Origin of the sequence: Lentisphaera araneosa HTCC2155, from assembly GCF_000170755.1 — a bacterium.
GTDB lineage: Bacteria > Verrucomicrobiota > Lentisphaeria > Lentisphaerales > Lentisphaeraceae > Lentisphaera > Lentisphaera araneosa.
Window position 1 is genome coordinate 346,030 of sequence record NZ_ABCK01000001.1, and the last position, 57,671, is coordinate 403,700.

General features: G+C 38.7%; 47 protein-coding genes and 1 pseudogene (2 of these 48 only partly in view). 29 read left to right on the top strand and 19 right to left on the bottom strand.

Translation table 11 applies throughout. From position 1 onward, the window contains the following. The 9 genes from LNTAR_RS01215 to LNTAR_RS01255 all read left to right on the top strand — a co-directional run. Nucleotides 1-1,013, top strand: partial view of a GH36-type glycosyl hydrolase domain-containing protein gene (locus tag LNTAR_RS01215; RefSeq protein WP_007276789.1) — the 3' portion only. The gene continues 2,401 nt to the left of window position 1, outside the view; the window shows 1,013 of its 3,414 coding nt (coding positions 2,402-3,414); the start codon falls outside the window, past its left edge; its stop codon occupies nucleotides 1,011-1,013. A gap of 9 nt (nucleotides 1,014-1,022) precedes the next feature. Further along, nucleotides 1,023-4,811: a hypothetical protein gene (locus LNTAR_RS01220; RefSeq protein WP_007276790.1), complete on the top strand. Its 3,789-nt coding sequence runs from the start codon at nucleotides 1,023-1,025 to the stop codon at nucleotides 4,809-4,811. 2 nt (nucleotides 4,812-4,813) lie between these two features. After that, entirely contained in the window at nucleotides 4,814-6,703 is a 1,890-nt protein-coding gene (locus LNTAR_RS01225) for a hypothetical protein (RefSeq protein ID WP_007276791.1), read from the top strand. A gap of 8 nt (nucleotides 6,704-6,711) precedes the next feature. Continuing rightward, entirely contained in the window at nucleotides 6,712-8,124 is a 1,413-nt protein-coding gene (locus tag LNTAR_RS01230; protein ID WP_007276792.1) for a glucoamylase family protein, read from the top strand. A gap of 155 nt (nucleotides 8,125-8,279) precedes the next feature. After that, on the top strand, nucleotides 8,280-8,879 hold the full coding sequence (locus LNTAR_RS01235) for an RNA polymerase sigma factor (protein ID WP_007276793.1): 600 nt from the start codon (nucleotides 8,280-8,282) through the stop codon (nucleotides 8,877-8,879). Then, nucleotides 8,879-10,837: a protein kinase domain-containing protein gene (locus LNTAR_RS01240; protein ID WP_007276794.1), complete on the top strand. Its 1,959-nt coding sequence runs from the start codon at nucleotides 8,879-8,881 to the stop codon at nucleotides 10,835-10,837. The genes LNTAR_RS01235 and LNTAR_RS01240 overlap by 1 nt, the downstream gene beginning before the upstream one ends. A gap of 131 nt (nucleotides 10,838-10,968) precedes the next feature. Further along, on the top strand, nucleotides 10,969-12,444 hold the full coding sequence (locus tag LNTAR_RS01245) for a hypothetical protein (RefSeq protein ID WP_007276795.1): 1,476 nt from the start codon (nucleotides 10,969-10,971) through the stop codon (nucleotides 12,442-12,444). Nucleotides 12,445-12,518: 74 nt separating this feature from the next. After that, entirely contained in the window at nucleotides 12,519-14,078 is a 1,560-nt protein-coding gene (locus tag LNTAR_RS01250) for a sulfatase family protein (RefSeq protein ID WP_007276796.1), read from the top strand. A 238-nt stretch (nucleotides 14,079-14,316) separates the two neighbouring features. Beyond that, nucleotides 14,317-14,628: a hypothetical protein gene (locus LNTAR_RS01255; protein WP_007276797.1), complete on the top strand. Its 312-nt coding sequence runs from the start codon at nucleotides 14,317-14,319 to the stop codon at nucleotides 14,626-14,628. Nucleotides 14,629-14,954: 326 nt separating this feature from the next. On the opposite strand, the gene LNTAR_RS01260 is transcribed toward LNTAR_RS01255, so the two are convergent. Together LNTAR_RS01260 and LNTAR_RS01265 are read right to left on the bottom strand one after the other, a co-directional pair. Then, nucleotides 14,955-16,208 (bottom strand): citrate synthase, encoded by a 1,254-nt coding sequence (locus tag LNTAR_RS01260; RefSeq protein ID WP_007276798.1) that lies wholly within the window; start codon nucleotides 16,206-16,208, stop codon nucleotides 14,955-14,957. Between the two features lie 158 nt (nucleotides 16,209-16,366). Then, nucleotides 16,367-18,712 carry a tetratricopeptide repeat protein gene (locus LNTAR_RS01265; protein WP_007276799.1) on the bottom strand — a complete coding sequence of 782 codons (2,346 nt, stop codon included), beginning with the start codon at nucleotides 18,710-18,712 and terminating at the stop codon, nucleotides 16,367-16,369. Nucleotides 18,713-18,909: 197 nt separating this feature from the next. Between LNTAR_RS01265 and tsaD the strand changes: the two genes are divergently transcribed. From tsaD to LNTAR_RS24845, 8 genes are all read left to right on the top strand, one after another. After that, nucleotides 18,910-19,977, top strand: a complete 1,068-nt coding sequence (gene tsaD, locus LNTAR_RS01270) for a tRNA (adenosine(37)-N6)-threonylcarbamoyltransferase complex transferase subunit TsaD (protein WP_007276800.1) — start codon at nucleotides 18,910-18,912, stop codon at nucleotides 19,975-19,977. After that, the gene (gene nth / locus LNTAR_RS01275) at nucleotides 19,977-20,615 is read left to right on the top strand and encodes an endonuclease III (RefSeq protein ID WP_007276801.1); all 639 of its coding nucleotides are present in this window, start codon (nucleotides 19,977-19,979) and stop codon (nucleotides 20,613-20,615) included. The genes tsaD and nth overlap by 1 nt, the downstream gene beginning before the upstream one ends. 120 nt (nucleotides 20,616-20,735) lie before the next feature. Beyond that, the gene (locus LNTAR_RS01280) at nucleotides 20,736-21,563 is read left to right on the top strand and encodes a formylglycine-generating enzyme family protein (protein WP_007276802.1); all 828 of its coding nucleotides are present in this window, start codon (nucleotides 20,736-20,738) and stop codon (nucleotides 21,561-21,563) included. Next, nucleotides 21,560-22,069 (top strand): DUF4136 domain-containing protein, encoded by a 510-nt coding sequence (locus LNTAR_RS01285; RefSeq protein WP_007276803.1) that lies wholly within the window; start codon nucleotides 21,560-21,562, stop codon nucleotides 22,067-22,069. The genes LNTAR_RS01280 and LNTAR_RS01285 overlap by 4 nt, the downstream gene beginning before the upstream one ends. An 8-nt stretch (nucleotides 22,070-22,077) precedes the next feature. After that, entirely contained in the window at nucleotides 22,078-22,908 is an 831-nt protein-coding gene (gene mutM, locus LNTAR_RS01290) for a bifunctional DNA-formamidopyrimidine glycosylase/DNA-(apurinic or apyrimidinic site) lyase (RefSeq protein ID WP_007276804.1), read from the top strand. Further along, nucleotides 22,905-24,944 (top strand): sensor histidine kinase, encoded by a 2,040-nt coding sequence (locus LNTAR_RS24840; protein WP_007276805.1) that lies wholly within the window; start codon nucleotides 22,905-22,907, stop codon nucleotides 24,942-24,944. Before mutM ends, LNTAR_RS24840 begins: the two co-directional genes overlap by 4 nt. After that, nucleotides 24,916-25,683, top strand: coding sequence for a phosphoribosylformimino-5-aminoimidazole carboxamide ribotide isomerase (gene hisA / locus LNTAR_RS01300; RefSeq protein WP_007276806.1), 768 nt, complete (start codon nucleotides 24,916-24,918; stop codon nucleotides 25,681-25,683). The genes LNTAR_RS24840 and hisA overlap by 29 nt, the downstream gene beginning before the upstream one ends. Next, nucleotides 25,667-26,359, top strand: coding sequence for a hypothetical protein (locus LNTAR_RS24845; protein WP_007276807.1), 693 nt, complete (start codon nucleotides 25,667-25,669; stop codon nucleotides 26,357-26,359). Before hisA ends, LNTAR_RS24845 begins: the two co-directional genes overlap by 17 nt. A gap of 42 nt (nucleotides 26,360-26,401) precedes the next feature. On the opposite strand, the gene mfd is transcribed toward LNTAR_RS24845, so the two are convergent. From mfd to hisC, 5 genes are all read right to left on the bottom strand, one after another. After that, nucleotides 26,402-29,590 (bottom strand): transcription-repair coupling factor, encoded by a 3,189-nt coding sequence (gene mfd / locus LNTAR_RS01310; RefSeq protein WP_007276808.1) that lies wholly within the window; start codon nucleotides 29,588-29,590, stop codon nucleotides 26,402-26,404. A gap of 26 nt (nucleotides 29,591-29,616) precedes the next feature. Next, nucleotides 29,617-30,702 (bottom strand): GTP cyclohydrolase II, encoded by a 1,086-nt coding sequence (locus LNTAR_RS24850; RefSeq protein WP_007276809.1) that lies wholly within the window; start codon nucleotides 30,700-30,702, stop codon nucleotides 29,617-29,619. Then, nucleotides 30,702-31,784, bottom strand: a complete 1,083-nt coding sequence (locus LNTAR_RS01320; protein WP_007276810.1) for a 3,4-dihydroxy-2-butanone-4-phosphate synthase — start codon at nucleotides 31,782-31,784, stop codon at nucleotides 30,702-30,704. Before LNTAR_RS01320 ends, LNTAR_RS24850 begins: the two co-directional genes overlap by 1 nt. A 100-nt stretch (nucleotides 31,785-31,884) precedes the next feature. Further along, complete coding sequence (locus LNTAR_RS01325; RefSeq protein WP_007276811.1) at nucleotides 31,885-32,394, bottom strand: hypothetical protein; 510 nt, start codon at nucleotides 32,392-32,394, stop codon at nucleotides 31,885-31,887. After that, nucleotides 32,387-33,496, bottom strand: a complete 1,110-nt coding sequence (gene hisC, locus LNTAR_RS01330; RefSeq protein ID WP_007276812.1) for a histidinol-phosphate transaminase — start codon at nucleotides 33,494-33,496, stop codon at nucleotides 32,387-32,389. The genes LNTAR_RS01325 and hisC overlap by 8 nt, the downstream gene beginning before the upstream one ends. Before the next feature lie 88 nt (nucleotides 33,497-33,584). Here hisC and LNTAR_RS01335 point away from each other — a divergent pair, with 88 nt between their 5' ends. The 5 genes from LNTAR_RS01335 to LNTAR_RS01360 all read left to right on the top strand — a co-directional run bounded on the left by LNTAR_RS01335 (nucleotide 33,585) and on the right by LNTAR_RS01360 (nucleotide 39,192). After that, nucleotides 33,585-34,535, top strand: coding sequence for a GSCFA domain-containing protein (locus LNTAR_RS01335; protein WP_007276813.1), 951 nt, complete (start codon nucleotides 33,585-33,587; stop codon nucleotides 34,533-34,535). Further along, nucleotides 34,528-36,057, top strand: coding sequence for a murein biosynthesis integral membrane protein MurJ (gene murJ, locus LNTAR_RS01340; RefSeq protein ID WP_007276814.1), 1,530 nt, complete (start codon nucleotides 34,528-34,530; stop codon nucleotides 36,055-36,057). Before LNTAR_RS01335 ends, murJ begins: the two co-directional genes overlap by 8 nt. 153 nt (nucleotides 36,058-36,210) lie before the next feature. Next, on the top strand, nucleotides 36,211-36,711 hold the full coding sequence (locus LNTAR_RS01345) for a hypothetical protein (RefSeq protein WP_007276815.1): 501 nt from the start codon (nucleotides 36,211-36,213) through the stop codon (nucleotides 36,709-36,711). A gap of 15 nt (nucleotides 36,712-36,726) precedes the next feature. After that, entirely contained in the window at nucleotides 36,727-38,490 is a 1,764-nt protein-coding gene (locus LNTAR_RS26990; protein ID WP_007276816.1) for a hypothetical protein, read from the top strand. Then, a complete protein-coding gene (locus LNTAR_RS01360) occupies nucleotides 38,491-39,192 on the top strand; it encodes a TrmH family RNA methyltransferase (RefSeq protein ID WP_007276817.1) in 702 nt (233 codons plus the stop codon). On the opposite strand, the gene LNTAR_RS01365 is transcribed toward LNTAR_RS01360, so the two are convergent. The 3 genes from LNTAR_RS01365 to LNTAR_RS01375 all read right to left on the bottom strand — a co-directional run bounded on the left by LNTAR_RS01365 (nucleotide 39,193) and on the right by LNTAR_RS01375 (nucleotide 42,086). Further along, nucleotides 39,193-40,077 carry a radical SAM/SPASM domain-containing protein gene (locus tag LNTAR_RS01365; RefSeq protein WP_007276818.1) on the bottom strand — a complete coding sequence of 295 codons (885 nt, stop codon included), beginning with the start codon at nucleotides 40,075-40,077 and terminating at the stop codon, nucleotides 39,193-39,195. It lies immediately after the preceding gene. A gap of 230 nt (nucleotides 40,078-40,307) precedes the next feature. After that, nucleotides 40,308-41,444, bottom strand: a complete 1,137-nt coding sequence (gene dnaJ, locus LNTAR_RS01370; protein ID WP_007276819.1) for a molecular chaperone DnaJ — start codon at nucleotides 41,442-41,444, stop codon at nucleotides 40,308-40,310. Further along, entirely contained in the window at nucleotides 41,445-42,086 is a 642-nt protein-coding gene (locus tag LNTAR_RS01375) for a nucleotide exchange factor GrpE (protein ID WP_007276820.1), read from the bottom strand. Between the two features lie 146 nt (nucleotides 42,087-42,232). On the opposite strand from LNTAR_RS01375, the gene LNTAR_RS24860 reads away from it, so the two are divergent. The 3 genes from LNTAR_RS24860 (at nucleotide 42,233) to LNTAR_RS01390 (ending at nucleotide 44,355) form a co-directional block, all read left to right on the top strand. Continuing rightward, nucleotides 42,233-42,679 carry an NUDIX hydrolase gene (locus tag LNTAR_RS24860; RefSeq protein WP_007276821.1) on the top strand — a complete coding sequence of 149 codons (447 nt, stop codon included), beginning with the start codon at nucleotides 42,233-42,235 and terminating at the stop codon, nucleotides 42,677-42,679. 288 nt (nucleotides 42,680-42,967) lie between these two features. Continuing rightward, a complete protein-coding gene (locus LNTAR_RS01385) occupies nucleotides 42,968-43,264 on the top strand; it encodes a hypothetical protein (RefSeq protein ID WP_007276822.1) in 297 nt (98 codons plus the stop codon). 2 nt (nucleotides 43,265-43,266) lie between these two features. After that, on the top strand, nucleotides 43,267-44,355 hold the full coding sequence (locus LNTAR_RS01390) for a DNA alkylation repair protein (protein WP_040914052.1): 1,089 nt from the start codon (nucleotides 43,267-43,269) through the stop codon (nucleotides 44,353-44,355). On the opposite strand, the gene LNTAR_RS01395 is transcribed toward LNTAR_RS01390, so the two are convergent. The 8 genes and pseudogenes from LNTAR_RS01395 to LNTAR_RS24875 form a co-directional block, all read right to left on the bottom strand. Continuing rightward, nucleotides 44,338-45,282 (bottom strand): alpha/beta hydrolase family protein, encoded by a 945-nt coding sequence (locus LNTAR_RS01395; RefSeq protein WP_040913955.1) that lies wholly within the window; start codon nucleotides 45,280-45,282, stop codon nucleotides 44,338-44,340. The two genes, LNTAR_RS01390 and LNTAR_RS01395, sit on opposite strands and share 18 nt — an antisense overlap. A 1-nt stretch (nucleotide 45,283) precedes the next feature. Beyond that, a complete protein-coding gene (locus tag LNTAR_RS24865; RefSeq protein WP_007276825.1) occupies nucleotides 45,284-47,071 on the bottom strand; it encodes a C45 family autoproteolytic acyltransferase/hydrolase in 1,788 nt (595 codons plus the stop codon). Nucleotides 47,072-47,208: 137 nt separating this feature from the next. Beyond that, on the bottom strand, nucleotides 47,209-47,985 hold the full coding sequence (locus LNTAR_RS01405; RefSeq protein WP_157473125.1) for an ISL3 family transposase: 777 nt from the start codon (nucleotides 47,983-47,985) through the stop codon (nucleotides 47,209-47,211). 237 nt (nucleotides 47,986-48,222) lie between these two features. After that, nucleotides 48,223-49,702 (bottom strand): annotated as a pseudogene (locus LNTAR_RS24870) (ISNCY-like element ISLar7 family transposase). Between the two features lie 467 nt (nucleotides 49,703-50,169). Further along, complete coding sequence (locus tag LNTAR_RS26995) at nucleotides 50,170-50,313, bottom strand: hypothetical protein (protein WP_007281474.1); 144 nt, start codon at nucleotides 50,311-50,313, stop codon at nucleotides 50,170-50,172. 225 nt (nucleotides 50,314-50,538) lie between these two features. Then, nucleotides 50,539-52,149, bottom strand: a complete 1,611-nt coding sequence (locus LNTAR_RS01420) for a CTP synthase (protein ID WP_007276829.1) — start codon at nucleotides 52,147-52,149, stop codon at nucleotides 50,539-50,541. A gap of 136 nt (nucleotides 52,150-52,285) precedes the next feature. Further along, nucleotides 52,286-52,906 carry a hypothetical protein gene (locus LNTAR_RS01425; protein WP_007276830.1) on the bottom strand — a complete coding sequence of 207 codons (621 nt, stop codon included), beginning with the start codon at nucleotides 52,904-52,906 and terminating at the stop codon, nucleotides 52,286-52,288. Then, nucleotides 52,888-54,723, bottom strand: a complete 1,836-nt coding sequence (locus LNTAR_RS24875; RefSeq protein ID WP_007276831.1) for a PTS sugar transporter subunit IIA — start codon at nucleotides 54,721-54,723, stop codon at nucleotides 52,888-52,890. The genes LNTAR_RS01425 and LNTAR_RS24875 overlap by 19 nt, the downstream gene beginning before the upstream one ends. A gap of 120 nt (nucleotides 54,724-54,843) precedes the next feature. On the opposite strand from LNTAR_RS24875, the gene LNTAR_RS01435 reads away from it, so the two are divergent. Continuing rightward, complete coding sequence (locus LNTAR_RS01435) at nucleotides 54,844-55,263, top strand: hypothetical protein (protein ID WP_007276832.1); 420 nt, start codon at nucleotides 54,844-54,846, stop codon at nucleotides 55,261-55,263. A 3-nt stretch (nucleotides 55,264-55,266) separates the two neighbouring features. Here LNTAR_RS01435 and LNTAR_RS01440 read toward each other — a convergent pair whose 3' ends face one another. Continuing rightward, the gene (locus LNTAR_RS01440; RefSeq protein ID WP_007276833.1) at nucleotides 55,267-56,214 is read right to left on the bottom strand and encodes a protein kinase domain-containing protein; all 948 of its coding nucleotides are present in this window, start codon (nucleotides 56,212-56,214) and stop codon (nucleotides 55,267-55,269) included. A 154-nt stretch (nucleotides 56,215-56,368) separates the two neighbouring features. On the opposite strand from LNTAR_RS01440, the gene LNTAR_RS01445 reads away from it, so the two are divergent. The 3 genes in view from LNTAR_RS01445 to LNTAR_RS01455 are tightly spaced (at most 39 nt apart) and all read left to right on the top strand, a layout consistent with a single transcriptional unit that may run on beyond the window. Continuing rightward, nucleotides 56,369-56,584: a DUF1737 domain-containing protein gene (locus LNTAR_RS01445; protein ID WP_007276834.1), complete on the top strand. Its 216-nt coding sequence runs from the start codon at nucleotides 56,369-56,371 to the stop codon at nucleotides 56,582-56,584. Between the two features lie 39 nt (nucleotides 56,585-56,623). Continuing rightward, nucleotides 56,624-56,824 (top strand): hypothetical protein, encoded by a 201-nt coding sequence (locus LNTAR_RS01450; RefSeq protein ID WP_007276835.1) that lies wholly within the window; start codon nucleotides 56,624-56,626, stop codon nucleotides 56,822-56,824. 20 nt (nucleotides 56,825-56,844) lie between these two features. Beyond that, nucleotides 56,845-57,671 carry the 5' portion of a hypothetical protein gene (locus LNTAR_RS01455; RefSeq protein ID WP_157473128.1) on the top strand. It continues 406 nt past the right edge of the window, so only the first 827 of its 1,233 coding nucleotides appear in the window; its start codon is at nucleotides 56,845-56,847; the stop codon falls past the right edge of the window.

Consider the following 57,671-nt stretch of genomic DNA (forward strand, 5'->3'; position numbering starts at 1 on the left):
TTTCTGTTTGGACCGTTGAACTTCTTTACCAAACATTTACGCGTTACCAAGTTGTTTGTGAAAAAGCTGGTAAAACTGAACTCGCAGCAGAACTCAAAGCGACTTGTGGACAAATGAAGAAGGACTTCAATCACTACCTCGTGAAAGACGATCTCACTGCAGGTTTTGCTTTCTTTAACTCTGAGGACGACGTCGATCTTCTCCTTCACCCAACGGACACAAAAACGGGTGTTAAGTACCGTCTTCTCCCAGCGATTCGCGGTATTATTTCAGAGATCTTTGAACCTGAACAAGCGGAAGCTCACTACCAAATGATTCAGGATAAACTGCTCTTCAAAGATGGGGTTCACCTCATGGATCCTCCCCCGCAATACACGGGTGGTATTTCTAAATCTTTCCAACGTGCGGAAACCGCAACTTTTGTAGGTCGTGAAATTGGTAATCACTATGTCCATGCTCACCTCCGTTACATGGAAGCCATGGCTAAGCTCGGTAAAGCCGAAGAACTCTTAACGGCCATGGAAGTTGTGAATCCTGTGAATATTCAGGATAGCTTTGACTCGGCGGAAATCCGTCAATCTAACTGCTACTTCTCATCTTCAGATGCGGACTATAATGACCGTTATGAAGCTCAAGAAACGGTTGAAGATCTTCGCTCTGGTAAAGTTAAATCTAAGGGTGGCTGGAGAATCTATTCTTCTGGACCTGGTATCTACGTGAACGTGCTGATTACTCGCGTTCTCGGCATTCGTCGTTTCTATGATGATTTTGTGATCGATCCCGTTCTTCCTGAGAACTTTGATGGCCTCAATTTCAACTTCGATATCGATGGCAAACCCGTCGTCTTTAAATACAACAAGTCGGCAGATAAAAAGGTGCTTCTCAATGGTAAAGAGCTCGAGCTCAATACGTCTAGCGACAACCCTTATCGCGATGGTGGTCTGAAGACTAAATGGACAACTTTCCGTCAACTTCTTCAAGAAGATAGCAACGTAGTCGAAATTTATTCCTAAGCACCCCCTGTGAAGTATTTCTTTTTAAGCCTACTTTTTTGTTTTAGCCTCTTTGGTCTCGACCTTGTTGACTCGGGCACCATTCACATGAATGGTGCTGAGGGTCACTCACATTTCTCCAATGAGGGGTCGAAATTAAACTATAAGCTCAAACATCTAGCTATTGTCGGTAACTGGCACCGCTTAAAAGATATTGAACGAAAAGATTTACTTCACTTCACAATTTCAGATCCTTCCAAAGCGAAGGATCTGCAAATCAACTTAGAACTCAAGGGAGACGCGGGTGTTCAGCATTTTCCTTTGAGTTCTGAGAGCCAAGATATTCTCATTCAGTGGGATCTACTTGGCAACTTAAACGAAATCGTTTTGCTCGTCAGTAACACAAAACAATCAACTGTTTCAGGAGAGTTGAATTATAGTTTTGACTTAAGGAATTTCCCTGCATTAGAAAAGAAGCAAAGTTTTCAAATCGCTGAGTCCGGTGCTTTAAACATCAATTCAGCCATTTCTTTCTTAGACGATAGTAGACTGAAATTTGCTCTCGGACCAGGGGATATTTGTGGTGTGTGGGCCAAGGGTTTTGATCTTCAGGGCATGGATATATTAGAATTAAATTTATCGCCCCTTCAACTCAACTCTAAGTTGCAATATTCTGTGGAAATCAAAGGCGACAAAAACACTCAAGTTATCAGCTTAAATGACAGTACTTCACGCACGGTTCTTGATCACGAGAATTTAAGTAAGATAAACGAACTCGTACTCTTGATCGAGAATACCAGTCCCAATCATGTCAGTGATCAACTCGCGTTCCAATTGCAAAGTTCAAAAATGACTTTCTTGGAAAAGATCAACCAAGATCAAAAACTCGCACTTCTACTTATTCTCATTTGTGCTTTGATTTTTGCCCAATTTTTCAAAACTCCTTCCATGCTCAAGGCAAAAACATACCATAAGTCACTTGCGATCAGTTTATACATAAGTTTAAACCTTATTGTTTACTCAATTTCTAACAGCCCTGCTTTGGAAAGGTCTTTTTATCCAATCTTAGCCTTAGCCTTAGCTTTTTGTTTAAGCGTTCTCATCAGTATTTTAGTGAGTTCAAAACTTCCAAGCCGTCGTGAAGTTTTCACTCATATCTCTCTCATCGGCATTAGCCTGACTTTTATATCGACTTCAGCTGTATGGTCAATGCCCGATTCTTTTCTTGATTTGCCCTATTCCGGTGGCTTTGGGACCATTTTATTATTGACGCTCTACTTCGGTGCCTGCTATTTAAAAGCCAGTAAAAAATCTTTGCCTTTACTCACTTTTTATGGCCTCGCACTCGTCCCAAGTTTTATCTCACTTTTGCTGATGATGCAAAACACGGCCTTTCTCAATGAACTCGTACAATTAAAATTCATTAGTCACCAAAGTTTATCAGAGAATATTGGTCTTATCACAAGCCGTTTTCTCATCCTCTTTTTCTTTGTGGAGTTCATCTGCCAGTGCTTTTCTTTCATCATTAATAAGCATGCTTTGTTCGACAAGAATGCTCATAAAAAACTGGCTTACTTATCTTTTGCGATTGTCTTAGCTCCCTATATCGCTGACTTAGGTTGTGGAACTTACATGAGCGAGTTCCCACGAATCTTACAAGCTATCATTGCTGTTGTCACAACCGTCTTCTCGCAGGGGATGTTATGGGCTTTTGTGTTTATGATCACGGGTGTGCTCCTCGATGCCATAAAAGGCATTGGTCCTGCGGCGCATACCATTCACGATCACGCTTTTAAAGGCCGCCATAATGGCCGTGTTTACTCGGGCGTGCTCATGGCGATCTTGCAGCTTTTAGGCATGCTCTGTGAATGGAACTTCAGTCGTCAGCTCTTTGAATCGTCTCCGATCATAAGTCTAAGTTTAATCATGATCTTTGTTTTCCCCACAGTCAAAGTCATCATCGAAAGTTTTGATGGTAGCCACGGTTTCTTTGATCGTACCAAGTCCGCTTACAAAGAAAGCCACCTTTACACCCGCGGTGCTTTAGTCGGTTTATCATTAGGTTTAGCCATTCAATGGAACTTGAGTTCACAACACACTTTTCTCCGGATTCTTTTTGGCTGTATTGCCGGAACCCTTGTCTTTGCAGGCGTTAATGCGCTAAAAGAGAAGAGTGCTAAATCATTTTTACTTAACTCTCTGCAAGGTGGTTTCATTGGTGCTGCTCTCGCCTTCTACTTTGACGCAGGCCAACTTCCCGTTGTGAGCGAAAGGTTCTTTAACTACAATACTTTTGCGACAAACGCACAAAACTACTCTTTCGACACGCTCTTATCCAAATGGGGTCACGTGCAGCTCGGGACTTACACGGGTGGTTCAAAACTCTTTTTCAACCAAGCGCTCAATGGCGTTATTGCCTGGGGTGTTGCTGCCTGGCTCTTTGCCTTAAACCAATCCCTTTTAAAGGCTTTATTTACACGCAATAGCATCCACCTCAAACGCATTGTTTCTCAAGATGGGCTCACTGAACTTGCCGAAGGAACCATTCGCGTTTTGCGTTGGGGACTCTGGATGTCACCCATTATTTTCACTTTCCTTCGTCAAATGCCCGCACCAACTTGGTACAACCAGGATGGTGCGGTTCATACTCTCTTTTGCATTGGAGCGAACTTCACCATGAGTGCTGAACAATTTCATTCTTGGTCATTAGAAGTCTTTATGTGGATCATGGCTTACGAAGGCTTCCGCATCCTCATTTGGCTCGATCACATGGGCTTGCGCGTTGCCACTTTAGTTAACTTAAGTTTTATCGGCATGGATGACTTGGATAAGAAATTTGCACGTTTTACGGGCAAGGAAGGCCTCTCTGTCATACCTGAAGGTGTAAAACGTTTCATGACTTGGGCACCGTTGCTCATCCCCTATTACATTCCTCGTTCAGGAGCTGACTGGGATTATGCTTGGAATAAAGCTCTATCCATACAGGCAAGTAGCCAGAACTTCAATTCACTCAAGCCTACAGTTCTGCTCACTCTATTTGCCTCAACTCTCGTGCTTATCCAGCTCTATTTAACATTCCGTAAATACAGAGAGAAAAATTCTTTACAGATCAGTAATCAAGAACTTCACCTCTCTTGTCAGGATGGACATGTGAGCAGCTCCATGCACGGCCTTCGATCAAATATCCAAATCACTCGATCGAGTAAGCTTCATGAAAACTCTCAAATTTTCCTTTTAAAGCACGGAAATGAAAAATTTAATCTCTTTAAAGAATCAAGGATTCGCAGAGATGAAAACACACTGATTTTTGAACTCCAGAAAGAATTATTCAAGGCTGAAGTCAAAATCACCATCCCAGTTAAAAGTGATCCTATTTACTTTGTTGATCTAAAAATTGAGAATGCGAAAAAAGCCGACATCGAACTGATTCTCTATCAAGAGTGGAGCTTAGATAAAGCTAACGAAGATAGTGTGCGAGTTAAAGAAAAACGTGAATCACAAGAGGTCCTATTGTCGCCGGGATCTAATGCCCTCTACTGCCTACAGCCTACGACTGGAATGTTTGGCTTGATGGCTTCCCAAAAAGCTCCTAACACTTACTTACGCCATCGTAGCGATTTCGACGCATCGAGCTTAATGAAAGAGGCGCCAAAAACTCAACGTCAATGGCATGCTGACCCCGCAACTGGACTCGTGCTAAATTTCACTTTGGACGAAAAGGAAAATTATCAAAACCGTTTTGCTATGGGCTGTGCTTTCTACGAAGACGAAGCCATCAATTTTGTTAAATCTTATCTCTTACCTGAAACAAGGAAATAAATATGAAAAAACTCCTCTCACTCGGGCTTCTCGCCTTAGTTTCTGCATCATGCACAAGTACAAAAACTTACTCAGAAAAACTTCTTGATAACTCATTAAAGTTCGTCGATGAAGAACACGGCATGATTGATCCTTATTCTTCTTATCCTGTAGAAGGTTGGAACCAGGACCCTGAACGTGGGCTTTACTTGAGAAACTTCACGCAACTCTCTGCGATTGGTGAATACCTTGAGCTTCTAGCTAATATGTCGGCGGGCTACTGTGGCGATGCTTACTCACAAGCCGATTCACTCGAAAAACTTGATCGTATGAGCAACACACTATTAACAGATCAAGACAATCCTCAGCTTGCAGCTAAAGGCCTTATGGTTAACTTTCTCGATTTAGGCAATGGCCATCGTGTAGGCCCGCTCGGTGAAAAAATCAGTAAAGCCAAATTCCAAAAGAACCTTGAGAATATTGACACCAATAAACTTTGGGATGTGCTCGTTGAAGCTAAGTGGATCAAGCCCTCAAGTGATGGCACTTGGGCAAACATCCTACGTTCGGATAAATACGGTACAGAACATTTTGAAGGTGTGCTTGCCCCTTATTTCGAACAGCGTTATCAAATCATGGAAGTCCTCGATCAGCGCGTGGTGAATATTGTTTTTGGCGACAACGTCAACCTAACCGCATCCCTTGCTAAATCTATTGGCGCCCTACTTGACCCCAAACTTGTGGATAATGAAAAAGCTCTAAAAATCCGTAAAAAGCTCGACCTTTTTCTAAGAAGGCAAAAAGTTGGTTATGAATCTCTCATCGATCCGAAGACCCAATCATTCTACTTTGCTTGGGATGCAACAAATAATACTTACACGGGCTGGGAAGTTAATGGAGTCTTTCAAGAAGCTCATATGAATTCATTTATCAATGAATTCCGTGCACCTTGGACTTTTGTTGTTCTTTATTACGACTTAAATCCTGCGACTCTCGCAAACGCCGCCTTCAAAATCAAGCCCTACCCACATAGTTCTGGAGAAGACATTTATTCTTTAGCAACGTGGGATGGCTCGGCTTTCCAATTCCTCGGCCTCACCAACTTCTTACGTGATCAAGATAATCCTGCTTGGAATAAACTTATGACGATTGCTGCTAAAATTCATTTAGATTACTCTAAGCAACATCAATTGCCTGGTCTATTATCGGAGTCTTATACGGGCAACAAAACTCAATACACGGGCCATGTTGGCTTGCCGTCGAACTGCATTTCTAGCGAACACCGCATAACTGATGCACCCTCACTTTACGCATTGGGTGTTGCTAGCATTTACCAAGCCGAAAAAGTTGAAGCCCTCCTAGAACGTCATTGGGAAACGATCTCACTTCTACTCACAGATCACGGCCCATGGGAAGGCTATAACACAACACAGAAAAAAGTCATTGAGTTCCAAACCTCGGCACACACACTTGCCCTTAGTTTAGGTTTACTCCAAACGGGTCCAGTCATGATGGAACGTTTCTTGGATCATTATGAGCTCAATTCAAAGCTCGCTGAATTCTACCAAGCTGGAGAAAGCTGGCAAGTAAGCGACTTCGCTAATAGTGAAGTGCGTTTCTCACAAGCTCAGAATTTGAGTAATGGCGAAATCACAGTTGCCTATTCTTCTAGTGCCGATGAAAAAGCTGTCTTAACTTTTATGCGTAAAGCTGACTCAGCCTACGGTAGAATGGAAATGAATAACGAAATTTACCTAAACCTTAAAGCGAATGAATCAGGCGAACTCAACATCACCCTACCTGCCGTGCTGAGTTTACACGATATTGAGAGCATTCAGATTAGCCCTCTTTCATCTTCTAAAATCACGAACATTAGCTACAAAGCTTTTGATTCTGTACTTAAGCAAGATTAAGTTCAAGTATGAAGAAATTATTCAAATCTCTACTCGGCGAAGCCCCCAAAGCTGCGGAAAATGTTTTCGTTCAGCCAGCAACTCGAAATGTATATGAAATACTTGGTAGAAGCGCCCATTTAAATGATGATGATTTTTTAGATCTCGTCAGCCGAGCGAGTTTTGAATACTTTTGGCATGAAGCCTCACCAAAAACGGGTATTATTGCCGATAATTTAAATAAGCCCACAACTTATTCGACTGCATCAATTGGCTTTGGTTTAAGTGCTATGGTAGTCGCCGCTGAACGAGGTTTTAGAGATAGGCAAGAGATTGAGCAAAGAACGCAGACGATTCTCCTTTCCCTGACTAAGACTCAAACCAAAGACGGCATGTTCTACCACTTTCTCGATGAAGACTCACAAGTGACAACAGATGGCTATGAAACCGCTATCTCTACGGTAGATACTGGCCTTTTAATCATGGGAGCCATTACAGCTGGTGAATACTTTGGCGGTAAGTGCAAGGAATATGCCGATCAAATCTTCGAAAAGTGCAATTGGGCCGCCTTTACTGATCACGAACACAAACAAGTTTTCATGGCTTGGGAACCTGATAGCAAAGAAGACCTTTCGGGCATAGGAAAATTTCATCCCGTTCGTTGGGATTACTTTAGTGACGAAAGTATCATCTGCTGTTTACTAGGTAACGCGAACCCAAACAAAGATTTTGCGCTCCCCGCAGATTACTTCTATCATTGGGCGAGAAATAAAGGTCAGTATCATCCAGCAACACCAGGCTATCAATCAACAGATGAGTTTGTCTACAGTTATAGCGGAGCTCTATTTACTTATCAATTTGCTCACATCTGGTTAGATTTTGAGCAACTCGGTAAAGATCAGCCTCGAAAACATCAACTCGATCATGTTCCAGCTATTAACTGGTATCACAATTCACAAGCGGCGACCCAGGCTGCCTGGTTAGTTGCTATCGATAATTCTCAAGCTTCACGTACTTATGGCCCCTTTGGCTGGGGCTTTACCGCACACACTTCGATCAATGGTTATAATGTGGGAGCGATCCTTCCAAGAGGCGAACAAAATCAACCCTTTATGCTCAACGGCGAAGTGGCTCCTTATGGTGCGGGAACCTGCATCATGTTTGAACCAGAAAAAGCGATTAAGACTTTGCGTTATTATTACGGCCTCCACGACGATAATGACAACGCCATTGTGTGGAATAATGAAGGTGAAACTCCTTATGGTTTTTACGATACATTTAACTTAGATTCAGGTTATGTGGCGCAACAGTACCTCGGTATTGATTTGGGTCCGATGTTATTGGCTATAGAAAATCACCGTACTGGACTCATTCAAGAAACCTTTATGAAGAACGAACATATTCAAAAAGCTCTTAAAAATATTGGCTTTGAAAAGCTTTAAGTCCTCGCAAAGCGCCTTCACAAGTCCAAATAGAGCTAATTCTGCACTCTCTTAGCTAATTTACTCTGCCCTAGCTACAAAATCAGACTTCAAGACATTATTTTGATCACATGAGATATGATAATATTTATTAAATCCTTTCTTAGGTTGAAGCAATGAATGAAGAAAATTTCCATACGAGAGAAACACTCTTAGAAAAAATTCGCAATCGCCATGATGAAGCGTCATGGGAAGATTTTGTTTTTTACTACCGTCAATATGTCTACATCATTTGCCGAGGCATGAATGTCAATCACCACGATTCAGAAGAGATTGTTCAAAAAGTTATGATGAAAGCTTGGGATAAACTTCCAGAATTTGAATACGACAAAAAAAAGCGTTTTCGAGGCTGGCTCTGCATGGTCACAGGAAACACCGTGAAAGATTTTTTTAGATCCTACAAGAGACGTCAGGATAGGAAGGAAAAAGCCGCTGATTATCAAGCTTGGAATCCCGAAAGGACGAGTGGCCCTGAAATCGAAGAATATGCTGAGCGTGAATGGGAAAACTACATCAGCAATATGGCGCTCAATAATATAAAAGATAAATTCTCTGAAAATGTCATGAAGTGCTTCACTGAACTCAACGAAGGTAAATCCGCTAAAGATTTTAGTGAGGAAACTGGTATGGCACTCAATACTGTTTACGTTTATAACAAGCGCGTCACCAATAAATTTCACGAAGAAATTCGCCGCCTCTATTACGAACTTAGTTAATGAACGACGAAAACCAGGATCTCTATACGAATTTCAAACCTTTAGGTGAGCACTTTCGAGCGGCGTTTGAAGAGCAATCCACAAAGGACACGCTCTTCTACGATGAAATCAGCAACGTTCATGACCGCTACCAAAAGGATACCGAAATTGATCATGGTGGCATGAAACAAGTTTCGCGTTATTCCGATCGTTTTACCATGCGTGAAATCGCCTTAGCAGAACTGCTTGATTCGGATAGCCCCGCCAATATTGATCGATTTATACGTGAAGCTCGTTTAACGGCCTCCCTGCAGCATCCGAGTATTATGCCCATTTACGATATGGGGCTCAACGATGATGGCGAACCCTTTTTCACAATGAAACTTTTCCAAGGCTTACGAGTCGATGAATGGCGCGAGAAAATAGATATTCGAAAATCCGACTCATTTCAGGAAATGATGCAAATCTTTGTGAAAGTCTGCCAAGCCATTTCCTACGCACATGATAATGGCGTAATACACCTCGACTTAAAGCCAGAGAATATTGGTGTTGGTGCCTATGGTGAGGTACTGGTTTTTGACTGGGGAATCGCCAAGATTATTGATGACCAAGACGATTCACCGACAGCGAGTCTTCTGGACCCACAAGTTTATAATGACGCCACTTTAAACGGTGTCATTAAAGGTTCTCCCGGTTATTTGGCGCCTGAACAAATTGATTCTAAATACGGCGCCAAGGATGAACGCACTGACGTTTATGCCCTAGGTGGGATTCTCTACTTTATTTTATCTGGACACAAGCCCATAAAATCCAATGATGATTTAATGGAATCACTCAACAAAACGATTAACGGCGACATCATCAAGCCCTCTAAAATGGTAGATTTCGCTATACCCGAAAGTTTAGAAGCCGTCGCCATGAAGGCCCTTTCTACAAAGTCCGAAAATCGCTATCAGAGTGTGGATGAACTATTGAGTGAAGTCAATCTATGGATCAATGGCTTTGCGACTCACGCAGAAAATGCGAGCTTTTCTCGATCTCTAGTTTTACTAATGAGAAGACATAAAGATATCACTTTAATGATGGCTCTAATGAGTATAATTGTGATCTATGGGATTGCGCAAATTATCATTAGCGAAAGACGCGCTGTAAAAAATGAACAAGAAGCCATTGCTGCACTCGAGCTCTATAAAACTGAGAAAGAGCATAGTAAACAACTCGGTAAAGAAGTCGCTCCCTACATGGTCAATGACCTACTTAAAGAGCTCTCGGAAAGTAGTACTTATGATTTTGATAAAGCTTTGCGAATTGCGCAAACTACTGTGGCTCGAGATCCCGATTTTTCCGATGCTCGCTTAGTTTTAGGCAGGACTCACTTTGTGCGTCAAGAGTTTCAACTTGCTCTCGAGACACTTACTTCATTAACTGAGAATCAACGTAAACACAGTAAAATATTTGACCTAGCAAAGAAATATGGCTCAATGAAAAGTGATTCAGAATTACTTAAAACTAAAGATCTCATTAACTTAATGAATGAACTCAAGCACATGCAGATGTCATTCTTAATGGCAGGTTTTGCCGAGCAAAAAATGAATGATGTCCAAGATAAAATCAACATCGCTGAATACATGCTAAAAGTCACCAATAAGTTAGCGGCTCCAACCATGAATTTAAAAATCAAAGTTCTTGATAATGAGGCTCTATCTGTCGATTTGAGTGACAACCCCCAACTCACTTCTGTATCAGGAATCCGTAATTTAAACGTTAAAATTTTAAATATCTCAAATACAAGCATCAAAATTACTTTGGATTTGGCTCGTATGCCTCTAGAAACTTTGATCATTAAAAAATCAAAAATTCCCAACATTCATGAGCTCACTAAACTCAAGGGGCTGAATACTTTAGTCATAGGAACGAATGATTATCCCAGATTCAATAAAAGAAAAAACCTAAATGGCGTCGAAATTATTAGACAATAATTTAGCTACTGCTGTAAAAAATTATGGTTTCATGACGTATTTAGATTAATCTCTAATTTAATAAAAGGTACGCATGCATTTTAAGAACTTACCCAAGTTCCTCTCAATATAAAAATTGCATCATATAGATTATGAATAAGTATCAATGCCCTCACTGCGCAGCACCTTTTGAAGACGAAAGAGATTTAACGGGAATCAAGGTACAGTGCTATAAATGTGAGGCTAAATTCATCATTCAAGCATGCCAAGAAGATCATTTAGTCGAAGTCCAACCGACGCAAGTAGTTAAGAACAAAGTTCGACCAAAGAAACCAATTCCGACAAAGAAGAAGAATTCAACCAAAAAAATTGTTCTTAGTCTTATTTTTCTCTTAGTTTCATCCACTTCAGTTTACTTTTTCCTTCTTAAAAAAGATTCAAACCCTAGGTCCATCAAGGCACAATCGGGCAATCCAATTACTACAAACGTGGCACCTATGAAGCCGCAACTCTCAAAGAGTCTCACTGACACTTGTAAATTCTACGATTACATTCGTTCAGAATCTGGTTTTTACTTAGACTCATACGGTCGAAAGTCAGGCCTTGAAGATAAACGTATTTCATCTGCGAGCACGGGCATTGGACTCATTGCATTAGCTATCAGTCATGAAATTGATATAGACCCCAATGCTAAAGAAAAAATTATCAAAACACTCAAGTCATGTTTAAATAAAACGCCTGGCATCAAGCTCGAAAGAAATGCCAACGGCCTTTATCGCCACTGGTTTAATAAAGACAATGGTGAAACAATGTGGAATTCGGAATTCTCTACCATCGACACCGCTTTACTCGTTGCAGGAGCTACCATTTGCCGTAATACATTCACGCAAAACTCAAATATCCAAAACTTAACTCAGGAATTATGGGACTCCATTAACTGGGAGAGCTCACGCATGGATACATTTGCTTTTGCTTTAACCCAAGGACAAGATGGAACGAATTCGGGACGAACAAAGCTTTTTAATGAATATCTTTTACTTTCCGATTACGTCTCCTACTCGCTCGATGAAAAACCCATCGAAATTGATCAAAACTGGACGCGTTCTACGTATCGTGATCATTCGGTGTTAAGTGATCGCCGAAAAGCTCAGCTGCCCCTCTTCACTTTTCAGTTCCCCTTATATTTAAGTCCCTATAGAATTGCTTCCGATCAATTTATTAAAGAGAGCTTAAAGGCGGCTGAACTTGACCGTCAATGGTGGTTTGATCAATCGAAACAAAAACTCCTATGGGGCAGTAGCGCAGGAGCCGGTTTTAAGGGTTACTCCGTGGATTCTTCTCAAGAAAATCACGATATGATTGCCCACTTCCCGGCCATTTTAGGTTTCGCCCCCTTCGATAAAGAAATCATTCCAGAAGCTCTCGAAGCCTTAAAAACTCATCCACAAGCCTACTTTTCAGTGGATGATTTAACTATACCTTGGCGTACAAGTACCCTAGACCCTAAGTGGAGTCCACGAGCTGTTCAAGGAATCGACCTCTGCCCACTCTTATTTGGTCTAGCTGCCCTACACCCAGATGTGGGATTAGAGTTTTTTGAAGAAAAAACCAAATTAAACTACAAATAGTCCCAAAACTTTGTCAAAGCCCTGCTTTCCCCACCGTAGTAGGTTTAGATTAGATAATAACAAAAGGAACTATAATGAAAAAACTTTTTACTCTCTGCGGATTAATCTTGTCCAACTTCATGATTAGTGCTCAAGAACGCCCCAATATACTTTTCATTTTTTCAGATGATCACTCGACAAATGCTATTGGTGCTTATGGTTCAAAAATTAACACAACACCTAATATCGACCGCATTGCTGATGAAGGTGCGGTTTTTGAAAAGAGCTTCTGTACAAATTCAATCTGTCAACCAAGTCGCGCATCGATCCTTTCTGGCGTTCACAGCCATATCAATGGAGTGACTTATAATGGCGCTCACTGGAACGGCAATCAGACAGTGTTTCCCCGTGAACTTAAAAAAGCAGGATATCAAACGGCGCTCATTGGTAAATGGCATATGCACCCCAACCCCACAAACGAATTTGATTACTGGAAAGTTCTCGTAGGTTCTGGTGGTCAAGGCGATTTCTACAACCCCGATTTCATGTCTATTGATAAGGGACATGAACAAATCATGGGCTACTCGACAGATGTGGTTACAGACGAATCGATCAAATGGTTAGACCAACGTGATCAAAACAAGCCTTTCCTGATGATGGTTCAGTTTAAATCTCCGCATGTTCCTCGCATTCCCCACCCGCGCTACATGAATATGTATACTGAAGATGTTGCGGAACCCGCAACACTCTACGACAACTACCAAAATCGCCTCAAAGGTGCCTCAACTGCTTGGATGGAAATCAATGGTCAAAACGAAGAAGTCCTCGCTTATTTCCCACCAAAAAATGCCACTGAGCCTGTTAATAAGAAACAGAAAAAACACCTCGATCGCATGACTCCTGAGCAACGCAAAGCTCTACTCGATGCCATGGATAATCAAAATAGTGAGTATTATGAATTGAAGAAAGCAGGTGCTTTCAAGGACCCAGTAAAAGCGCGTAAACTTAAGTACCAATTCTTTATCAAAAACTACCTGCGTTGTGTTCAAGCTATCGACGATAATGTCGGTCGACTTCTCAAATGGCTTGAGGATAATGAACTCGACGAAAACACCATTGTTATTTATAGTTCTGACCAAAGTTACTTTATTGGCGAACATGGTTGGGCTGAAAAACGTTGGATGTATGAAGAAGCACTAAAAATGCCTTTCGTGATTCGCTGGCCTGGAAAAATCAAACCTGGCAGTAAGCCGCAGGCAATGATTCAAAATATTGACTACGCCCCAACTTTCCTCGATGCTGCTGGCGCCAAGATTCCAACTCGCTTTCAAGGTAAATCCTTGTTGCCTATTTTCTCTGAAGAAAAATCTGAAGTTCGCGATGCCATTTACTACCACTATTATCACCATGGAGCTCATAATGTTCCACGTCACGAAGGTATTCGTACTGAGCGCTACAAACTGATCAATTTCTATACCAATAATGAATTTGAGCTCTACGACCTCAAGAATGATCCCAATGAAGTCAATAGTGTCGCTAACAACCCCGAATACGCTGAAATTAAAAAGAAATTACTAAAGCAACTCAAAGCACAAAGAAAAGAATTTGAGGTTCCCGAATCAACTTTCTCTGCTCCGTGGGTATACGGAAAATAAATTTGCCCTAAGCAAACGCAAGGAAAGAGGCCGTGAGTTTAACTCACGGCCTCTTTTTGTACACATCAGTTTAAATAAGGCCTTCCCGCTTTTTCTTAAATGTACTTATCCCACTCGTTCATGGTCCCTTTTGAGCTCAATCGCTAAAATTCATAATGAGTTAAACAGCTAAGCAAGCTATAGGACTCTCGATTCTTCACCCATAACTTAGTCAATAATAAAAGAAGAGGACTTAGTTATGAAACTCATTTACCTTTCAATTATTGTAAGCTTTTTTCTTGTTGGCCTTCGTTGTGGTTGTCGTTGCTCAAATGACAGTAGTAGCTACTATAAGTACAAAGAAAAACAAGAAAGACGCGCTGAACGCAAAGCTCGTGCCCTCGATCGAGAAAGAATCGAAAGAGAAACCACCCGCGTTCATTATTCCCCCTCTCCTGAATACTTAGAAAAATATCAGGATGCTAAAACGATACATCACAATCGCAAGATGGAAGACCTCAAAAGAACCATGAAAGCGGAGCAAGCATCAAACCGCTACACGGGACCTTAAAACAATCGGGTAAAGTAAGCTACAGAGCTTGGTACTTTGACTTATCCCTCTCATAGAAACCTACATTTACCATCATGATAGAAACAGGTCGCGGTTTCAACTTTTCTTATATCTAAAAATTTCAGTTCCCCAAACAAATTTTTCTCATGAAATAATACGCATTTGTAGAGTAAAGTTTCCGATAAGAAACTACTAAGAATTTGTTATTCTGATTGATGTTTTTCCTAGTTGAAGTACCCCGAGTTCTTAGCTATTAGCATAGTTTGTTAGGCAAAATAAAAAAGGCCAGCTGTTAAGCTGGCCTTTTGAGTGAATGCTACTAAAAACTAGCGCTGTGTTTCACCAGTATATATCTGACGAGGACGGCCAATTCTAGCTTTTGGATCAGAGTTTTGTTCTCTCCAGTGAGCAATCCAACCAGGAAGACGGCCTAAAGCAAATAAAGGTGTGAACATCTCTGTTGGGATTTTAATCGCTCTGTAAACAATACCTGAGTAGAAGTCTACGTTAGGGTAAAGCTTTCTACTTGTAAAGTATTCATCTTCTAATGCTGCTGCTTCTAATTTCTGAGCAATAGCAAGAAGTGGATCTTCTTTACCTAGCTTTGCCATTACGCGGTCACAAGTCTTTTTGATGATGCGAGCACGCGGGTCGTAGTTTTTGTAAACGCGGTGACCGAAGCCCATTAGGCGAATACCATCTTCTTTGCGCTTAACTTTTTCTAAGTACTCTTGCGGGTCAATATTGTTTTCGTGAATGAACTGGAGCATTTCTACGACAGCTTGGTTAGCACCACCATGTAAAGGACCCCAAAGAGCTGAGATACCGCCAGAAACTGAAGCGAAAAGGTTAGCTTGTGAAGAACCAATTAAACGTACTGCTGAAGTTGAGCAGTTGAATTCGTGATCAACGTGAAGGATGAGTAATTCGTCAATAACTTTTTCTACATCAGGATCAACAACATAGTCGTTACCGAACATCATTTTTAGTAATCCTGCAGCAGATGAACATGGCTCAGTCGGGTATTCAAAACTTGCGCCGATACTCTTTCTGTAAGCGAAAGCTACAAAAGTGAGCATTTGACCGATAGCAACTTGAGTCGCTTTCTCTACTTGAGCTGGGTCTGAGATACTTGTCACTTCTGGGAAGTAAGCAGAAAGTGAAGAAGTCAATACATTGATCATTACCATTGGGTGAATTGTATCTGGGTAAGCTTCGAAAATTTTCTCAAGTTGCTTTGGCATCTTAGAATAGGCGTTTACACCTGATTTAAATTCAGCCAATTGCTCTGCAGTTGGGAGTTCACCGTAAAGTGTAAGGTAAGAAGCTTCTTCAAAAGTGTGCTTTTCACAAAGTTCTGCAATTGTGTAACCGCGGTAACGAAGTGCACCTGCTTCACCATTTAAGAAAGTGATTGAACTTTTAGACGGGCATGTATTACCATAACCTGGGTCAAAAGTTACAAAACCAGTCTCTTTGCGAAGTGCGCTGATGTCGATTGCTTTTTCGTTTTCTGTACCCTCTAAAATGGGTAGATTTAGGGTTTTTCCCGCGAGGTTTAGCGTTGCTGATTCAGACATTATTTCTCCTCGAATTGTCTTAGATTTAAAAAGTGCTGTAAGATATAAAGTTTTGTCATAAAATCAACTGCATAGGTACACTAGTTTAAGCCATAATTTACCTTTTATGTAAAAAAGTATAAAATTTTACAAAACCGTAACAATACTTGAATATTATATTATTTTAAGAGTTCTTCAAGCAAGGGTGATTTTGCGGCGCCCATAGATAGAGCCTTGTCATACATTTGCTTAGCTTGATCAACTTGCTTTGGGGTTTGAGAAAGATAAAGAACAGCAAGGTTTAATGCTGTTTGAGCATTTTTGTCATTTATCTCATAGGCTTTTTCCATCTCTTTCAGCGCTGCTTTTTCCCAACCTAATGCCTGCAATGCCACACCTAGATTAACACGCAGTTCATCATTATCTGGCTTCAGTGACACTGCCCTACTTAATAAGGAGATACCCAAATGATAGTCTGCTTTATCTAAGACAGACATTGCAAGGGGAATAAGAATGTTCGCGTCGTCAGGGTTTTGATAAAATGCTTGATTCAGATAGCGCTCTGCTTCCGATAACTGACCTAATTGATAATAAAGTACGCCCGCTCTCATGAGGGCATCAAGATTTTTACTATCTAATTCTAGGGCTTGTGCATATAAACCTAAGGCAACCTGGTGCTTACCTTCGTTGGAAGCTTTATAGGCATCATAAATGAGTGTCTCTATTTTTCGTTTAATGTTTTCAGATGATTCATCGGTAAAACTCTGACTTTCTTGATCACTTTGAGGAATTCTTTGGACCAGTTTTTTGAAATCCGATTGCAACTCTTCGTGCTCTTTTTTCAGCTTAACATAGAGAGAAATGATTTCATCATCTTTTTGACCGCTCATTGCATTGAGTCGAATAAATCTTTCTCGTAATGAAATGAGTTCTCGATTGAGCTTTTTATTGAGTTTTTCACTCTCTTCTAATTTTTTAATTAGATCGAGCTTCTCTTGATCACTCATTTTATTCGACGAATCAGTACTTTGAGTTTCCTTCATCAATTTTTCTAACTCGGCATTGAGCGAAGCCATCGTGATATTCGTCGAGTCGAGTCGAGAAGAATAAATTTTATTTAAGTCAATTTTTTTCTTCAGTTCTTTATTGAGTTTATCAATTTCTTCTGATTGTTGTGCCGACGTTTTCTTTAATTGATTGACGAAACTCGTCTCACGAACAATTAACTGTTCTTTCAGTTGAGAATTTTTTAGGTTCACTGAGTTCTTTTCAGCTTGGGCTTTATTGGCCGCTAAAAGTAGTTTTTGATTTTCCAAACTTAAACTATTCACTTTTACTTCGAGTTCAGCTCTCTCTGCTTTTGTTTTATCTTCGTTTTTCTTGACGGCAAGTAATTGTTTTTCGTGAAGATTGATGGCTTGAGCATATTTTTTACGCTCAGAATCGAGAAGTTTATTAAGCTTATCCAAGTCACTTTTACTCACCATCTCTTGAGATTTAGTACTATTTTTAACAAGTGACTGCTTGAGTGTATCTCGCTCACTTACGAGTTTAATGATCTGTGCCTGTAGTTCTTCGATTTGTTTGAATAATTTTTTCTCACTCAACTTCTCTCTTTCAGAACTACTGCTTGCAGCCTTTTGAGCAATATTTAAAGAACTTCTCAAATTCATTGTCGTGCTCTTTAAACTATTTAACTCCTTATTCAATTTAGCTATAAGGGTATTTTTATCAGCAATTTGATGCAGGTATTTTTTCTTCTCTATTTCACTGTCCGTTGAAAGGTTTTTCAATTCTTTGTATAGACGTTTTTGGTCCATCAATGAGTTGCTTTTTTCAAGCAGAATTTTCTTATCCTTTCTAATGATTTCTTCGAGCTCTCTTTGAGTTTTTTGCGAACTCAGCAAATGAGTATCCATCTTGGCTTGAAGTTTAAGGAGCTCCTCATTATTTGTTTTCTCGTTCTGAACTTTGACTTCAGCTAGATCCTTTTCCAAACTTTTTATGGTGAGCTCTAATTTACGCTTTTCTAAAATAAGTTTTTCTAACTCACCTTGAGATTGTGAAGATTGCCCTGCAGACATTTGAGCTCGTTTCAACAAAGCCTTTGTCACTTCTAACTCTCGTTTATTCTTTTTGTTTTCATGATAAACCTTAAGCATCGCTTTAGCATACTTATCTCGCTCAGCACGAACTTTAATTAACTCTGAGTTATTATTTGATCGTGAAGATGTTTTATTACCTGAAGTTTGAAGGTTTTTAATCTCATTCATTTTATCCTTACACTCATTAACGTGGTAATTTACTGAACTGGTTTCCCACTGAGGGTAATCTACCGTTATTTTCAGGAACTTTGCTAAGGCTGTACTATAAGCAGAATCTGCTTCTGAGTATTGAGATTTTTTAAAGTGAATCTCAGCTTTATCGAAATCTTTAAAAGCATTTTTCCACATGGAATCAGGCGTTTCACAGAAAGCTAAAAAATTAAATAAAATTAGAAAGATAAAAACTAAGGGCTTGTTCACAAATTAATCCGCATTTTTTTTAAACAGAGCAACTTTAGAAGCCTGCAGAGCTAATGTCAATTACCAATAGCCATTCGAAGTCGAGAGTTTAACATAATAAGTGTGTATTTTTTATCCTATTTTCTAAATGATCATGTTTGTTGACACATGGATAAATGTTTATATCTTGCAATATATTTTATTATCAAGGGTAGAAAATGATTATTTTAGGAGTTGAATCCAGCTGCGATGAAACTGCAGTCTCTCTAGTGAGAAATGGCCACGAAGTTTTAGCCAATGCCATTTCTTCACAAATAAAAGACCATGCCAACTATGGCGGCGTGATTCCAGAATTAGCCGCTCGTGAACATTTAAATAATGTTCGTCCCACTTTAAATGAAGCTTTAGAAAAAGCAGCGCTTAAACTAGATGACATCGATGGAATTGCGGTCACCGCACAACCTGGACTCTTACCCGCCCTTCTCGTCGGTGCAGGTTTTGCCAACGGACTTGCACTCTCCCTAGGAAAAAAAGTTTGTGGCATTAACCATTTAGCCGCTCATATCTATGGTGGCTTAATAGAGCGCCAAGATATCCTTAGTAACCCTAATGCCTTTCCTTTATGTGCCCTGCTGATTTCTGGGGGAAATACTCAACTCTTTATCATTAAAAAAACTGGTGATTGTGAATTGGTAGGTTCAACCATTGATGATGCAGCTGGAGAAGCCTTTGATAAAGCCGCAAAAATCCTTGGACTCCCTTACCCTGGGGGACCCATTATTGACCGACTTGCGAAAAGTGGTGATAAAAATAAATATAAATTCCCTCGATCTTTTTTGCCCAAAACTCGTTCTTATAGCGAAGAACATAAACTCAACTTTTCTTTCTCAGGAGTCAAAACCTCCTTGCTGAATTTAGTAAAAAAGAATTGGAAAGACGGTATGGTTCCCGATGGCGACCTCCCCGACTTATTAGCCTCTTATCAAGACGCCATTGTCGATGTACTTTCGACCAAATTAAAAATGGCTGCCGAAAGCTACGGGGCACGAACATTATTACTTTGCGGAGGCGTTGCCTGTAACAGCGCTATTCGTGAACGCGTTCAAAAAATGGCGATTCAAACAGCTAAAGAACTTGTCTTAACACCTCCTAAGTATTGCACCGATAATGCTGCAATGATTGCAGGCTTGGGTTATCATTACCTAAAAGACCCCAACTTTACTGGCGACTTTGTCGAAGCAAGTGGCCGCGCTCCTATAATCGAAAAACTTCCTGTGTTCAACTAATGAAAAAATCAGAAAAAGTTGCTGATATTTTAAATATTTTGCAAAAACTTTACCCCAAGCCTCCAATCCCACTCAATCATAAAGACCCCTACACTCTTTTAATTGCCGTCTTGTTATCAGCTCAATGTACCGATGCTCGTGTGAACACATTTACCCCCGCACTCTTTGAATTAGCCGATAATCCATTTGACATGATGCACAAAGATGTCGACGATATAAAAGCTATCATTCGCCCCTGTGGACTTTCACCACGTAAATCGAAAGCCATTAGTGAACTCTCTAGGATTTTAGTCGAAAAACACCAAGGACAAGTTCCGTGTGACTTCGATGCACTAGAAGAACTTCCAGGCGTCGGACATAAAACGGCTTCAGTAGTTATGTCTCAAGCTTTTGAAGTCCCAGCTTTTGCCGTCGATACACATATCCATCGTTTAGCTTACCGATGGGGCTTATCTACAGGTAAATCTGTTGAACAAACAGAAAAAGATCTCAAGCGTCTCTTTCCAAAAGAAACTTGGATTGCCCTCCATTTGCAAATCATTTATTTTGGCAGAGAATTCTGCCCCGCTCGTGGTCACGATCCCCAAGCATGCCCTATCTGCAGTATTTATGGACGTAAAGGTATAAAGAAATCATAGATGATTTTTTATTAAGCAGAAGAACCTTACAACTTAGTTAAAATATAATTAAGAAATTTGGTTTGCGAATAAGTCATGCTAAAGTGTGCGAATTTAAAATAAATAAGGATATAATATCTAATGGAATTAGAGAATCGCGGCCCAGTTGGCCCTTCAATCATTGATGATTACCCAAGAGAAGATTTTGGTGATTTTTTCGAAATGGAAAACGTTGAAATTCAAATGAAAAAAATCACTTCTGGCTCTTACTATAAAGGTAAAGATGACGGCCATGTAAATGAACGCCCTCGTCACCGTGTACATATGACTCGTTCTTTTTGGATGAGCTTACATCCTATTACTGAATTTCAGTACCAGGAAGTTATCAAAAAGAATCCAAGTATGTTTAAAGATCAAGAAGGCTCATCTAACTATCCTGTTGAAAAAGTGAGTTGGGACAATGCTGTGACTTTCTGTAAAAAACTTACTGAACTCGAACGCGAAGCTGGTCGCTTGCCAGAGCCTTACGTTTACCGTTTGCCTACAGAAGCTGAGTGGGAGTATGTTTGTCGTGGTGGTTCAGATGAAGATTTTGTCGAAGATATTGAAACAATTTCTTGGTACTTCAAAAACTCAAACGAAAGAGCACACGAAGTTGGTACTAAAGAGCCTAATAACTGGGGCTTTTACGATATGCAGGGCAATGTTTGGGAATGGGTCATGGATGGCTGCGACTTCCAAGAACTCGAATACTATGAGAACCCTGCTCACCAACTCCAAAAAGTTGATATTGATGATGCTGTGAACCCATTTAACAAAGATGGTGCAAATAAAATTGCTAAAGGTGGCTGCTGGCTCTTAGACCCTGCTGCTTGTCGTCCTTCTGCACGTTTCATTAACCCACCTGATTCCAAGTACTTCGTTCTTGGTTTCCGCATTGTCTTAGGTGAGCCACTAAGTAAAAAATGAAACATTTAGTTTTTATACTAAGCTTTGTTTTACTAAGCTCATGTAGCTCAGTAAAATATGACTTCCAACCTGGTATTGACTTTTCTCAGTACAAAAGTTTTTCTTTTGTACCCAGCATCAAAAGCAAGACCCTTAATCGCCAACGTTTAGAGACATCTTTAATCAACGGCTTGGAGTTAAAAGGCTTAGTATTTAAACCAAAAGCATCTGTGGCTGACCCTGCAGACTTAGTCATTAAACCACGTTATCAAATCGTCACAAATGAACGCATGGTGACCGCTCACGGTGGTCTCTATCACCGTAGTTATTATGCTGGTACTGATTTTTACTTTGTGGAAAGCCAAGAGCGATACTTAGTGATTGAATTTGTCGATACTCGAAAAAACGAAGTCATTTGGCAGGCAACCTCCTATGGCTTTAATGCGATTACTTTTTCACAAGAAAAGTTTCATCGTATCGTTAGCGACATGCTTCAATATTTTCCACCTGATCTCACTAAAAAATAAGTTGAGCAATGCCTGAACTCCCAGAAGTTGAAACAGTAAAAAATGCGCTTGCGCCCTATATAGAAGGTGAGACGATAAAAAGTTTTCACTTCTATACACCTCGCTTACGGCAAGAATTAGATGCTGCTTTATTCAACAAAACATTTTCAGGCAAAAAGATCACTCGTTTAAAAAGAAGATCAAAATACCTTCTTTTTGAATTTGATGATCAAAAATGGATTCTTTCTCATTTGGGAATGACTGGAAGTTGGCGCATTTGTAAACTCACTGAAGAGCGAAAAAAGCATGAACACATTAGTATTCGTTTAGATAACGATCAAGAACTACGTTATTGTGACCCAAGGCGTTTTGGTGAGTTTCGCGTAATTACAGCTCCCTTAGATTCGACAACTGATCCTCAAGCCCTTTCTCATTTAGGACCTGAGCCCTTTGACGAAAGTTACAGCCAAGAATACCTCTGGGATTTATCGCGTTCCAAAACCAAACCCATAAAAAACTTTATCATGGATCCCCGAACCGTTTGCGGCATTGGCAATATCTATGCGAGTGAAACACTTTTTCGCTGTGGGATTTCTCCTTTGCGCAAAACGCAAAAACTTAGAAAAAAAGACTGTCTCAATCTAATTAATCATAGTCAGTCTGTGCTTCAAAGTGCTATTGATGCAGGCGGCACTACAATTATTGATTTCCAAGCGCCCGATGGCAGTGAAGGTTGGTTTCACCAACAACTCAATGTCTATGGCCGTGAAGGTGAGGATTGCGTGCAATGCGACAAAATAATCAAACGCATTGTCCAAGCTGGTCGATCTAGTTTTTATTGCCCAGGGTGCCAGAAATGAATAATCACTTTATGGAGATGCTCCCAGCTCTGAGCCTTTGCTTCTTAGAGCTTACTTTTCTTGCAGTATTGATTATCTCCATGCACTCCTTAAGAAAGGTTATTGGTCTCACTTCCTATTACATGGTCGTTAGCTTCATCCTCGTATTTGCTCAACTTGTTAACGCTGCTGACATTAGCTTAGTTTACGAATTCATTGACGTTCAGATGAATATTTCTTCATCGCTTTTATTAACGACTTTCATGGCGTCATTACTCATTACCTACACACTAGATGGACCGATTGCCGCTCAACGATTAACAGTAGCTTGTGTTGTTGTATCTGGTAGCTTCTTTCTACTTAACACCATCAGTCAGACTCAAACACAATGGTATGGCTTTATGGTAGATGCTGAGAAGCGCCAGTTCTTTTTTGAGTTCTTTGAAAAAATACGTATTAATACCGCCGCTTCACTTGGTGCCATTGTCGCAGACTTACTCGTCTTACCTGTGGTTTTTCAAATTTTCAAAAACCGTAATTTCGGGACCTATTTTAGTGTTGTCATCTCTTTTCTTTTGACACAAGTCGTCGATACCTACGTATATAGCCTAATCTCAAACTATCACTCAGATCAATTTTGGTTGAAGATGAATCAACTGTTCGTCTCACGTGCGTTTATTATTATATGGCTAAGTGTTATTGTCACCATTTACCTGAGGCTTAATGAGTATGGTAAAAAAGATGGGGAAGAACGTAACCCTATGGATTTTTTACGCGCTATTTTAAGTACTTATTCTTATGGAAATCTAATTAGCCAACACTCACGTGATTGGGAGGGCCGTTTTGCTCTCTTTGTCGAAAATAGCCCTGACCTAATCTTTTTAGTTAATTCCAAAGGTTACCCTACCGATGTTAACAAAAGACTTATTTTACGCTCAGGACATCCCTTTCATAAGCTTCAAGAAACTCATATGGATGATATTCTTCTCGATATAGAAGGTTGCCCAGATAAGATATTTGAAGATATCATTAAAAATCGTATGAGTTTTAAAGAAATTTGGAAAGCAACTGAAAACTCGCCTGAAATGCGTGACTTTAATTTTGAGTCAATTATTAAATCTACTGAAGATGAATATATATCTATCGACTTTATTGCCTCCATTTTATATGCAGGTAAAACAAAGCTTATCCTACTGACAGGTCGTGAAACAACGGCCCGTCATCAACTAACTCATCAACGTGACCAACTCACTAACCAGGTATCTCATCTGCAAAGACTCGAATCTGTCGGTCGCTTAGCGGGTGGAGTTGCCCACGATTTCAACAATTTATTACATTCCATCCAAGGTTCTCTTGACTCATTTGACAATAAGTCTGACTTAAATGAAAAAGAACGTATTGTAGGGAATATTCGCTACGCAGTAAACCGTGCTTCTGATCTGACTTCAAAACTCTTGAGCTTCGCTAAAAAAGGTAATTTTGAACTTAAGAAACTCAAAATCGAAGATGTCTTAAATTCGAGTTGGGAACTATTTAAACCGAGTTGCACTACACAAATTAAAATCAAACTCCTCAACTCACCTGACCCAATCTATATCCGCGGTGATAGAACCCAACTTGAACAAATGATTCTCAACCTACTGATCAATGCTCGCGATGCTTTAGAAGATGTAGAACGCGCAAAAATCACCATGCGTTGTGAATTGGCTTATGAAAATACTCAGGGCTGGGAACATGCTGCTGAAAACTTGATCCCTAGTAATTATTGTTGTATAAGGGTCAAAGATAATGGAAGTGGTATTCCAGAAGATGTCATGGAAAAAGTTTTTGAACCTTTCTTCACAACTAAACCAGTGGGTAAAGGTACCGGCATGGGGCTTTCTATGGTTTTTGGTACTGCTTCAAGCCACAATGGCTGGATACACCTTGAGAGTGTTGTTGATAAAGGTACTGAGTTCTTTATTTTCCTCCCCTTATACAATGCACCGAGTCAAGAAAATATAACACGATACGATATGGAAATAGAAAATGTTCAGACCTTGCATAGACCTTCATAATGGACAAGTAAAACAAATTGTGGGAGGAACCCTCGATGATTCTGAGTCTCCTGACACTAATTTTGTTTCCGAAAATGATTCAGCCTATTATGCTGAACTCTACCGTAAAGATAGCTTAAGTGGTGGCCATGTGATTAAGTTGGGCCCAGGCAATGATGAAGCCGCAAAAAATGCTTTAAAAGCCTGGCCAGGCGGACTGCAAATTGGCGGTGGCATCAATGATCAAAATGCTCGATTTTGGTTAGACCAAGGCGCTTCTCATTTAATTGTAACCTCTCACGTATTTTCAAATGGTCAGTTTGATCAAGGAAAGTTAGATGAGCTGGTTAAGATCACTGGAAAAGGTAAACTCATCCTCGACCTCTCCTGCCGCATTAGAGATGGCAAATACTGGATCGTTACTGATCGTTGGACCAAGTTCACAGAAACGGAACTCAATGAAAAATCACTCGACTTTTTCTCTCAGTACTGTGACGAGTTCCTCATTCACGCTGTTGATGTGGAAGGCATGTGCAAAGGAGTAGATATGAATTTAGTCGAACTGCTCACAGATAAGTCACCACTCATTTCTACTTATGCGGGAGGTGCAAAATCACTAGATGATCTTGAGAAAATTACGAATTTAAGTCAGAATCGCGTTCATTTAACTATTGGTAGTGCTCTAGATATTTTTGGTGGCAAAGACATCAAATATACCGAAGCCCTTGCCTTCAACAATCAGTATGAGTCGTCTCTATAAATTCCTCGACAATCCTGATTTTTTTGCGAAGCTCGCAAATTCAGGTTTATTGATTCTTGGGGATCGTGAGAAGCATGGTTTCTCCTGCACTGAAAACAATAAGAAACTCTTTTCTTTTCGTCTTCCACTCTCTTACCCTGCTCCCCTAGATGGACAAGCTTTGTTTGAATACCTTAACACTGTTCAACTGACGGATGACGAAGATTATATTATCCTTCTCATGGAAGCGGGTCGTGCAGCCGTCGGATTATATAAGGGTGGAAAGCTCATCGATCATAAAAACATACGAAAATACATGGTTCGCAAGAAACAGGGCAAAGCTCAAATCAGTCATTTAAAGAGCAAAGGAAAATCGCGCTATGGCTCTCGCCTTAGGCTAAGAGAATCCGAGGCTTTTTTTGATGAGATTTTAGAAAAGCTATTTAGTGAAGATTATAAATTCATTTCAAGTATTTATTATCATTGTCCCGTACGCCTCAAGGCTTGTCTAAATGAAGCGGCTGAAGACCTAAAGTTAGATCTTAATCAATTCACTTGGAAACGCTTAGCTACTGATATTAAGGAATGTAGTTTTAATGAGTTTAAACGAGTCAGTTCAGAACATCATTATTGCCGCTTTTTACTGGAAAACGAACATTCAAAAACCCCCTCAATCCCAGAATATAAAAAACTCTAATCACCAAGGATTACTATTGTAAACTAATAGTTTTTTAGTCAGTTAAACAAGTTTAACTTTAAAACGTTTCGCAATATTTCTTAAGCCTTGCTCCACTTCATCTAATGCCGCATAGCCTTTTTGTTTTAATTTGGGGATTTTGCGAGCCTCGCAATAGAGACCGTCATTGCCTTCAAGGTAAAGCGAGGACTCTTTGATCTCACATGAATGAAACTCTAGTAAGTTACATAAAGATTTGATTTTGTGAATCACCACATAAGCTTTTACTTCGCTCGTAAAGTTTCCAAAACGATCTTTGAGTTCATCTTCTAAACTAATAATTTCATTATACTTCACTGCTGTAGAAAAGCGCTTATACATTTCTAGGCGAACATCATCTGATTCTATATACTGCGGTGTCAGTGCCACGGGGATTTTATTATCAATAGACTGAAAACCATAATGAATAAAATCGGCGCTAAAACTAGTACTTGTGTCTTGATGAATACTACCCTTTAAATCTTCGACTGATTTTTTAAGAAGTTGACAATATAATTCAAAGCCCACGGCAGCAATATGACCACTCTGTTGCGAGCCCAACATATTCCCCGCTCCACGAATCTCGAGGTCACGCATAGCGAGTTTAAAGCCTGCTCCAGGATGAGTGTGTTTGCGAAGAGCGCTAAGTCTTTCTTTAGCATTATCCATAATAGCTTCATCACGAGGCATCAGTAAGTAACAATAAGCTTGACGATGATCACGCCCTACACGGCCGCGAAGTTGATAGAGTGAGGATAAGCCAAAGCGGTCAGCACGATCGATGACCATTGTATTGGCATTGCGTATATCCATTCCTGACTCAATGATTGTTGTACAAACTAAAATCTGCCCATCTCCATCGGTAAATTCATTCATCACCATCTCGAGTTCTTCTTCATCCATCTGACCATGACCAATCAAAATATTAGCTTCTGGAAATTGCCTCTTCAGTTTAAGAGCCACATTTTCAATAGTCTTCACACGATTATGAAGATAATAAACCTGCCCTCCTCGCTCCAGTTCACGCCTAATGGCGACCTCTATGATTTCATCATTTTCTTTTGTCACAATCGTACGTACAGGTTTACGGTTATGCGGCGCCGTCAAAATTGTCGAGAAATCTCTCAAACCCGTCATGGAAAGATAGAGTGTCCTTGGAATTGGCGTTGCCGACATGGAGAGGATATCCACATTGACTCGCATGCGCTTCAAAGCTTCTTTACTTTCGACGCCAAAACGTTGCTCTTCATCAACGACCAATAAACCCAATTTTTGAAAGTTAATATCTTTTTGCAATAAACGATGAGTTCCTACCACAATATCGACTTCACCTTCAGCCATTTCTTTTAAGACTTGTTTCTGATCTTTTTTACTGATAAAACGACTCAAGGTCGCAATCTTAATCGGAAAATCTGACATCCTCTGAGAAAAAGAGTGAAAGTGCTGTTGAGCCAAAACTGTCGTTGGCACCACTATTGCGACTTGATGAGAACTCATGACAGCTTTAAAGGCAGCTCGCATGGCAACTTCAGTTTTACCAAAACCCACATCACCGCAGAGTAAGCGATCCATTGGTTTAGCTCTTTCCATGTCCTTTTTGACTTCTTCTATGGCGCTTAGCTGATCGGGAGTTTCTTCATAGGGAAAACTCTCCTCAAAAAGACTTTGCCAATGATTATCTTTGGGAAAAGAAATCCCCTCGCTATGTTCTCGAGCGGCTTGAAGACGAAGTAACTCAGCTGCGTAGTCTCTGGCTGAATTTTCGGCTTTATCTAAAGATTTTTGCCAAAAGCCTGTCCCCAAGCGAGCTAATTTGGGTACGGATTTTTTGCCGCCGATATAACGCATCAATAAATGAGACGAATCGAGTGGTAAATAGAGTTTGCGATCGTCAGCAAATTCTAAAAGAAGAAACTCTTGGGAGTTTTTCACTTTAATGCCTAAGTAGCGGCAAATTCCGTAGTTTGCGTGCACCGCAAAATCACCTTCGTTGAGTTCTGGCTCATATTCTAAATTCTTCTGAAGTTGAGAGCTATACGACACATCTTTCGTTTCTTCAATTGGTCGTCCAAATAACTCTTGCTCACTAAGTACAGCATATTTTAACTCTGGTACAATAAAGCCGTAGTGAAGTGAGACAGGGTATAATAACAAATTCTTTTTATTACCGAGTTCGAGGACTTCATTTAAACGTTCTACTCCTGCTTCACTGCCACAAAAAACATGGACAGACCAGGACTTATTAATCCAGGACTTAACTCGATCAATCAGAAACTTTTGATGCGCTTGGTGAATTGACCTTTCCACTTCAGGTAATGTACTGCGATAGACAGGTGCTAAAGCAGCTACAGGAAAATCTTTAATATTATAGTCAGCTTGTATATCTATATCGGACACAAGTTCAATGGAGTTCTTAATTTCATCCCACAAGCTAAGTTGGACCTTTTCCTGATATCGCTCAAGATGTCGATCAATTGATTCTTCTTCCACAACACAAAGCTTAAAGCCTTTTATATACTCCAAGATACCTCGAGGCTCTAAACCACACTTTTCTACTGGGCTCACTTGGTATGATTTTGCATCGGCAATTGATTTTTGTGAGTCCACGTCGAATAAACGAAGCGAATCAATTTCATCATCAAAAAAATCTATGCGGACAGGAAACTTTTGATCAGGTGAAAAAACATCTAGAATGCCGCCCCGAAGACTAAATTCTCCGGGTAAGCTTACTTGGGCTTCGTTATCAAAGCCCATCTCTGTGAAAATTTCGCAAAGCTTCTCAGGGGCATATTGCTCATCGGCTAGTTTCAGTATTAAACTTTGCGAATTCAGCAAACCTGGCGGAGTCACGGCGCAAAGTAATGAGGCAACTGAACAGATAAGAACTTGAGGCTCACCACGGTTTTGCAACAATTGATTCAGTGTACGTGAGCGTTCTAAATCTATATCATATTCAACTTGATCAGAATTGAATTCTGGGTAGAGGAGTAAGTCTACATTCGGTAATAAAGATGCACTTTGATATTTCTTGAACTCATTAAAACAACTTTCTGCTTTCGATGACGTTTCAAAAACACAAAGCAACCTTGTGTGATCACTCACATTTTTAGCTAGAGCTAAATTTACGAGCTCTGGATCTGAAAGCTTTGTTTCTTTTTGATTGGGGAGGGATTGGAGTATTTCGTCAAAATTTTTAACAAATGAATTAAACACAATGAACTCCTACAGGGGAATAGAACCTAAATTCTATGTCCCATACGATCTCGTTTAGTGTCCAAATAACGCTTATTGTGCTTAGAAGGTGGAATGATGTGAGAAACCTGTTGTTCCACGGATAAGCCATAACGATTCAAACCGGTGATTTTCGCAGGGTTATTCGTCAATAATTTAAGCGGTTCAAATTTAAGGTAGTTAATTATTTGAGCACCGATCAAGTAATCCCTTGCATCTTCAGGCATGCCAACCGCTATATTGGCATCTACTGTGTCCATGCCATGGAATTGTTGTAAATAATAAGCGTCAAGTTTAGCTTTTAAGCCAATTCCACGACCTTCTTGCCTTAGGTAGACGAGAGCACCATAGCCGTATTCTTTGATTTCCTCTAAACCTTTGCTTAACTGATCTCCGCAGTCGCACAGTAAAGAACCAAAAACATGACCAGTTAAACACTCAGATTCGATTCGTACAAGAGGAGTTTTCTTCTCTTCTTTTTTTTCATCACACACAAAAGCCCAATGGTAGCGAGCATCAATTTCCGAATAGAATGAATAGAGTTTAAAACTACCTTGCTGAAGATCGAGTTCAGTCATCCCCGTCATCTCGATTAATCGTGGATTAAAGAAGCGTGATAAACTCACGTCCTCCTCGTTCAACAATAAACTGGAATCAACATTGACTTTGTTATAAATCTTTGTGTAGATAAGGCAGTGTTCGTCACCTTCAACATTTGAAGCAAACTCTACGATTCGTCCTTCAACTGATAGATTCTCTAATATATCGTGATTTTTTACGACTCGTAAGAGGACTCTATCTTCTGTTTCAGACTGATTATTAAAAACATTAATGAGTCCTTGTGGAGTAAACTCACATGGCAAGACTGTACAATCTTCAATAATCTCTCGAGACTGACAGATTTCACTCTGGTCACTCACAAGTAAAGATAGTGGACCACCATAAGTCATCAAATCAGCTATTTTTAATTCTGCACTCTTGTTCAAAAAACAAAAAGCATAAACATCTTCGGACTTTTCTGCTTTGTAATAAAGCAATTCACCACGACGTAAGTGATCTAACTTTTTTTCGAGTCTATCTTTGAGTTGATTCATTAATACTTCACCTGTTCAACGATTTCTAAACCGTAGTTATTAATCCCAATGAAGCTGGAAGGGCTATTGCTCATAAGCCTCATTTTACGCACGCCTAAATCTCTTAAAATTTGAGCACCCAAGCCATAAGCCATACCATCCTTAGGTCGCAAAGTTTTGATTTCACCATTTTCCATCCATATATCTGTTGGACGCTTAGAGTCACTAAACAAACCAGAATTGGCTGCTTGTTCAGGAGTATTCCTCAAAAATACAATGATGCCCGAACCTTCATCAGCTACTTGTTTCATCGCTCTATTTAAAGATGAACCCTCTTCGTTTTTTAAGCGATTAACAATATTACCAATCGACCATTCACTATGAACTCTTACTAAAACAGTTTCATCTTCATCAAATTTGTCTTTCCCACAAGTTAAAACTAAATCAATCCCCCTAGCAGGGTCGTAAATAACATTATAAACATGAAGTCGAAAGTCCCCGTAATCAGTTGGCATATTTACGATATTGAGAGCTTCTACTAAAGGTTCTTTATTTAAACGATATTCAATAACATCGTTTAAATCAGTAATCGCTAAATCATTATCAGACGCAAAGTACTTAACTTGCTCTTCACTTAAGCCGTTGGCTTCTTCATCTAAAAGTTGACAAAAAACACTTCCTTCTGAGTGCTCCGATAAACGTGCTAAATCATATGCAGCTTCCGCAATACCAGGTTTGACCAAAGCAGCACCATGAGAAATCCAGTTAACTTTCAGAAAACCTGGACTTATAAAATCACCCGCTTGTACATGCTCGTCTATCATCCTTAAAATACAGTGGCAGCGATCGTTAGCGTTTATACCCGTTTTTAAGGTATTATTCAGTTCAAAAGTCTGACGACTTAATACTGAGTTCAAAGGAGATGATTTTTTAAGTGCTATTTGAACTTGGCCACGACAATCGTTCATCATAAAAGTTACATAAGCTGAAGTGCACGCGGCAGCCGCAAAAACAAGGTAATATTTATCATCATCCGCAACGACGACTCGATCCCCTGATTTAAGCTTATCTAAAACTTTTTCTGTATCTCTGTCTAGACTCATTTATAAAATTCCATTAAAAATAATTTACCCTATGTAACCCCAAAAACCTAATAGTCAAATACACTATTGATAACCCATTATCAATAGAATGACTCAAAACTTAAGTTATGATCTTTTCTCCAATCATACAGCAGATCTGGGATTCTGGTCCATCGCCATATTCACATATAATAAAATAAGGTGAACTTGGGCTCGTTTCGCAAAAATAGAGCGCAAAAGCAAAGGGACACTCACCCTCTCCTTCCCAACTATCAATCTTCACTAAACCTCTATATTCGCTTTGTTTTTTGTAAGTAAAATTTTGCTTTTCAACCTGATTAAAAATACTCTTGGCAAAAGTATCGGATTCAAAGTCACCCTCTTCAAATATCCATGGGCAATCAAGAAGGTCGGCGCGATTGCCCATCGGCAAATCGTGATGAAGGTGAAAGTGAAGTGCTGGGAAATCATTTTCGTTACTGACTAAAACATAAAGATCTTCATGCTCATCTCCCAATTCGGAAAAAATATATTTTCCTGCATAGGTTTTCGCTTTTAGAAACACACTGTGTCCCTCATACTGAAATTCAGTATTGGGTTTGTGATTATCTATGAATTGAAAATTAAACATCGTTAGATTGACGCAATTGCTTAATGGCTGAACCAAAAGCTTGATTTTCTTCGGCTGTACCAAAACTTACGCGAATCCAATCGTCTAAAAGATAAGGTTGTAAAGGACGCACAATGACACCAAGTGCCATAAGTTTTTGAGCGATATCACCACCATTCCCAGTTTTAATCAAGACAAAATTTGCGTAGGAAGGTATAAATTCGAGTTCCAATTCATTACAGAGTTGTTCGTAGTACTGTTTCGCTGATCTATAGGCTTCTATTGAGTCTTGCAAAAACTCGTCATCATCGAGTGCGGCAACAGCCATATTTTGAGCTGCGAGGTTGGCGTTAAAGGGTTGGCGTGGTTTGTTTAATTCACTCACTAATTCTGCTGATGCCATACCGTAACCAATTCTAATTCCAGCTAAACCATAAGCTTTTGAAAATGTTCTTAACACTATGCACGTTTTACCCTTCTTAACGAAAGATAAAGTATCAGGCATTTCCCCAAGACATATTTCTGCGTAAGCTTCGTCAAACACAACTAAGACATCATCAGGGACTTGCTCCATGAAGTTATCTATCTCTTCTTGAGAGATCAAAGTACCCGTCGGATTATTCGGATTACAAACAAAAACGAGCGATGTTTCTGGAGTGATCGCTTTTGCCATAGCATCTAGATCGTGCTGAAGTCCAGCTTTCACCGGAACTTCAATAAAATCGCCGCCCATCATTGCAGTGAGGATTTTATATATAACAAATGCGTGTGCTGAAGCTACAACGGCTTTGCCTGGTCCTAAAAAAACTTGTGCTAAAAAAACTAAAATCTCATTGGAGCCTGCACCAAAGATGAATTGATCTGGCTCTAAGTTCATTTTTTTCGAGAGCTTGTCTCTTAGCTCCCAGGCACCAGCATCAGGATATCGGTGTAAGTTTGAAACACATTCAATGAGAGCTTTCTGCGCTTTGGGTGAAACACCTAAAACACTTTCGTTTGAAGCTATTTTTACAATCTCATCTGGGTTCAAACCAAAATCTCTCGCCACATCTTCTATGGGTCGACCCGGCTGATAGGGGCGGACTTTGCTCACAGGCTCGTTGATTTTATCAAGTATTTTCATTACCTTACCTAAAATTGAGTTTATTCTCTGAAAAATGCCCCTAAGATAAAGCTGACTTGCTAACTTTCACTCGGGACTCAAAAAAAGCATGAAACTTTTCAGAACAGAGATTATTCCTCAACAAACTTGTCCCGAAAGACTCAGTTGGCAAAACTCTTTTATTTCTCTTGGTTCTTGCTTTGCCGATAAGAGCTCTAAACTCCTTCAAAAATCAGGTGTAAAGGTTTATTCAAACCCTACTGGAGTTCTCTATAATCCACAAAGTATTGCCGATTTAATCAACAATAGCTTAGAGGGGAAAGTGTGGTCAAAAAATGAATGCGTGATTCATGAAAAACGCGAAGTTTTTCCATTTATCCAAGGAACACAAAGCGATCCCATTAAATTTATTAATGACACACAAACCGAACTTTTAGAGCAGATCAATAATGCGGACGTCCTTTTAGTCACTTTCGGGACCGCCTGGGCTTATCGCTTATTAACAAATAATGAAGTTGTCGCCAACTGCCATAAATTACCCAGTCAGCTATTCAAAAGACAGATGCTTGATCTTGATAGTATTTACAAAACTTGGAATCAAACCATTTTAAAGCTTCAAGAAAACAAGCCTGAATTAAAAATCATATTCACAGTTAGTCCCGTAAGACACCTAAGAGATGATTTCAGAGATAATCAAATCAGTAAATCGACCCTCCATTTAGCCATTGAAAAACTCGTTAAACACAATGAAAATTGTTTCTATTTTCCAGCCTACGAAATTATGATGGATGATCTAAGGGATTACCGCTTCTATTCTGAGGACATGGCGCACCCAAGCGATGAAGCCACTGCTTATATCTTAGATAAATTTATCAAATCAAGTTTTGACCAAGCCTCTGAAAAATACTTTTTAGAAGCCCAAAAAATTAGTAGCATGTTTGAACATAAGCTTTTAAATCCTGAGAGTGAAGACAGTCAGAAATTTATACTTTCCCGTCAAAAGAAAGCTCACGGTTTTCTTAAAAAATACCCTTCGAGTTTACTGGCTATCAATGTCTAAAAAAAACACCATCAACGCAATTATTTCTGGTGTAGGCAACTTAACGGGTCGCCTTAGCGGATTAGTAAGAGAAATGCTTTATGCCTACCTTTTTGGGACATCCCCACTGATCGGCTATTTTAAATATGCAGTTGCATTACCCAATCTAGCGAGAAGAATTTTCGGGGAAGGTGCCCTAGCCAATGCTTTCATCCCTTTACTTGCGGATAAAAAAAACAATGAACAAGACCCCAACTCTTACGCTTCAAAAATACTAACACTAACGGCAACCTTCAATACCTTTCTCGCTCTATGTGGTATTGCGATTTTGTTCATTCTTTTTTCTTTAGGCATCATTTCTAATGAGAGCCAGGAACTAGTTTACTTGGGAAGTGTTATGATGCCCTACCTACCTTTTATATGCTTAGCTGGTTTACTTGCTAGTATTCATAACCTGTACAGCAAATACTCACTTCCTGCACTCATGTCATCCACCATGAATGTTTGTTTGATAGCGGCGTCTTGTTTTGCAATTTTTACAAATCTTGATGAAAAATCAACTATTTATCTACTCGCTTTTTCTTTAGTTTTCTCGGGCCTCTTACAAGTTTTTATACTTTTAAGATCCGCAAAAAAATTCATCAAGTTAAAAATTGAATATTGTAAATTCAAAGCTCCTGAACTTAAATCTTTTTGGATAAGTTTCATACCTGTCACTATTGGGGCTTCGGCTCAGCAAATCTCTACTCTACTAGATAAAACAATTGCTTTATGGATTGGTCCTCATGCGGTTAGTTCATTGAGCTACAGTGAATTACTTATTTATTTGCCCGTAGGAGTATTTGGTGTATCTCTTGGATCTGTGTGCTTGCCATCTTTGTCGAGTTCTTTAGCCAAAGGTAATTTAAATGATGTACAACGAGACTTTGAAAAAGCCTTGTCCCAAGCTTTCTTTTTATCAATCCCCTGCAGTGTATTTTTTTATTTATTGGGAGACACCCTATTAAAAACTCTATTTTTACGTGGTGCATTTGATCTTGAAAGTCTTCAATTCACTCTAAAAGCATTTCTATGGTTTCTTCCAGGGATTCCTTTCTTCACAGCCTTAAAAGTTTTGCTTTCTCTATACTATGCCAATAAAAATACTAAAACACCGCTAAAAATATCATTAGCTATGATTACTCTTAACCTCGTATTGGGAATCAGCTTCATTCCTTTATTGAGTCATGCTTCCTTGGCTATGGCAAGTTCAGTCACTGCTTTATTGAACTTTGTTTTCTTGTTAACAAGCGCTAAGAAATTATCTTATATTCAAAACTTAAGTCAAATTGTACAAACTAACCTTCCCACTATAATTGCTGCCAGCCTGAGTTGTATCACTTTTAAACTCATAGCAGACCAACTAAGCATACTCGAGACCGGTTCCCTAAAATTCGCCGACAACTTATTAACGACTATCATTGGTGGCTTAATTTTTTCACTTTTATATTTATTTTTCTTCAAAGTTTTTAAATCTGTCTTCAACATAATTCTTAAGCTTTAAAACGAAGCAAATCAACCATATCCTTAGTCTTAGTAGAGTTTCTTTTTTAATTTTTAGACAAGTAAATGATATTTTGTGCTCACAAACTTGTATCTTATTAAGCAGAAGTTAAATTTTATTGCGTACATATACAAGAATGAGGAAGTGCCTAAAGTGAATGAATTACAGAAAATAAATATTAATGATCTCAACTGGACACTTCTAATAAGCTTAGTCTTATTCTTTACTATTATTATTGGTTCCGCCGCCCTATCTTCGACCATAGCCGAAAAACGCGGTCAAAAATTTACAATTCATTTTTTTATTGGCTTATTCCTTCCCGTAGCTTATCCAGTTTTTTTGATGATAGCAATGAAAAATAAACTTAAGCAAGCTAGCATCCAAGCTCAAAAAGCTGCGGAAGAAGAAGAGGACGATATTCCAGAGTTAGATATAGCCATCGATATCAATGAAGACTTTTTTAAACAATACCCGACAGACAAAAATGGACACCGTGCGGGTCCATTTGTCTTTGAAACCGATCAAGGTATTATCACGGCTCAATTTATTATTGAAATACAAAAACAACTTCTCGTCATCCAGACTTTAAACTCCAAAGAGCAGGAACAAAAACTTCGCCTGCCTTATGAAAAAATCATTAGCTGCAACACCTAAGGACTCCCCTATATTATGTTTGAACTCACCTTTGAATTCTCGTGCCCAAGTTGTGCCGGTCACGTGCCCTTTGTTAATAACACTAAAGAAGCTCATTGCTCTTCATGTGGATTAAATATTATTTTTGAAAACCCCGATCAGTTCTTAGATGCACTAGACCCTGACTCTGATATTGAGATGTTCCAAACTAATTCTGTTAAGCAGGTAGATAAATCAACTGGCAGTTTGCGAGAAACCATCACTGTTTCCTTTTCACGTCAAGACTTACTTAAACAAGCGATGGCTGCATCTTCTCCACCTCCAGTTAAAAACACTTCTACTAGTAACAACTTAAGCGCCATTAACACTCCTGTTGCTGCTGCGAAAAAATTAGGTAAACTAAAAGTAGCTCAGCCCGTAAATAATGATTTATTAAATCCAGGCAATAGCAGTTCAACTCCTGCAGCAGGCGCTCCAAACTTTGGTAGTACGGCTGCGAAAAAGCCGGCTCCCATGGGAGCTCCGAACTTTGCACCTCAAACTACAGCAAAAAACCTTTCCTCTGCAGAGACTATCACTGGTGCCCCAGCTTTCAATAAAGCTCCAGCTCCAAGCTTCTCTACACCAACTGAAGCTAGTGCTCCAAAATTTAGCACAACTCCACCTTCCGAATTATCTCCGCTTGAGCAACAACGTGCAGAACTTGAAGAGAAAAAGCGCCATATTGAAGAAGAGAGAGCTCGAGTGGAAGCAGAGTTCGAAAGAATCCAAGCTGAAACTGAAGCTGCTGAAGAAGAAGCGCGCATGGCTGCTGAAAAAGCTAAAGCCGAAGATGAAGCTCGCATTGCCGCTGAAAAAGCTAGAGCTGAAGAAGAAGCTCGCATGGCCGCTGAAAAAGCTAGAGCCGAAGATGAAGCACGCATTGCCGCTGAAAAAGCTAGAGCTGAAGAAGAAGCTCGCATGGCCGCTGAAAAAGCTAAAGCTGAAGAAGAAGCTCGCATGGCCGCTGAAAAAGCTAGAGCTGAAGAAGTTAGTATCGCCGCGGAAAAAGCTGAATCTGAAGATAAGAAAGTAGACGAAAAAGCTGAAGATAAGAAAGTAGACGAAAAAGCTGAAGATAAGAAGGAAGACGAAAAATCTGAAGATAAGAAAGTAGACGAAAAAGCTGAAGATAAGAAAGTAGACGAAAAAGCTGAAGATAAGAAAGAAGACGAAAAAGCTGAAGATAAGAAGGAAGACGAAAAATCTGAAGATAAGAAGGAAGACGAAAAAGCTGAAGATAAGAAAGAAGACGAAAAAGCTGAAGATAAGAAGGAAGACGAAAAATCTGAAGATAAGAAAGTAGACGAAAAAGCTGAAGATAAGAAAGTAGACGAAAAATCTGAAGATAAGAAGGAAGACGAAAAAGCTGAATCTGAAGATAAGAAACTTGCTCCTAAAAAACGTCCTGCAGGATCAAAACCCAGTTCCAAAACTGGTGCTAAAAAGCGTCCTGCGGGATCAAAACCCACTTCTAAGACTGGCGCTAAAAAACGTCCTGCGGGATCAAAACCTGGCGCGAAAAAAGCTCCTGAAAAACCCACTCTAGATAAAGATGGTAACGTGATTGACAAACCAAAACGTAAAAAGCCTCAAACAAAGTCGGACCGTCCCCGTACCCAAACTGGTTTGACCCCAGATATGAGAAGAAAACTAGATGAAGAAACTCGAGTAAAATCAAAAGCCATTAAGACTAAAATTGTCATTTTCAACATTCTACTTCTTATCGGAGTTGGCGTTTACTTCTTCATGTCTAAATAAATGACACAAGAGCTAGATTCTTTAGGCACACAAGAGAAACAGGTATTACTTGCTAAACTTCAGTCACATTTAATTGATGACCGAATCGAACTCATAGATAAAGTTTGTTCAGAAAGAACTGAGCATATTTGCCTTGTTTTAGAAAACCTCTACCAAGAACATAATGCCTCAGCTATTCTTCGAAATGCTGATGCATTTGGTATTCAAAATATAAATGTCATCGAAAATGACAACGACTTTGCGGCCAATAAAGAGGTCTCTATGTCAGCTCACAAGTGGCTGGATATTAAAGCTTGGAATGAAAGTAAAATTGATAACACAGTCAAATGCTTAAGCGCTCTGAAAAAACAAGGTTATAAAATTTGTGCCACGAGTTTACGACCTGAATCTATCACTCTTGATGAACTGCCTGTCGACGAACCCATAGCTTTATGCTTTGGAACCGAATTAACAGGCTTAAGCGAGGTCGCACATGAGATGGCAGACTACATGACTTATATACCTATGAATGGCTTTATTCAGAGCTTCAATGTTTCTGTGGCATCTGCTCTTAGCTTATCACATCTCAGAAATAAAATGAAACGAAAAAACATTGAGCACGCATTAAGTCCAGAAAAAACTCTCGATACCAAGATCAACTGGAGCTTATCCTCAATGAAACGTCCAGAGACTATGTTAGAGTATTACTTAAAGCAACTATGATTAATTGAAACGTTCGCGGTAAGTGCAGCGTTTACATAAGTCTTCTACAATTCTACTTTGCTGAAAACCTTTCCTTAAATTTTGTGCGCGATCATCAGCTAAAATATCATCTAAACTCATCTTGCGGCATGAGCCTAAATCAATCACACCTTCCCTATCAAAACAGCAAGGAACAACCGTTCCGTCCACCAAAATCGCAAATTGATTTTTGAGGGCAACACAATAACCTCTTTCTGCTACTAAAGGTCCATCAAGTTCAGGCCATTCAAACCTCTCGGCCAAGTTAAGGAATATATTTCCCTTTATACGGTGCCCTTTTAAACTAAGCTTTGCTATCTCCGCAAAATCTAGATCTAAAAACTTTGCGATTTCAGCAATAATCCCAGAATTTTCATCTATTGTTTTTTGATCGTGACCTGAGTTCCAAAGACGTAGGTTAATATGCATATCGGAGCGTTTCTCTAAAACTAGACGAATGAAATTAAATATTTTTTTGAGATAGTCCTTATTGCTACTTTGAGGGAAATTATCTCCAAAACTCTGTAAAGAAAAATTTATCTGATGAACCGTAGCGTTTAGCAACGCTTGGACGTTACGTTCATTCAATTGCACGCCATTGGTCACAATAGATACGGCTTGTTCGTGTTTCTCACAAATCTTTATAAACTCTGGCAACTGTGGATGATTCAATGGTTCACCCATAACATGTAAACAGAGTAAATAAACCTTGGGCGAAACTTGCTTAACTAAGGACTCAAAGAAATCTGCCTTCATAAAATCTGATTCTCTTTGGAGGTATGTTTGTGGACAAAAACTACACTTCAAATTACAAACATTACTGATTTCTATATAAACTTTGCGAAATTTCTTTCTAGGATACAGCATTATAGCATCCCTGTTTTTTTAATTTTAATAGTCGCTTCATACCCACCTTAATTAATAAAGATGCCCAACAGTTGACTAACTGAATATAAATGAAATCCCTATTCTTAAGCATAAAGTCCTTCACCTAAAAATCTACTAAATAAACTTCTTTTATAATAAGTTAAACTGGGTATAAAAAACGGGTGACGCTATGCTGCATCACCCGTTTATAGAAATGTAATAACTATGAATCAACCACCAAAAAATCGGCTCGCTTTTTCAAAAAAGGATTCTTTCATAGGCTGTACATTATCACCACACAAATCAGCAAATGTTTCCAATGCTTCTTTTTGTTCGGAATTTAAATTTGTGGGTACTTCGACAATGATCGTAACAATTTGATGCCCCGTATCATGGCTTCTTAGGTTTTTGACGCCCTTACCTTTAATTCGAAACTTTGTACCTGACTGAGTACCTGCTGGGATTTTTAGGCTTTCTTTACCATTCAAAGTTGGTACTTCTATTGATCCACCTAAAACTGCTGTAGGAAAACTCACCGGAATCTTGCAATAAATATGATCTCCATCACGCTCAAAAATATCGTGATTCCTTACATGAAAGACAACATAGAGGTTACCAGCAGGAGCCCCTGCTTCACCAGCATCACCTTCACCTCGAATACGCATTTTAGAACCTGTGTCAACGCCTGCAGGAACATCGATTTTGACTTTCTTTTCTTTACGAACTGTAGCATTGCCACGGCAGGTATTACAGGGTTTTTCAATTTTCTTTCCACTTCCGTGGCAATGTGGACACTCTTGATTGATAGAGAAAAAACCTTGCTTGATATGAACTTGACCATTACCACGACAAGTCGGGCAAGTTGTCATTTTTGATCCTGGTTCAGCACCAGATGCATCACAACGTTCACAAGCTTCATTTTTCGTCAATGAAATCTCTTTTTTACATCCAAAAACTGCTTCTTCGAAAGTAAGCTCCAAATCTTTTCTTAAGTCAGCTCCTGGCTGTGGTCCACCACCGCCTCCGCCACCAAAGAACGATTCAAAAATACTAGAGGCTCCACCGCCTCCACCACCACCGAAAACTTGGCTGAAGATGTCGAAGGGATCACCATGCATACCACCACCGCCGCCTTCGCCGCGCTGAGTGTACGCTTCATGACCATACTGATCATATTGACGACGCTTACCTTCATCAGATAGTACCTCATAGGCTTCAGAAATCTCTTTAAACTTAGCTTCTGCCACTTCATCACCAGGATTTTTATCTGGGTGGTATTTTACAGCTAACTTCCTGTAAGCTTTCTTTAATTCACTCGCAGAGGCCGATCTAGATACCCCTAAAAGTTCATAGTAGTCTTGTGACATTTATTCAGCCTCGCTTTCAATTACTTCTTCTTCCACTTCTGGTTCTGGGCCTTTACTAACCACTACCATCGCGGGACGAAGAAGTCTTTCACCTAATTTATATCCGCAGCGTGTTTGCGAGAGAACCACCCCTTCTTCAACTTCATCTGAGTGTGCTTCGGAAGTGGCTTCGTGAATATTAGGATCGAACTTCACTGCTTGAGCATCGATCTCTTCAACTCCCATATCATCCATAGCTTTGACAAACATATTTTGAATCATGTTCATACCCTGAACAATCATATCCAAGTTAACATTATCCATTTGAGTCGCTTGCATGGCCATTTTGAAAGTATCATAAACGGGAAGTACATCCTCAAGAACACTTGTTTTACCTCTTTGACGAGCATCCTCTTGATCGCGAATACTACGTTTTCTGAAGTTATCAAAATCAGCTCTTTGCCTTAACATTGAGAGTTCTAAGTCAGCAATAACTTCCTCGGGTGACTTTGGCTCTTCAATCACTTCTTCAGCAACAGTTTCACTTGATTCTTCTGCTACATTTTCATCTATAGATGTTTCTGTTTCTTCAACATTCTCTACAGACTCATTGAGTTCGTCGACAATGACTTCCTCTACTTGGTCTTTAATCTCTTCTGACATAAGGGGTTTTCCTTAAATTAATATATTTTTTTAGTGGCCGATTTTAACCTCATTGAAGGGAAAATTCAAGTCATCTCAATGCTTAGTCTTTTGAAAAAACCTTTACGAGATATAATTTTCATCCACGTCTTTAAATTGGAGTAAAAATGTCCTACCGCTACACATGTGCCGTATTTGTCCTAAATGAGGAAAAAGTTCTTTTAATCAAGCACAAAAAGCTCAATAGATGGCTGCCGCCAGGAGGATGTGTTGAAAGCAATGAGACACCCGATGAAGCTGCCTTACGTGAAGTATATGAAGAAGTTGGGGTCCATATCGAACTTTTAGGAGACCAAGTTCCTATTCTGCCAGAAGTTAAAGTCGTTCATCAACCCATTCATATTCAGGTTGAACAAAACCCTGATGGACCAAATAATATAGATTTTATCTATTACGCAAAATTAATGGATAAGAACTATACCATAAAACTGAACTTAGATGAAGCTTTAGAATACCACTGGTTTGACCGATTAAGTATTGAAGAACTTATCCCTCAGCATGAGCTTAAAATCAATGCTTTAAAAGCCTTAGATTTTGTCTCATTAAAATATTAAGGAAAAGTTAATTAGATCTTGCATCCATCCTTATTTTTTATTATTATAGGGATGATTGGAATTGATTCCATCAATTCAGCGACATGGGTAAATTTAATTATTTAGGACACCCCATGTCGCTTTTTTTTGTATAATAATTAAGATAAAAAGATCTCACTATTCTAAGAACTTGAATACTTCACTATTTTTCCACAATTTTAATGACTGGATTGCATGAAATATTTTTGCTTTTATCACTACCTTGGGATACATTGAATTCACACACACAGTGCAACCAAGGAGAGAACTATGCCACACGTTTATGTCCGTCCAAGCCTAAACCCTGTCAACCTAACTCCCAAAATTAAGGAAATTAAAGGTCCATTCGCCTACCTTCATTTAAAACGCACCATCAAAGAACAAAACTTTGAAGTGAAACAACGACAAAGCATGCGAAGGCAAACGAATGCTTTATTAGATTCAATTGAATTATCCGATATTGAAGAACAGGAAATTGACAAATTGCTAAAAGAAAGTTTGAGCATGCGCTATTGTAAACAATGTAGCGAAGAACTCTGTTCTGGCTCCTGCCCTTTTTGTATGTAAAATTGTCTAAGTTACTCAAAGATTCTTACAACAAACACTTTTTAGAAAAGCTCAGCCAAGAGATAAAAAAACACGATCAAATGCTTGATAAAAAAGCATTTATTAATCATTGTGTACAAGAACCTTGGAATGAGTTAGGTCTCAAAGAGCGCATGAAAAAAATCTCATGCGCTTTTGATCATCATGTAAATGGTAATTTCACCTTTAAAGCCACCATTCTAACAAAGGCCTCTGTAAATTTTAACGGTTATACCGCTTGTGTTTTTCCAGATTTCATTGAAGAATTTGGCCTTAATCATTTTACAGACTCTGTCAAAAGTCTAGAAAAAATGACTTGCTATTCAACTGCGGAATTCGCAGTTAGGCCTTTCCTCGAATTATACCCAAAAAAAATGCAGCAGCAGATGATAAAGTGGTCTAAACATCAAAATCATCACGTTAGACGCTTGGCTTCTGAAGGCTGCCGCCCTCGTCTCCCTTGGGGAAAAGCACTCGTACAATTCAAACGAGACCCTCAGCCTCTGCTAATAATCTTAGACAACTTAAAAAATGACCCTAGCGAATACGTCCGCCGTTCAGTTGCCAATAACTTAAACGACATTGGCAAAGATCATTCAGAAGTACTAAAATCCTTTGTAAAAGCAAACTATCAAAAGGTGTCGCTTAACTGTGATAAAATGCTAAAACACGCCAGTCGAAACCTCCTAAAAAGTAGCGACAAAGATATTTTAAAAATCTTTTCTTACCCGAGTATTGAACATATTAAATTACTCGATTTTAATATGACTGAAACAGTTAATTGGGAATCTAATCTCGAGTTTTCTTTTTTACTTAAAACTCAAGACACAAGTTTAGGAATCCTGAGGATTGAATATGAAATTGCCCATTTAAAAAACGATGGCAGTTACCATTCGAAGGTGTTTAAAATTAGCGAAAGCAATTTTAAAGCTAATGCAAAAACAGTCCTAAGAAAACATAGTTTTAAAGCAAGGAGTGTTCGAAAGTACTACCCAGGCTTACATCATATTAGCTTAAAACTAAATGGAAAAGTAAGTCTAAGGAGAAGCTTTCACTTACTCGACCCTAACTAACTTTTTCTCATAAAAAGCTTCGCTACGATTTAGGATAAATGGCAAAAATAAAATAGCCGAATAATGTCCCGCCAACATTGTGTATGATTTAGCACCTGGCATCGCTTCAAAGAGCTGTTCACCATAATAATATGGCACTGACCGATCAAAATACGCAAGTATGTGCAAGGTTCGACTCCCATCAATATATGGAGCCATCAGAAGCGGGTCTACAGTCAGTTTCTCACGCAACTCACCTCTCAAAGAATCCAAATCACTTTCATTCTCTGCCATATATTTTTTACGAGCTTTTATAATACCTTTTTCTTTTGATTCGGTTAAGAGATTTGGTAAATCACCTCCAGCCAAAACAATGACGGCCGCTTTTATTCTTTTTTCATAGCCTATAATCATACTCGTTTTGATCCCCCCCTTACTGATGCCAAACATGGCTATATCGGAGTATTCAAAGGGTTTTTCATTCTCTAGAAAATCAATAATGTGGCGACTATCTAAAAGCAATTCATTCATTTGCAAGTTTAACGCTTCCGGTGTGAATAATTTTTTATAGGCTTCTTCACGTTTAACAATCATGCAACTCCATCCACGGGCAAAAAAGTAATTCGCCACAAATTCTGAAATTCGGTACTTCCCTTTTGAAATAGGTTGAATTAACAAGAGGTGAGATTTTGGATCTGAATTTATGTAGGCTTTTAAATGAATCTGCCTTTCATCGAGTAGCAGTTGATCATTAGCTTCAAGTTTATATTCAATGATTTGTCCTCGAGAGGATCTATCAATTAACTCTTCTTGATAATTATATTGGGCAGCTTTTTTATACTTATAATCAATCTTATAAACAACTTTTACTTGAATCTCTGCCTGCGGCAATGGAACTTGTCGTAAATGACAAGAACAGAGTAAAAACATTAAGACAATAAATCTCATTTCAATTAGACTTTAGATAAAAATCTTTCTTAAGTAATTCAGATAATTTAAGTTCAATAAACTCTTCATCATAGGCCCCATGATAAATCCCCGCATATGAAATCCACAATTTCATTTTTTCGGGCACAAACAATACTGAGTGTAGGTTATTAGTTAGGCTTGCAGTTGGGGCATTCATTAAGTCAATTGCTTTTTGGTCGTCAATCAGTTCATATTCTTTAACTTTATTATGAAGCGATTCATAACGAGACCCCGAAGCAATCATTAAACACTTAGGTACTTTGTAGGGCAGTTTTTCATGACTCTTACCTGGGTCTAAAAATTCTATACTTTCGGGCTTTGCGTAAACCGCAGTTGAGCTCTTATCTTTACCGTCTGCAAAGATGTAGTAATACTCGCAGGTTCTCTCATTCGTAGAAAAAATGGTTTTAGCTTCTTCTAAACTATGGGCTTTTTCCAATGTCATGCGCATCAATATAGGCATCGGGACACCATCCCAGAGACCTTCTCCGCGGCCTCCCATTTCTCCTAAAGATATCTTCTCTTCATTCATACCACTTACAGAGCCGATAAAACCGGCAAATCCTACATTGACAAAAGCTAATGAATCTACTTTTTCTACCGTGAAAATAGCATTATTATACTGAAGGCCGATACGACACATATAATCTAAAACTCTTCCATGATAAAGAGTACCATCTACTGTTTTCTCATCTTTAACAGTGAAACCTGAGCAATGAAATAAGGCCGGAAAATAATTAGCTAAGTGAACTTCTTCATAGGGGATTTTTGAACCTTCTGCTAAACCCTTTAATTCTTCTAGGTATTCTTTTGGAGTGTATTTATCTAAGCGCACTTGAGCTTCGCGAATTTTATCCATAAACCAGTTACCAGTTTTAATTGTATACACCATACCCATTAGATAAAGCGTACTATCAATAACGCGACGACTCTCTGCAGCCAAAAAATCGCCATGTTGCCAACCAATTTCATAGGGCGAACCTTTGAGATAGACAAAGTTGAATCCTTTATATCGCCTTAACGTCCCATGTTTGCCCTCTTTGACATCTTCTTTGATCTCTGGCTGTAAAATTTCGTGATGCCGGATTTCTATATACCTTGCCAAGGATCGAGTTAGACTTCGGTTCATATCCATTTCACTAGGTTTTACAACTGTCTTTGCCTGGGAGTTTCTGTAAACTAAATAAGCTCGTTTAGAATTCGAAAACTTTAAATTTAAGATGCCTGTTTGAAAAAAGATCTTTGCTTTATCTAAAGTAGAACCTTTCAGTTTGATTTCTGCGACCATTACACCTTTCGCGTAGATGTAATAAATAGGCCCATTTTTACGTACGATTACATCACAATTATTTTGCAGCTTTTCAAAAGATAGCAATGTTTTTATATCATCACTGAGCTTAGGGTCCATTCCTTCCAAGCAAGTCATAACTGAAGCTAAAGAAAAACCACTCTCACTAGAAGAACTCATGAATAAAGTTTTATTATGCGGTGTATAAAGTTGGAGACGCCCCTTATCTCTTGTCACATGGATTTTCAATAAGCCGAGTGAAAAGCTAAGAGTAAAGCTTGAGTCTCCTTTACTTAAATAAGTTAATCTCCCCGATTTATCGAATTCTCTATCATTAGCTTTAAACTCGTAATCTATACGACGAGTAAATTCTTCAGTTTGAGGATTTAAAAAATCACCATAAGCCTTGTACAGGACTTCATCAGCAAAAACTGATACAGAACAAATAATTAAACAGACAAACAACTCTTTGAGTCTCATAAAACTTCCTCATTTTATCCAATATATTATTGGGACGCTACCCAAATCAAATTTGATCATAGTTTTTATACAAAAAAAGCCGGGAAAAATCCCGGCTCTTTGAAAGATTAGGCCTCTTCGCACTTATCTGTAAAAGATCATAGAGTCTGACGAGTTTTTAGATTAGGCAAATCAAAGATTTTGAGTATGAGATATTCTTCATCTCGGTAACCATATGCCTGCCTTGTTAACCAGCCGATCTTATTATTAAATCCTTCCATAATTGCTGACGTAATTTTTGTTTTCCAAAATGCTAAAATTCCCGCTGCATGCTTGCGAATTGTTTTTGCCATAGAAATTAGTTCAGGAACTTTACTACAGTCAGCTTTTTCAAACCAATATTGCAATGCATTTTCAACGAAAACTAAATCTTTGATACGATAAATCCTTCTCAATGCTTCTTTTAAAGCGTATGTAATACCCAGTTCTGAAAACAAGGTGCAGCATTGTTTTATTTCAGCTTGAGCGGTTTCTTCAAGGTCTTCATTGTTTCTGTTAAACTTCCATCGCAGACCTTTGATTTCACCCTTGTCTTCATCTTCCAGTTCTCTGGAAATTCTTCTTCGAACTTTATTTAGCCTATCATTCATAAGTTTGATGACATGAAAGTGATCATAAACAATTATAGCATGAGGCAAATTAGCCTTAATCCATGCTGTAAAAGATGGAGCTAGATCCACAGCGACAAACTCAATATTCGCTTTACTGGATTTCAGTTTTTTCATAAAACCATCTAGGCACTCCCCCTTTTTTCCTTTGCCTACAAATAAAGTCGCCCCGCTTTTTAGATCTCGCACAATTATCAAATAGCCTTTGTCGCCAATTCGTTTTCCCATATGGATTTCATCGATGCCAATAGAACTAATATGTTTCAAAGAGATTTTACTGTACTTCTTACTTAGTGCGTGACCGAAAACCCAGTGTTTATGAGTTTGTTGATGATTTTAAGTTAATATAAAAATTCAAAATATGGCTATACGTGTCGTGCAGTCATAGTATTATCATTTTTTTAAGGCCTAGGCGTCAGAACAAAGGCTTTTTTTCTATTTATTCACTAAGTCAAGGCAGGAGAAAGTACGCCGTGAATGGCGTTTTTATTATTATGAAGAGCTTTAAGCGCTTTTTCTTTTTCTACGTAGGACTTTGATTTCTCTGGCCATGATGATAGCACCAAGATGATGGATATTACTGGCACTTATCGCCATAGCGGCATAACGTTCGAAATTAGGAGTACCCTTATCAGGGCATCGGTCAAAACCATGACTTTCAAGAGCGTTAATAGCTGATTCAACTGCGGGGTGTTGTTTGCGAGCGACGACAAAGGCCTCCTTACTTTCACGCTCTTGAGCAGCTTTATTTCGGCGACCTTTTACAGGGAGGTGAGCTCTTACCTCTAATGCTTCAATGCGGGAGTGATTATTTTGACCATCCTTATCTACCTTTGAATAAAAACCCTTATCAAAACTCATCGATGTCAGCCCAGGGTACAGCTCCTTACTTTTACGAACCATTTCAACCGCCACGTCTTTATCCTGCTCGCCCTTCATGATCCTATGGTCGAGATAAAGCCAAACTGATCTTCACTACACATACCTTCACGCCAAGTTCCTGACGAATCCCAGCTTTTCCTTTGCATATCCATTCTGTGTGAGGTTCAAAAATCGAATACACCTTTTCATCGGGTGAAATAGTCTCTCCATTAAGAACTCTACGACTTATTTGCTTAATGAATAAGTCCGTGTAATCCATGTTTAACTGAAGCTTGGGACACTCTTCATCTAAAGAATTCTGGAGAGTTCTTGCTTTGAGTAAATGAGCTCGAGCCACACTAAGGTAATCCTTAATTATCTCCTCTATTTCTAAGCGACGTTTTTCCTTTCGCTCTTCTTTCTTCGAGTTAGAGTGACGCATCTTGCTCAGTTTATTATAAAGGCTATGGAATTTCTTTTGCTGGCTTTTTACTTCACGCCAGCCAGTGATTTTCAAAGATGAAGCCAATTTGCCTCCGATGCTCAATACTTTGCGTACAGAATCTTTTAATAGATTCAAATCAGTGGGGAAATGAACATTCGTTTCAAAAACAAAAGAATCGCAACGACTATGTAATTCTCGTTCTTCTGGGAAAAGTAATTCATGGCTGAAAGCAACTACGAGCTTACTAATTTTATTGGCAATTTCTTTTGTAAAAAGGCTAACGTTATCGTGTATTGTTTGGCGTCCTGTAACTATGTCGACATCACAAAAAAGATCAACTCCACAGATCTCCCGAATTTTGTGATGATAATCATAGCAACTTTTGAGCTTGTCATAATCCCAATTACAGCTCAAACGCAAAGTGCCTAAAACAAAAATAACCCAGAGATCCATTCCTTTACGTCCATCATTCCAGGATGTTCCTTTAGGAACTAATTCAGACAAAACATCTTGGATTTCTTTGAGTAAAACTTTGTTTCGATAAATTTCTTGTAAACCACGAAGAGTTTTGGTTATTTCATCACGGCAGTATGTGTCGAGTCTCACTTGTTCAATTGGCGTGACTCCGAGAAGTGGGTTTTCTCCTAATTCTGCTTGTGTACTTGTAAAATTACGCATGCTATATGACACCTTGGATTCTTTTATTTTATCTGTATCCTATTGGATAAATAGTAGTTTATGATGAAGTACTATACATTTAAACAAAAGTTTTATAGGGTATTTTAATACTGTTTTCTAGAAAAACTCACAACTTATTTTCCTTATAAATTATTATACTTAAAAGACTTAGGTTCATTTCGGTCAGGCACTACTTAAATATGTTTTTTCAACAGCTTTAACTGTATGCCAGTTTAGCTTGAAATAGTTAGCTAAACTCTGAATACACATGTGCGCTCGTAGCTCTATGATATGCCTTTCTAATACTTGTGTAATCCTACTTTTAGAACTCGAAGTAAACGAAAGTTTCTCCATTAAATATGAACTACAATCATGACAACGAACTCTATGCATTTGTACACAAAACGAAGTCTTTTTGGTGCACACGGGTAATGATTTGATAAAACGAGTGCCTGTTGCAGTTGCGGTTACATCGGCGCTTTTGCATTTGGAGCAGTTAAAGGTCTTTTTTTTCGACATATATGAATAATCAGCTCATTGCCTTTGTATTCAAAGCGCTTGTGCTCGTATCCAATGATTCCGTGTGTATGTTGATGTAGACTGCTTGACATGTTTTCTCCTTTTTGAAGTAATTAAAGAGAGATGTGCAAGCAGTTTTTTGTATTTGAAACCTTGGGTTTCTGCCCGCTGGCGAAGCATTACGCCAGTAAAGCAACTAAAGATCAAATCTTTACCCGTATAAATAACGAGCTTGCGAGTGGCTTTATGCCGGAAGAAAGCTTTGAACGAAGGCGGTAGTTTTACAGATTTCTACGAAGAACCAAGATTAGACTAACTTATTTTCTATAGTCTAAAGAAGCTTTTACAAAACCACTAAACAAGGGGTGAGCATCTAAAGGAGTAGACTTGAACTCAGGGTGAAACTGACACGCGACAAACCAAGGATGATCTTCGCGTTCAACAATTTCAACCAAAGTGCCATCTGGTGACGTACCAGAAATAACTAAACCAGCTGCTTCAAGTTGCTCTTTAAACTTATTGTTGAATTCATAGCGATGCCTGTGACGCTCATCAATTCGATCACTCTTATACACTGCTTGAGCTTTTGTCCCTTCTTTTAACACACAAGGGTAAGAGCCAAGTCTCATTGTTCCGCCCATCTCAGTAACCGATTTTTGATCTAACATCAAATCAATTACAGGTGCTGGGGAACTTTCGTCAAATTCACTTGAGTTAGCTCCAGTTAAACCAGCAATATGACGAGCTGTTTCAACAACTGAAAGTTGCATACCTAAGCAGATACCGAAGAAAGGAACATTGTTAGTACGAGCGTAATTGATCGCGTCAATTTTACCCTGTACACCACGGTGACCAAAACCACCCGGAACCATCAGTCCAGAAACACCTTCAAGTAATTCTGCAACATTATCTTGGTTGATTTTTTCAGCTTCAATATGACGTAGTTTAACTTTTGCAGAATTTGCGATACCCGCATGGATAAGTGCTTCATTTATACTTTTGTAAGCATCAGCTAGAGAAACGTATTTACCTACAACAGCTAATTCAACGATACCATTTTGAGGTTCGATATAAGTTTCAACCATTTTTCTCCAGTCATCAATTTTCAAATCATTGACTTCTAAATCAAGAGACTGAAGAATTTTAACATCAACATCTTGATCAATGAGCTCTAATGGCACTTCATAAATCGTGTTAGCTACATCAACTTCTTGAATTACTTTGTCACGCTCAACATTACAGAAAAGAGAGAGCTTATCGATATGCTCTGGATCGAGAGGACGCTCAGAACGGCAAACTAAGAAATCTGGCATAATACCAATCTCACGCAGAATACTTACAGATTGTTGAGAAGGCTTAGTTTTTAACTCACCCGCGGCAGCGATATAAGGAACTAGTGTTAAGTGAATAAATAAACCATTTTTTGCGCCAATCTTGTGTCTGTATTGACGGATAGCTTCCATAAAAGGGAGTGATTCAATATCACCAACGGTTCCGCCAATTTCTGTAATCACAATGTCCACATCATCAGTAGCCATTGCAGAAATGGCACGAGTAATTTCATTAGTGATATGTGGGATAACTTGAACTGTGCGACCTAGATACTCACCTTTACGTTCACGCTCTAGAACAGTTTTATAAATTTTACCCGCTGTGTAATTTGAGTGTTCACAGCAAGGTGTACCTGAATATCTTTCATAGTGACCTAAGTCCAAATCTGTTTCGGCACCATCTTCTGTTACATACACTTCACCATGCTGATAAGGCGACATAGTTCCAGGGTCTACGTTTAAATAAGGGTCAAGCTTTTGCATTTTCACGGAGTAACCGCGACGTTTTAATAATAATGCAATCGATGCTGCAGTAATGCCTTTGCCCAAGGACGAGACAACTCCACCAGTAATAAAAAGATGTTTTGTTTCTTTCATTTCACCTAATTCTCTATGTAATTTTTATATATTGGCTTATTTATCACTTAAAGCAAAAATTCCAATCTCAAGTAAGCTATGAATACTCATTAAAGAGGATAAAATCTTAAAGCTCAACTATTGAATTTTATTAGCATTAATTGGAATGCCAAAACGAATTCCACATTCGTCTAAAATCTTTGGGTCCAATTACTTTTTTTTGTGAGTGGGAGTATAAGCCACAGAGTTCTCCGTCTACATTAACATACGCTCCCCCATCATCTAACTGGTCATATTCAAAAGCCTCCAAGGGCTTACTCAAATCCCTAACTAACCTTATCGCTGGTCGAGGCGCATTTGGGTCTGAAAAAGAAATAAATAAGCCCATGCCTTCAAACTCATCTGTATCGGCAAATGCAAGACCTTTTGCATTATCATAAGTCATATTAGAAACTAAACGAACTGCAGACATGTATTCATTATTTCCGATTAAAGCTCCCTGTAATTGAGGCGAGTGAGAAAAATCTATCGGCAATAAGGTACCGCTTTTATCTGACCTTAAAGATGAGGTTAAGATTAATCCTCCAGGAATTAGCACTCCAGTTCTCCTGCCATTCACATCATGGATTGTCGCAGCATTATCTTGCAGCTTCGGTATAACTTGTAATACTAATTTTTCGATACTTTGCAAACGTTTATATTGATCTTTATCTGTCGATTGACATGAACAAAATAATAAAACTATCAAGAATACACGTATCACTGATTCTTTAACCATTCGAGAGTCGTTTTACGTTTAGCCGCAACCTGTAGACCATCAATAAAACCTGGTTTCATCAAGCTTTTTGTAATATTCTTCATTGCTTCAATATGCATCTGTGGTTCATTCAAAGGGCTCACTAAAAGAATGATATAACGTACACCAGCCCCATCAACACTATCCCAATCTATACTTTCCCCTTCTCGAATGTAAGCAAAAACTGCCATAGGGTATTCCACATCAGCTGAACGACAGTGAGGAATGGCAATCTCATCACCAATACCCGTTGTGCTCAATTTTTCGCGTTCGAGTACTAATGATATGGTTGCTTGGAGATCTGTAATATCTCCATTCTTCATTAGTTCCGAACAGAGCATTTTTATTGCATCTTCTTTAGTTCGTAATTCTACATTGAGTAGCACACGGTCATGGAATAAGCTTTCTAATGGAATTTTTTCTACATCCGAAGATTTATTGGAGCTATCAAGCTGACTATGACTCTGTTTGTCCGCAATAAGGATTTGTTTCCATTTTTTAACACTCCAATTAATAAATGGCGCGCCTAATATTTCAGATAAAATAAAAGCTGGAACCAAGCCATTAATAAAAGTGTTAAGCAAGGGGTGACTATGTTGATGTAAAACAATGAAAGCAATCCCTGTGGCTCCCATATTAGGAATGAATAATAGAGGTAAATACTTTTTGGCTTCAGGTCGTGCTGCAAATAAACTACATGATAAATAGCCGCCACCTAATTTACCGATCAAACGCATCACAAAGTAAACCGATGCAATGACAAATGTTTCTTTTTGCATAAGTGTTGATAGATCTAAATGAACCCCTAACAAGGCAAAGAAAATCAAGTGAAAGAAGCCCATTAAGTCTTGAATTCGTAATGAATCAAAAATGTATTGATTGTGTACATTCGCAGTAATGACACCCGCAAAAATCACTGGTAACATAAAGGGAACTTTGAGACCTAATGAAACACCTACAACTAATGCAATCACCGACCATATAACAAAGACAATATTTACTGTCGGTATCGTATCAGATGATAATAAATTCTTCAGTTTACTATCGTTCACCACACCTTTTATTTCATCAGAACTAAAAGAGTTACTCGCGGCGGTTCTAATTAACCAAAAACCTACAACACTTATAATTGCAATAATAATAAATGACTTGCCAATAAAGCGTAAGTCCCATGCGGCCGCTTCATCGACAAAGTAATTCACAACTAAGAAAACAATGAAGACTTCTGCAATAGCTTCTAAAACTACCGTTTGAGACCATACAGTTTTAAATTTACCTTCTACCTGTCTACGCGACATAGAAATAAATGCGGAGCATGGCGACGTTCCAACAGCAAGGCAACCCGCAATACAACTAATGGGCCAACCTAAGTCAGTTAAAAAATAGAGCGCACAGGAAACTAAACCGAAAGCTAAGGCTGATTGAGATATAAAATTAAAACTTGAAAAACGCCAATTCTCTTTGATTCGATCAATATGCGTTTCATCAGTAATTGAAAATAAAATAACCCCTAAATAAATAGGCATAAAAAAAACAAAGCTTACAATGGCATAATTATGCACTTGCTTGAGAGGAAAACTCCACTTTAACATCTCTTCTACATGCGGGTATTGTTCAGCTAGCTTGTGTGAATAAGACATCAAGAGTGGGCCACCAACGAAGCCTCCTGAAATCTGGCCAATGATTTCGCCTAAGCCGATGCGTCTTGTAATTCGTCCTCCAACATAGGCCAAAAAGATAAGTGCCCCTACTATCAGAATTTGACTAGTTATTTTAACTAGATCTGGATGATTAAACAAATTATTTATTCCTATCAATTCTCAATATTTTAGGCTAATCCATCGATTATAAAAATCAAGAAAAGTCTCTTGCCAAAGATCATTTATGCGTCAAGTTATAAGAAATTAGGAACTCAATGAATGCAATTTGAATACATCTCTTTTATTTCAGCTACTAACGATAAAGTCTGGGCCTACTTTGAGAAGGCTCAATTATTCAGTTTATTCCAAGTAGCACCCCTCCAACAATTCTCTTTCCAAGAAGGAAAAGGTTTTTCTCTAGGGACAAATGATACTCCTGTCCTAAAAGCTGAATTTAAGCTTATTAAGAAGTATAAAGTCATACATTTATCTTTAAATTACTCAGGAATCGAAGGCGACGCAATGATCGTTAAAATCATCTTTTATCCCTTGGGAGAGATGTCTTCGCTTAGCATTATCATTGACGACTTAAAAGACGATGACTCTCGCTTGGATGTGGCCCGAAATCATTGGCCAGGAGCCATCTCCCAATTAAAAACGATTATTGAAACAGGTGAAAGCCTGCCTTGGCCCCAGTAAATATTATTGTGGGGTGGCCGTTAATTGCTTACGAATCAAGCCCTTAAACTCAGGAAATGAACCTAGTCTTACATTTCGGTCTTGATCCGTTAAGCGCTCGACTAACTTAATAAAATTTACAGGTAAATGCTTCAGTTCAACTTTCATAAAGCTTGCTGCATTATTTTTAACGTGTTTTTCAGCGGTCTCTTGAAGACTTTCAGCTATATATAATTTCTTAGCTGTGAAAATATAATGTATGAGCAATCCGACACTATATAAGGAGCTTCGACAATCCTCTTTCACACCAGTCAATCTTTCAGGAGAAATAAAATCAGCAGTACCAGAAATATTATCTTTATCTTCTTCTATTGAATGCAGGCTTGACACATGCCCATAGTCACAGAGTTGTATATCGCCACTTGCTGAAATTAAAATATTTTGTGGTTTAATGTCAGGGTATAGAAAGCCATTTTTATAAAGACACTGAAGTGCATCAGTGACTTGTAGAATGATTTCTAAGCCCTTTCGAAAGTCCATTGGACCATTAGTTTCTACATACTGTGCTAAAGTCCCTCCTTTTTCGTAAGGAGTAATTAGACCAGCATAAATATCATTTTCAAAAAAAGCTTCTAGTGGCAAGAGGTGTTTATCGATTTCTTTTAAAGAAGTAAATACATCATATTCATTGTGTAATTCTTTTAGGGCTTGCCAATCTTTTTTATAGACAAGCTTTATAGCTTTATCTCCTGATTTAAAAACAGCACCAGAACCACCATAGGAGATGAACTCTTCTAATTGAATATTAGCTATACTAAAAGCTTTAAAATTAAGCGTATTGCAGGATTTACACTTATATATGTTAAATTTAGATTTAATAGGTAGGGAACTATTGCAAGAATAGCACAGCTCACTCTCAAAAATATCTTCTTTAGATTTTTTCTTAAATAGACTTTTCAAGAGTCGACGCATATAAACCTTCAATTAATCAATATTTAATCAAGTATAAATGTTAGCACAAAAAAATCTATATTATTACACAGAAAATTCCTTTGTTTGTTTTGCATAGCTGAATACAAATATTAAATTTCCTTGACAAATCTATTAATCAATAGGGAGCTTAAAGATGCGTGTAAGAGTAAAAGACTATAAAGTCGTATTTAATGTCGAAGGTGAAGCTTTTGACAACCTCGTAACAGAATGCCTTAATGACGGCTGGGAACTCTATGGGAATCCATGGGCCCACCAAGAATCAGGCAATCCAATCGTAACACTCTACCAAGCCATCAGCCGAGACACCGCGGTCATCATAGAAGGTGACGACGTCGCTGTTGAGGAATAGCTCTTAAACATTCCCCACAAACAACAAGGATAGAGAAAAATGGCACTTAAAAAAATTAAAGGAAAAGTTCGCTTCCCAAAAAGAGAGCTTAATACCTGGCTGAAAAAAAACTCAGAATGGAATGAAGCTTCATGGGAAGCTCTAATTACTGATCTTACAGATCAAGGCTTCAATGATTGGACTTCTAATCAAGAAGGAAAAGATTCTATTGGTCTTTATATTGAAACCAACCGTAAATAATTGCCTCTAGCTTTTATTTAATGAAGAAGTTACTTCTATGCGCAGTAGTCATGCTTAGTCATGGCTACTGCGCTGAGAAAAACCTGTTTAGATTAGATTCTAATGCAGGTTTTTCTTTTTATGCGGATAAAGAAGATCCCTACTCCCGTAAATTCCTTGAAATTTTAGAGCTCTGCTCAAAAAATATTACCGAAACCATCGGAAAAAAGAGTAATGATAAAGTAAGTAAATTCTTCCTTTTTGAAGATAAAAGCAACAAGCCTCTGAATGCGAGTAAACTAAGCTTTTCCTATGAAGAACTTAAAAAACTAGATGACATAAGTTTAATTTTCATCATAAACGAAGGCCTATTACAAGCCCACTTTCAAAATGAAAACATCCCTTCATGGCTCAATGCTTCAATTATCCATAATGCTTTACATCTGAAAAATGATTTTTTACACTTACAAAATCGTTATGTATTTACACGTTTCTTGATGAGTAAAGAACTCTCCTACAAACTCAACTTCATCGATAACATTAAAAAGTTGGATACAGCCCCCTACTTAGTAAAATTAGCTTACTTAGAGAAATCTAAAGTTTTAAGCCGAATCATTTTTAGAAATAAACAATTTAAAAAACAGCTTTTTGAGCAAATTTCAAAAGGCACATATAATCATCGCTTTATTTACAATGTCTTAGAAGAATTAGCGGCAAAGAAAAATATCGCTTTTGAACTGTGGCTTCAGGAAGAAGTACAAAGAATTGTCTTTAATTATATGTATCCCGTCGATAGTGGAACTATTTTAAAACAGCTTGACGAGCTCTCAAACTTAACTGTATCAAGAAAGAATAGCTTAGGTCAATT

Bases quoted from the DNA above. Each gene is read 5' to 3' on its own strand.
- LNTAR_RS01225 (WP_007276791.1), top strand. From the start codon at position 4,814: ATGAAAAAACTCCTCTCACTCGGGCTTCTCGCCTTAGTTTCTGCATCA.
- LNTAR_RS01230 (WP_007276792.1), top strand. From the start codon at position 6,712: ATGAAGAAATTATTCAAATCTCTACTCGGCGAAGCCCCCAAAGCTGCG.
- LNTAR_RS01235 (WP_007276793.1), top strand. From the start codon at position 8,280: ATGAATGAAGAAAATTTCCATACGAGAGAAACACTCTTAGAAAAAATT.
- LNTAR_RS01240 (WP_007276794.1), top strand. From the start codon at position 8,879: ATGAACGACGAAAACCAGGATCTCTATACGAATTTCAAACCTTTAGGT.
- LNTAR_RS01245 (WP_007276795.1), top strand. From the start codon at position 10,969: ATGAATAAGTATCAATGCCCTCACTGCGCAGCACCTTTTGAAGACGAA.
- LNTAR_RS01250 (WP_007276796.1), top strand. From the start codon at position 12,519: ATGAAAAAACTTTTTACTCTCTGCGGATTAATCTTGTCCAACTTCATG.
- LNTAR_RS01255 (WP_007276797.1), top strand. From the start codon at position 14,317: ATGAAACTCATTTACCTTTCAATTATTGTAAGCTTTTTTCTTGTTGGC.
- LNTAR_RS01260 (WP_007276798.1), bottom strand. From the start codon at position 16,208: ATGTCTGAATCAGCAACGCTAAACCTCGCGGGAAAAACCCTAAATCTA.
- tsaD (WP_007276800.1), top strand. From the start codon at position 18,910: ATGATTATTTTAGGAGTTGAATCCAGCTGCGATGAAACTGCAGTCTCT.
- nth (WP_007276801.1), top strand. From the start codon at position 19,977: ATGAAAAAATCAGAAAAAGTTGCTGATATTTTAAATATTTTGCAAAAA.
- LNTAR_RS01280 (WP_007276802.1), top strand. From the start codon at position 20,736: ATGGAATTAGAGAATCGCGGCCCAGTTGGCCCTTCAATCATTGATGAT.
- LNTAR_RS01285 (WP_007276803.1), top strand. From the start codon at position 21,560: ATGAAACATTTAGTTTTTATACTAAGCTTTGTTTTACTAAGCTCATGT.
- mutM (WP_007276804.1), top strand. From the start codon at position 22,078: ATGCCTGAACTCCCAGAAGTTGAAACAGTAAAAAATGCGCTTGCGCCC.
- LNTAR_RS24840 (WP_007276805.1), top strand. From the start codon at position 22,905: ATGAATAATCACTTTATGGAGATGCTCCCAGCTCTGAGCCTTTGCTTC.
- hisA (WP_007276806.1), top strand. From the start codon at position 24,916: ATGTTCAGACCTTGCATAGACCTTCATAATGGACAAGTAAAACAAATT.
- LNTAR_RS24845 (WP_007276807.1), top strand. From the start codon at position 25,667: ATGAGTCGTCTCTATAAATTCCTCGACAATCCTGATTTTTTTGCGAAG.
- LNTAR_RS24850 (WP_007276809.1), bottom strand. From the start codon at position 30,702: ATGAATCAACTCAAAGATAGACTCGAAAAAAAGTTAGATCACTTACGT.
- LNTAR_RS01320 (WP_007276810.1), bottom strand. From the start codon at position 31,784: ATGAGTCTAGACAGAGATACAGAAAAAGTTTTAGATAAGCTTAAATCA.
- LNTAR_RS01325 (WP_007276811.1), bottom strand. From the start codon at position 32,394: ATGTTTAATTTTCAATTCATAGATAATCACAAACCCAATACTGAATTT.
- hisC (WP_007276812.1), bottom strand. From the start codon at position 33,496: ATGAAAATACTTGATAAAATCAACGAGCCTGTGAGCAAAGTCCGCCCC.
- LNTAR_RS01335 (WP_007276813.1), top strand. From the start codon at position 33,585: ATGAAACTTTTCAGAACAGAGATTATTCCTCAACAAACTTGTCCCGAA.
- murJ (WP_007276814.1), top strand. From the start codon at position 34,528: ATGTCTAAAAAAAACACCATCAACGCAATTATTTCTGGTGTAGGCAAC.
- LNTAR_RS26990 (WP_007276816.1), top strand. From the start codon at position 36,727: ATGTTTGAACTCACCTTTGAATTCTCGTGCCCAAGTTGTGCCGGTCAC.
- LNTAR_RS01360 (WP_007276817.1), top strand. From the start codon at position 38,491: ATGACACAAGAGCTAGATTCTTTAGGCACACAAGAGAAACAGGTATTA.
- LNTAR_RS01365 (WP_007276818.1), bottom strand. From the start codon at position 40,077: ATGCTGTATCCTAGAAAGAAATTTCGCAAAGTTTATATAGAAATCAGT.
- dnaJ (WP_007276819.1), bottom strand. From the start codon at position 41,444: ATGTCACAAGACTACTATGAACTTTTAGGGGTATCTAGATCGGCCTCT.
- LNTAR_RS01375 (WP_007276820.1), bottom strand. From the start codon at position 42,086: ATGTCAGAAGAGATTAAAGACCAAGTAGAGGAAGTCATTGTCGACGAA.
- LNTAR_RS24860 (WP_007276821.1), top strand. From the start codon at position 42,233: ATGTCCTACCGCTACACATGTGCCGTATTTGTCCTAAATGAGGAAAAA.
- LNTAR_RS01385 (WP_007276822.1), top strand. From the start codon at position 42,968: ATGCCACACGTTTATGTCCGTCCAAGCCTAAACCCTGTCAACCTAACT.
- LNTAR_RS01395 (WP_040913955.1), bottom strand. From the start codon at position 45,282: ATGAGATTTATTGTCTTAATGTTTTTACTCTGTTCTTGTCATTTACGA.
- LNTAR_RS24865 (WP_007276825.1), bottom strand. From the start codon at position 47,071: ATGAGACTCAAAGAGTTGTTTGTCTGTTTAATTATTTGTTCTGTATCA.
- LNTAR_RS26995 (WP_007281474.1), bottom strand. From the start codon at position 50,313: ATGTCAAGCAGTCTACATCAACATACACACGGAATCATTGGATACGAG.
- LNTAR_RS01420 (WP_007276829.1), bottom strand. From the start codon at position 52,149: ATGAAAGAAACAAAACATCTTTTTATTACTGGTGGAGTTGTCTCGTCC.
- LNTAR_RS01425 (WP_007276830.1), bottom strand. From the start codon at position 52,906: ATGGTTAAAGAATCAGTGATACGTGTATTCTTGATAGTTTTATTATTT.
- LNTAR_RS01435 (WP_007276832.1), top strand. From the start codon at position 54,844: ATGCAATTTGAATACATCTCTTTTATTTCAGCTACTAACGATAAAGTC.
- LNTAR_RS01440 (WP_007276833.1), bottom strand. From the start codon at position 56,214: ATGCGTCGACTCTTGAAAAGTCTATTTAAGAAAAAATCTAAAGAAGAT.
- LNTAR_RS01445 (WP_007276834.1), top strand. From the start codon at position 56,369: ATGCGTGTAAGAGTAAAAGACTATAAAGTCGTATTTAATGTCGAAGGT.
- LNTAR_RS01450 (WP_007276835.1), top strand. From the start codon at position 56,624: ATGGCACTTAAAAAAATTAAAGGAAAAGTTCGCTTCCCAAAAAGAGAG.